Raw genomic sequence first — 56962 nt, 5'->3', positions numbered from 1 at the left:
AACAGGCCAATACCCATCAAGATCAGCACCGAGCCAAATAACCGCCCAGCGGTACTCGCAGGGACAATATCGCCATAGCCCACAGTGGTGACCGTGACCCACGCCCACCAAATACCGTCCAGTGGTGTTTTAACATTGGGATCAATCACCGCCATTAAGGTGCCAGCGATCACAATGATGATAAAACTCACCATCAGCGTCGGCCCTAAGTGATTGCGGCCCATGATTTTTTGAAAGGTACCAGACATGTTCATCAGCATGGTGAACATGGCCAACAAACGCAGCGCCCGCAGACCGCCAGCATGCGGATAGGCCTGCCACAATAACGGCATACCCGCGATAATAATCACCAGATTACTCCAGTTGTTGCGTAGGTAGCGGGCTTTATCATCGACGGCCCAAGTGAGGATGAGAGTTTCTAGTAAGAAAAACCCCCACAGTAGCCAGTCGGTAAACTGGGTGTAGGGCAAAGGTTGCTCAGCCCGCGCCTCTAAATACCATTCAAATACGATCCAAAAGGCGATGAGTATCATTGGCCATTCGACCATGCGCCCAAGGCGTCTGGCGCGCGGGTTTTCACTGTCGTCAACGCCAGACAAACCAACGACTTTAGAAAGATTGATGATCATGCAAAAGAAGGCCCCAGTTCACTGGGGCTAATCATAGCGTACTCGATCGTGCAGCCGGTCGACTGGGATCAAGTGAGTGCGATCTCGACTTCACAGCTCACGCTGTTGGCAATAAAGCAGTGCTGATGGGCTTTATCGTGCATAGCACGAATGGCATCCGCATCGGGCTGGGTATCACCACCAAACTGCACCTGAGGCGTCAAACGAATGCGATCGACATAGAACTTGCCATCGTCACGTTGAGCCAGTGTTGCCACAGCGTGATCCTGATAGCGCTCTACTTGCAAGCGCTTCTTCGCAGCCAGTGCCAAAAAGGTTTGCATATGGCAGCTGGCCATGGCCGCTGCCAGCATTTGCTCTGGGTCAGCACCAAAGTCATTACCTGCGCCACCGGCTGGTAGACTCACTTGGGGCTGAAACTGCAACTCGTGGCGGCGCTCAAACCCCTGATGGGAAAACTCGCCCTGGCGTTGCCAGTGCAGGTCGATACTGTGTTCCATGCAACCTCCTTGCGCACACTACCTCTCGGCGAGAGATTACTGCGGCGGATTAAGTGTTTTAGTCAATGAAAAAGCGCCGCGAAGCTGGCCAACATTAAAACCCGTTGCCAAGTCATCGGGGTACAAGCGCTGTATCGCTGTTTGCACCGGCTCACTGAGTTTCTCACCATGGCAAGCTAAACAGACAGGTCCTGTCGGAATCGCTTTCATATAGCGAAACTCACCATCTTGCTGGTGGCTTCGCTCAAGCGTAGCCGGATCTTTGCCAGCGGCCAGCTGCTCCTCGAAGTAAGCCAGTGTCTGCTGCTCCCACTCATCCGGTGCATTGTCAGGATTGCGGTAGCGGTCAGAAACACGCCCAACTTGCCAACCGTCATTGCTCAGTTGCGAGGCAATACCAGGCGCCTCGGTATTGCAGACTTCAATGGCCGCAACGGGGCCATCGCTCTGTAAACTGGCTTTCAGGGTTTGCTTTAAGGTTTTGCCAAACTGTTGGGTGAGTTGTCTCGCCTGCTGCAGCTCCTGCTCAGCAGCAATAAGTTGGAGACTGAAAACTGCCAACATCAGCCCCATTAAATAAGTAATCGTCCGAATGCTCATAACTGTGCTCACTGATAAATATTGGCGTCCACTTCAACGCGATGAACGTCACCAGCCCAACCATCAAAGCCACCACTCAACATGCGAACCTGGTCAAACCCCATTTGCTTTAGCGTATGAGCCGCCAGCGTGCTGCGACCGCCATTTTTGCAGTACAGCAGCAGCGTCGCTTGAGGATCGGACAAAGCCGGATGCTGGCCGACCATAAACTCAAGCAAACCGCGAGGGACATTTACAGCCCCAGGTAAGTGCCCCATGTCGTACTCCGCCGGCTCACGCACATCCAGCACCACCGGCTGTTGGCTTAGCAACTGCTCTGCCTCGTCAGCACTGATGGCATTTACCGATGGCTGTGCAGCAGCTAGCAGGTCTTCTTTTGTTTGTGCCATAGAGTCCCCCTTTAAATATAACTAATTCAGAATACAGTAATCTTGTTTGGGTGTTAGAGCAAGGCTGAAGTGGCGACAGCGCAATCAACCGTCAACTGCTGTCGCTCGCTTGTAGGTGGATACTTGCAGCAACTGACAATCTGCCCGAACCTTGCGGTCAAGAAGCGCTTAAGGCCTCCCGACCTATACTGGGATAGCACCTTAACGGGCACTTGTGAATTTGCGGAGACCTCCCCTCATGGCGGCAGAGCTAAGACACCATCCACGTTTTAACAGCCAGTTTAGTGCCTGCCTGCATGCCGCGGACGGCCACCAGTATGATTGCACAGTCTTGGATTACTCCCACTCTGGTATGAGGCTTTCTTGGCCTCACAGTCTGCAGCCCCCGTTAGGTAGTTTGCATACGCTGGCTTTACAGTTGGAAGATGGCACAGTTCAGCTGGATGTTGAGTGGGTTTTTCAACGAGGCAAAGAGGTTGGGCTCAAAGTTCAAAACCCAGATGATCGGGTATTTCTGCAACTGCAAGAGTCCAATCAACAACACCGTGCCAGTGGCGGCTTAACCCCAGAGCAGCGCCAACAACATCGCCAACGCGTTAGTCGTGACGCTACCGAGTTCGCCGACCGGCTGGTAAAACGCTGGCTACCAGATTACCTAGAGGCGCTATTTGAGCAGGCCAATGTCGCCCGCTCTACCGTAGAGCAGCAAGATTGGCTGCGTTTGGAGAAATACGTTAAACAACGAGCCAGCACCTTTTGTGATCAGTTTAAACAGCGCCTACAGCAGCAACTGCAGCGCTGGTTAGATGGCAAACCTAGGTTAATACGTGCCGGCCATAACGATTCTCAGGATGGCGACTGGCAACTGTCGCTGGTGCAGCAAACCGAGTTTGAAGACTGGTTATTGGCCAAAGTCACTGCTTCTCACCTGCAGTCGCGTCTGAGCCAGCAAAACTTTCAGGTCCGCCAAATCCTCGATGCGTTATCCACCGCTAGCAGTGTTGACGATTGTTTTAATCCGATCGGTGCCAACACTCTGACCGAAGCCTTTGTCGATGCGCTTGAGGCATTGCGACTGCCGGCTGCGGCGCGCACCTTGGCGTTCGAGCTGTTCGAACAACTGGCAGCGCAACTGATGCAGCATACGTACGAGCAACTGTGTCGAGACATTCACATCCCCATGACGTTTCACTACCGCAAGCCACGTCCAGCGGAGGTTGCCGTTAGCCAAGCGGAGCAGCGCCGCCCCGCTAATGCTGATCGTACTGCGGAAGCGGCAAACGCAACGCCCCACTCGCCTGAGCAAGCACCCAACCAAGGGTCGCAGCACTTACACAGTTTCCAGCAACATCAGCTGCAGGCGCGCCAAGCTTACGCCAATATTCAATCTTTGCTGCAATTGCGCCAACAGCATCAAAACCACGCCACGCCTACCATGGAGCCAGCTACAACACAGCAACCAGTGGCGGCCCCGCAAGCCGTCGAGGCCGCGTTGCATCAAGTAGCCCAGCAAAGCCGGCTCGGCAGCGGCAACATCTTGGCACAGGTCGAGCAGCAACTGGCGCAACAGCAAACGGCGCTATCGGCAGGCTCGCGTGATGCCATCGATACTCTGCAAAGCGTTACCCAACAATTACTGCAATCTGGCCAAATTGCTGACTTCGTTAAACCGCATATTGAAGCCGTCGGCTGGCCAGTTCTACGCTTAATGCTGGACGATGCCAGCTTGCTCTTTAACCCCCAGCATCCGGGACGCCAAGTGCTCAACCAGCTCGCACGGCTGGGGCAGCTGACAACCAGCGGCCAGCAACAGCTTGGGCAGCGCATCGAAGCACTGGTCGCCGAGCTGAAAACTCAAGATGTCCACGACGCACACGCATTTGAGCGCCTACTGGAGCAGCTGGAAGAGCTGGTCAGCCAAGCAGAGCGCAAAGCGAAACAAAACACCGAGCGTGTGGCGCAAGCGGCCGAAGGCGAGCATAAGTTGCAGCAATCACGCCGTCATATCGAGCAACTGCTGGGTAAGGACATGGCGGGTCGTACCTTGCCCCACTGCGTAGTGGAGTGGTTACAGCAAGGCTGGCAATCATTGCTGAGCTTGCTGTTGTTGCGCGAAGGCCAAGACAGTAAGCGCTTTCAGGGCGCCGTCAAACTGTATCGTCAGGTGTTAGTGTTGTTCAGTCGCCAAAATGCCGGCCGCCAAGAGCTGCTAGAGCGCTTCCGTCCGATGATGGATTTAGCACGCTATGAACTCGATCAGATGAACGGCCCACAGCCGCACCATCAGCAGTGGCAGCATGAAATCCTACAAGCAGCAGAGGAGCATCTGGCCCAAGGGCAAATGCGCTCTGCCGTCGATCTGCCCGACTTTGTCGTCAGTGAAGACGAGCCAGCCCCAGCTGGACGCGGGTTACGCAAAGCACGTAACTTGCAAGTGGGCGATTGGCTACTGCTAACGGAATCCGATCAAGCGATCTCGCTTGCCTGGGTAGCCAGCGACGCTTCTAAGTTCGCCTGCGTCAATCACAGTGGCATGAAGGTGATCGACTTCACCTTAGCAGAGCTGGCGCGTGCCTTTGATAACGGTCAGGTCAAACGCCTGTATGAGAAGCAAGAAAGTGCCGTTGACCAAAGCATTGACAAGCTGGTCGAACAAATCTATCGAGAGCTTTCAGACCAAGCCAATCAAGACGACTTAACCGGTCTGATCAACCGCGCGCATTTTGTGCGAGTCCTAGAGACCCGCTTCGAGCAGGCGGTACGTACTTCACAGCCCTTATTGCTGTGCTTGCTGGATGTCGACGGTTTTCGCGATATCAACCGCCGATATGGTCTGACCGGGGGCGATATCTGCTTGCAAGCGCTGGCGACCACACTTGAAGATCGCTACCCTGACGCCCTTATCGCTCGAAGCGGCAGCAATGAGTTTGCCTTGCTGCAAGCGCCGGGTGACGATGTCGACGTGCCGCAACAGCTGCAACAGCTACAGCAGCGATTACAGCAACTCGACATGCGCGTAGCTGAGCAAAGCTTTCACGTGCAAGTCAGCTTAGGCGCAACCATGCTGAGCGAGCAGGAGGACGCCGCCGAACTGCTGGAGCAAGCGCAAAATGCGTGCAGTAGCGCCAAAGAGAAAGGCGGGGCCGCACTGGTCTGGTATCAGGCTGGGCAAGACCATCCGCAGCATGATCCTTTGCACAAGTGGTACCAGCAAGTTATGCATGCCGAACCGCAACGACGAAGTCTGTTGGCCCTACCGGTTGAGCGTCTACAAGAGCATGGTGACGATATCCATCACTTTATGCTGCTAACGGGCCTAAGCAACAGCCATGGCCTGCAGCATCCACCCGCCGAGTCTTTGCACAGTGACTATGCCAACCGGTGTCCGCTGGCACTGGAGCAGTGGCAATTGCAACAAGTGTTGGCTTGGTTGGATAGCAACCGGTCAGACGCCATTCGTTTGGTTGTTCCCTGCTCGGGGGAGCTACTGCTGCACAGCAATACCTACAGCCTATTGCGACAAGCCTGCGATGATATGCTGCCGGTACAGCAACTGTGCTTTGAACTCAGCGATACCGACCGGCTGGATGACCTTGCCGAGGCCGCAGAGCAAATGCACCAACTGCGCAAGCTCGGCTATCGCTTTGGCTTGGGCGACTTTGGCACAGGGCAATCGGCTTTTGTCGCCCTTAAGCAATTGCCGGTGGACTACGTGCGTTTGGATTATCGTTTTATCGACCAACTGAGCAGCAGCGCTGCCGATTATGCCTTGGTGAAATCCATGCAGGACATCGCTCGCTTTATGGCAAAACGCACGCTGGCTGAGTACAGCGCCAATCAAACCAGCCGCGACATATTGGTGAGTCTGGGCGTGGACTATGCGATACAAGCGCCCGAACAGGCTGTTCTACTCACCAGCCTATAGCGCCATCGCCGCGATCTAGGCTGCCTGCGCCCAGTCACGAACATGGCTGGGCGTTTGAGTCACCCTTGATGACCACCGGCGTTAATGAAACGGCAAAGTCAAACGGTGTACAATCCGCGCTCTTTGTGACTGAGCATCCATTATGAAAGCATTCCTCAGCCTAATTGCAGTCAGCCTGCTAACCGCCTGCTCTGTTGGACACCTGCCTAATAATTTGTCCCGTTCGATGATGAACCAGGACAGCCCAGAGGTGGTGGCTGCTGGCGCCCCAGCATACTTACTGCTGTTGGATGCACTCATCCTGACTTATCCGGATGACGAAGACTACTTGCTCGCCGGCGCGCGCTTATACGGTGCCTACGCCGGTGTTTTTTCACGCGACCCCGAGCAAGCAAAACTGATGGCCGACAAAGCCATGAACTATGCGCGCCGTGCTTTGTGTGAATACGACAGCGACGCCTGCGAATTGGTGGATGGCCCATTGGATGACCTGCAAGTAGCGCTGCGTGATGACTACGACGAAGACGACCTAGATGTCTGGTATGCCTTTGCCGCCGCTTGGGCAGGCTGGATTCAAGCCAATAGCGATGATTGGAATGCCATCGCCCAGATCAGCAAGGTTAAAGCGCTGATGCATTGGGTGGCCGACTACGACCCGGCCTACGACAACGCCACCGTGCAAGTCTATTTGGGCGTGTTGCAAACCCAGCTGCCGCCGACGCTGGGGGGTAAGCCCGAGGTTGGCCGTCAACACTTCGAACAAGCCCTACAGCTAACGGAGGGGCGCCATTTGATGGCGAAAGTGCTGTACGCGAAACAATACGCCCGTTTGATGTTCAAACAGGACCTTCATGACCGGCTGCTCAGGGAAGTAACAGCGGCCGATCCCAAAGCAGAGGGACTTACCCTGATTAACCGACTGGCCCAGCGTCAGGCAGAGCAACTGCTCGCCTCCTCGGCCGACTATTTCGAGTGACTTCCATGATTCGACTCATTGCTCTAATGTCCGTCTTGCTTGCCCTGCCACTAAGCGCCCAGGCGACCACACTGAAGATTGCCACGCTGGCGCCGGATGGCACCAGCTGGATGAAAGAAATGCGCGCTGCCGCTAAGGAGATCAAGCAGCAAACGGAAGGGCGAGTAAAAATCAAATACTTCCCGGGTGGCGTGCAAGGCAGTGACAAAAGCGTGTTGCGCAAAATCCGTATTCGCCAGCTACAAGGCGGTGCCATTGCGGCTGGCGCACTGGCCAGCATCGCCAAAGAAACCCAGCTCTACAGCCTGCCGTTCACTTTCCGTAACTTAGAAGAAGTGCGCGCGGTGCGTGAGGAATTCGACCCCATCATTACCAAAGCGCTGGAGAAAAAGGGCTTTGTGCTCTTGGGTCTGTCAGAAGGTGGCTTCGCCTACTTGATGTCGGACCAGCCGCTGCATACCTCAGACGATGTGCGCCAACAAAAAGTGTGGGTGCCAGAAGGCGACATCATCAGTAAAACCACCTTTGAAAACGGCGATGTGCAACCCATAGCCCTGCCGGTATCGGACGTTTATACCAGTTTGCAAACAGGTTTAGTGGACACCATCGCCGCCAACATGACTTCCGCGATTGCCTTACAGTGGCATACCAAACTGACCCACGTCACCGACTTTCCACTGACTTTCCTGATGGGAACCTTGGTCGTCGATGCTAAAGCCTTCAACAAAATCAACGCGGATGACCAAGCCGTTGTTCGTAGCGTGATGGCCCAGGCGTTTGCCAATATGGATCAGCAAAATGAGCAAAACGAAGCCAAAGCGCGGGCGGCACTGGCTCAGAATGGCATGCAATTTGTTGAACTGTCAGCGGAGGATAAGCAGGCTTGGTATCAGCTGGCCAAGCGTACGATCAACGAACTCGCCGACCAAGCCGTGTATCCAGTTGACGAATACCAGCAACTGCAGCACCTGTTGCAGCAAGTACGTCAGCAAACAGCCGCCACTCCCTAATGAGCACACTGATTCGTTGGCTGCACCGTATCGAAGATGCGGTGCTGATTACTTTATTGCTGGCCATGGTGCTGCTGGCGGGCATTGATATTTTCGCTCGCACGCTGTTTGGCGGTGGCATTGGTTGGATTCCCCCTCTGCTGCGTGTGATGGTGCTGTGGCTTGGCTTACTCGGTGCCTTGTTAGCCACCCGCACCCGCGAACACATTGCCATTGATCTCATCAATCGACTCGGTGCCGCCTGGCTCCAACGCCTTAGCCGCGTTGTCACGTCGTTATTTGCCGCAGCCGTGTGTGCCATCATCGCCTGGCACAGCCAAGAGTACGTTCAGCTCGCTTACGAATATGGCGATCAGGCGTTTGCTCGTTTGCCGGCCTGGCCAATGCAGCTGGTAATTCCATTCAGCTTTGCCGTCATGGCGCTGCGCTTCCTGGTGCAGGCTGGCCAATCTTTGCGCCATGCGGAGGAAACGGCATGAGCCTACTCGTACCCTTATTGTTGTTATTGCTGGCGCTAGCGGGCGCACCGCTGTTTGCCGTCATCGGCGCCAGCGCTTTGTGGGGGTTTTATCAGACCGATGTTGATCTGATGATCATGGCGGTGGAGATTTACCGCGTCGCCGAAATGCCGGTATTGATTGCCATTCCACTGTTCACCCTGGCTGGCTATTTATTAGGTGAGAGCAAAGCGCCACAACGTCTCGTGCGCATTACCGACGCCCTACTGGGCTGGCTGCCGGGCGGGCTGGCCATTGTCGCTCTCGCCGTCTGCGCTTTGTTTACCGCGTTTACTGGCGCTTCGGGAGTGACCATCGTCGCGCTGGGAGCCTTGTTGGTACCGGCACTGCAAAAGGCGGGCTATCCGCGCCAGTTTAATCTCGGCTTAGTGACGTCCTCCGGCAGCTTGGGTCTGTTGTTTGCCCCTTCATTGCCGTTGATTTTATACGGCGTGGTGGCTCAACAGATGTCGCTGGGCACTCCGGTGAGCATTGATGATTTATTTCTTGCAGGCTTGCTGCCTGGCGGCCTGATGCTGCTGGCATTGGCACTGTACAGCGGCTGGCAGTCACGCCATCTGCCTGCCAATGATGCCCCGTTTAATGGCCGTGAAGCCTGGGCGGCCATCAAAGACTGTGGCTGGGAAATTCCGCTGCCGATCATCGTGCTGGGTGGCATTTATGGCGGCTTCTTCGCCGTCTCTGAGGCCGCCGCCATCACTGCCTTGTATGTGCTGATTGTGACTGTGGTGATTCGCCGCGAGATCAGTCTGAAGCATCTGCCCGTGGTGATGCGCGACTCGATGAAGCTGGTCGGTGCCATTTTATTGATTCTGGCGGTATCCCTAGCATCCACCAACTACATGATTGATGCGGGCATTCCCCAGCAAGTGTTTGCCTTTATTCAGCAGCACATCAGTGACCCGATCACCTTCTTGTTGCTATTAACCCTGTTTTTGCTGGTACTGGGCATGATGCTGGATATCTTCTCCGCCATCGTCATTATGATTCCCATCATTTTGCCGATTGCTATGGAGTACGGTATTCACCCGGTGCACCTGGGCATCTTGTTCCTTGCCAATATGCAATTAGGCTACTTTACCCCACCCGTGGGCATGAATCTGTTTATTGCTAGCTTTCGTTTTAATGAGCCGGTAATGACCCTGTATCGCGCCACATTGCCGTTTTTCTTTATTTTGCTGGCAACGGTATTGGTAATTACCTTCTGGCCCACACTGAGCCTAGTATGGCTGTAATATTAGGGTCATATAGGGTTGGCACTTCTTGACGACCCTTTGCCCTGACTGACGTGGACACGGGCTAATATTCAACACATGGTAACTGCGTTAGTCAGCGGACAGCGAGAGACCATGTTCATGATCGTTGCTTAAGGATGAGCCATTTTCTCTTCTGATAGACCCGTTTTAAGCCCCTCCCGTAGGGGCTTTTTTTTGCCTAGCAACAGCGTCGTTCGCCAGCAAATACGGTAAGCTGTCGACTTATTCAACCGCCACAGATCGGTCAAACACCTCGACATAAGCCCATGGCTGACGCGTTGTCATGGCATAAATAACAGGCATAAAAAAACCGCTGACAAGCAGCGGTTCTTTATTTAGCAGCCGGTGTTACTCGTCTGCCGCACCTTCGGTCTCAACGACGTCGGCTTCTTCAACTGCCACAGGGCGGTCAACCAGCTCGACATAAGCCATAGGCGCGTTATCACCAGCACGGAAGCCGCACTTCAGGATACGGATATAACCACCCGGACGCTCCTGGTAGCGAGGACCCAAATCGGTGAACAATTTACCAACTGCTGCTTTGCTGCGAGTACGAGCAAACGCCAAACGACGGTTCGCAACTGAATCCTCTTTTGCCAGAGTGATCAGTGGCTCAGCGACGCGACGCAACTCTTTTGCTTTTGGCAGAGTCGTCTTAATGATTTCATGCTCGAACAGGCTCACGGCCATGTTTTTAAACATGGCTTGACGGTGAGCGCTGGTACGATTGAAGTGGCGACCACTTTTACGATGACGCATGGTTTAATTCCTTACTAACTGAACGCTGCTTACGCCAGCACTTTGTCGTCGTTACGCAGACTGGCTGGTGGCCAGTTCTCTAAGTGCATACCCAACGACAAGCCACGGGAAGCAAGAACGTCTTTAATTTCAGTCAGAGACTTCTTACCCAGATTAGGTGTCTTCAACAGTTCAACTTCGGTGCGCTGAATCAGGTCACCGATGTAGTAGATGTTTTCTGCTTTCAGACAGTTAGCCGAACGCACGGTCAACTCAAGGTCGTCAACTGGACGCAACAGAATCGGATCAATTTCCTCTTCTTCACGCGCCTGCTCAACAACTTCTTCGTTTTCCAGGTTCACGAATACGGCCAACTGCTGCTGCAAGATGGTTGCAGACCGACGAATAGCTTCTTCTGGATCCAGAGTACCGTTGGTCTCCAAGTCGATGACCAACTTGTCCAGGTCAGTGCGTTGCTCAACACGCGCAGAATCTACGCTGTAAGAAACACGCTTAACCGGGCTGTAAGTGGCATCCAATTGAAGTTTGCCAATGGCTTTGGTCTCTTCATCGTTTTGGTTACGAGACTCAACCGTCTCATAACCGCGACCAGAAGCGACTTTCAAAGTCATTTTCAGATCTGTGCCTTCACTCAGGTGAGCAATGACGTGATCCGGGTTAGCGACTTCAACACCATGATCCAGTTGAATATCGGCAGCTGTGACCGCGCCAGGACCCACCTTGTTCAGACTCAGGGTTGCCTCGTCGCGTTCATGCAACTTGACCGCCACACCCTTCAGGTTCAGCAGGATTTCAATTACATCTTCCTGCACGCCCTCAATGGTGCTGTACTCGTGCAAAACGCCGTCGATTTCGCATTCAACGATGGCTGCGCCCGGCATGGACGACAACAAAATACGACGCAATGCACTGCCCAATGTGTGTCCGAAACCACGCTCCAGTGGCTCCAGAGTCACTTTGGCGTGGGTAGTGCTTACTTCATCTACCTGAATATGACGAGGTGTCAGAAATTCATTCACTGCACGCTGCATAGCTGCCCCTTAAATTCCTCTATTACTTAGAGTAAAGTTCGACGATCAGGTTTTCGTTGATCTCAGCAGGGAGATCAGCGCGCTCAGGAACGGCTTTAAACGTTCCTTCCATCTTGCTGGCATTCACGTCAACCCAGCCACAGTCAGGACGCTGACCGGCCAGTTCCAGTGCCGTTTTGATACGGTCCTGAGACTTAGATTTTTCGCGAATCGCAACCACATCACCACTTTTAACAGTGTAAGACGCAACATTAACCGTCTTACCGTTGACAGTGATGGCTTTGTGAGACACCAGCTGACGTGCTTCCGCACGCGTTGAGCCGAAGCCCATGCGGTACACCACATTATCCAGACGAGATTCCAGCAATTGCAGCAGTACCTCACCGGTCGCACCTTTACGACGCGCCGCTTCTTTGTAGTAGCCACGGAATTGCTTTTCCAGGATGCCATACAGACGACGAACCTTCTGCTTTTCACGCAGCTGCAGGCCGTAGTCAGACAGACGGCCACGGCCAGCGCCATGAACACCTGGTTTTGTTTCTGCTTTACACTTGGAATCCAGTGCTCGAATGCCGCTCTTCAGGAACAGGTCGGTTCCTTCACGACGAGACAGCTTACATTTTGGACCAATATAACGTGCCATTAATCTGCCTCCTTATACGCGACGTTTCTTAGGTGGACGACAGCCGTTATGTGGGATCGGCGTAACATCAGTGATGTTGCTGATCTTATAACCACAGGCGTTCAGGGCACGAACGGCAGATTCACGACCAGGACCAGGACCTTTAACTTCTACGTCCAGGTTTTTCAGGCCGTACTCTTTCGCTGCCTCACCGGCGCGTTCTGCAGCAACCTGCGCTGCAAAAGGAGTGCTCTTACGAGAACCACGGAAACCAGAGCCACCGGCAGTTGCCCAAGACAATGCATTGCCTTGGCGGTCGGTGATGGTCACGATGGTGTTGTTAAAAGAGGCGTGAATATGGGCAATCCCATCTACGACCTGCTTTTTAACCTTCTTTTTGGTTGATCTTTGTGGCTTAGCCATTTGATAAATCCTGCTTTTAATATCAACACTGCAACAAGCTGAATGCAGCTACACTAAAAGTCCGACCGTAAGAATTACTTACGGATCGGCTTACGCGGACCCTTACGGGTACGAGCATTCGTTTTAGTACGCTGACCGCGAAGAGGCAGGCTACGACGGTGACGAATACCACGGAAGCAACCCATGTCCATCAAACGCTTGATGTTCATTTGTACTTCGCGGCGTAAGTCACCCTCAACAGTGAACTTGCCTACTTCATTACGGATCTGATCCAACTGCTCCTCGCTCAACTCACCGATCTTGGTGTCTTCAGCGATGCTGGTCGCAGCACAGATCTCTTTCGCAGTTGTCTTACCAATGCCATAGACATAGGTCAGAGAAATAACTGCATGCTTGTTGTCAGGAATGTTGACACCGGCAATACGGGCCATGTCTAACTCCAATACACTTTACTTGATGAAAGGGCGCAAGATACTAATGGCGGCATGATCAAAAATCAAGCCGCCATTAGCATTACACCCGACCTTGTCAGGAAATTAACCCTGACGTTGCTTGTGCTTAGGATCTGTACAGATCACTCGCACACTGCCGTTACGACGAATAACTTTGCAGTTACGGCAGATTTTTTTAACAGATGCACGTACTTTCATGACGTTCTCCTAAATCTGGCTCAGCGAGCTGAGCCAAAATTCTTCAGGTTCGACTTTTTCATCACTGACTCGTACTGGTGTGACATCAGGTGAGATTGCACCTGGGACATAAAGTCCATCACCACCACCACTACGATCAACAACGACGTGCCGCCAAAATAGAAAGGCACATCCGCAGCGACAATCATAAATTGCGGCAGCAAACAGACAGCAGCAATGTAGATCGAACCAAACAGGGTCAGACGACCGAGCACACCATCGATGTACTTAGCGGTCTGGATACCCGGACGAATCCCCGGAATGAAAGCGCCAGACTTTTTCAGGTTTTCGGCTACGTCACGCGGGTTAAACATCAACGCCGTGTAGAAATAGCAGAAGAAGATAATGCCAGCAGCAAACAGCACGATGTACAGCGGCGAGTTCGGTGCCAACGCCATACTGATGTCTTGCAACCATTCCATGCCTTCACCTTTGCCGAACCACTGGCCCAAAGAGGCCGGGAACAACAGCAGCGAGGATGCGAAGATCGCAGGAATCACGCCGGCCATATTCAGCTTCAGCGGCAAATGACTGCTTTGCGCGGCCATCATTTGGCGACCTTGCTGACGCTTGGCGTAGTTAATGGTGATGCGACGCTGACCGCGCTCAACAAACACCACAAAGCCAATCACCAGCACTGCTAAGGCAGCAATCACCAGCAACAACAGAATATGCAGATCACCCTGACGGGCAGACTCAAACGCCTGGCCAATCGCGCCTGGTAAGCCAGCAACAATACCGGCGAAGATCAGAATGGAAATACCATTACCGATGCCACGCTCGGTTACTTGCTCACCTAGCCACATCATAAACACCGCACCGGCCACAAAGGACGGGATGGCGGCGATATAAAAATCGATGCCAGAAGAGAAGGTAACGCCCTGCCCTGCCAAGCCAGCGGATACACCGAAGGCCTGGATGGTAGCCAACAGTACCGTGCCGTAGCGCGTGTACTGGGTAATCTTGCGACGACCGGCTTCACCTTCTTTCTTGAGCTGCTCGAGCTGCGGGCTCACTGCCGTCAGCAATTGCATGATAATCGATGCCGAAATGTACGGCATGATACCCAATGCCAAGATACTCATGCGCTCCAGTGCACCACCGGAGAACATGTTGAACATTTCCAGGATGGTGCCTTGGTTCTGCTCGAACAGCCGCGCCAGTGATTCTGGGTTAATGCCGGGTACCGGAATGTGAGTACCGATTCGATATACAACAATCGCCAGGAATACAAAGCGAATACGAGCCCAGAGTTCTCCGAGCCCGGATTGCATCCCTTGCGGTAGTGAGCCTTGCCTAGCCATTAGTCTTCGACCTTTCCACCCGCTGCTTCAATGGCAGCTTTAGCGCCTTTAGTGACTTTCAGACCTTTTACGGTCACAGCCTTGTTGATTTCGCCGGACAGGATCACACGACCTTCGATGATTTTTTCACCGATGATGTCAGCCGCTTTAAGAGCAGCCAGATCCACCACGTCACCTTCAACTTTCACCAGCTCGTTCAGGCGGATTTCGGCCACCAGTGGAGCTTTGCGAGAGTTAAAGCCGAACTTAGGCAGACGACGGTGAATAGGCATCTGACCGCCTTCAAAACCTGGCGCTACTTTACCGCCTGAGCGAGACTTTTGACCTTTGTGACCACGACCACCAGTCTTACCCAGACCAGAACCGATACCACGGCCAACACGCTTAGCAGCAGGTTTAGAACCAGGAGCTGGGCTCAATTCGTTGAGACGCATATTACTCCCCTTCAACCTTAACCATGTATTGAACTTGGTTGATCATGCCGCGAACAGAAGGTGTATCTTCCAGTTCAACAGTGTGACCAATACGACGCAGACCCAAACCTTTCATGGTTTCGCGGTGCTTTGGCAATTTGCCAATGGTGCTACGAGTTTGGGTGACTTTTACGGTTTTCTTAGCCATAACGAATTACCCCAGAATCTCTTCGACCGTCTTGCCACGCTTAGCCGCTACTTGATCCGGAGATTGCATTTGCGCCAGACCTTTAACAGTCGCGCGGACAACGTTTACCGGGTTAGTAGAGCCATAGCATTTAGCCAAGACGTTTTTAACACCCACCATCTCCAATACGGCACGCATCGCACCACCGGCAATAATACCGGTACCTTCAGATGCTGGCTGCATGTAGATTTGAGCGCCAGAATGACGAGCCTTAACAGCGTACTGCAAAGTGCTACCGTCCAGCTGGACATTAATCATATTGCGCTTAGCTTGTTCCATCGCTTTTTGGATAGCGGTTGGAACCTCACGGCTCTTACCACGACCAAAACCGACACGACCAGCGCCATCGCCAACAACAGTCAAAGCGGTAAAGGCGAAGATACGACCACCTTTTACAACTTTGGCAACACGGTTCACTTGAACCAGTTTTTCCTGCAGTTCGCTTTCGTTACGTTCTACACGTTCATTATTTGCCATGATCTTTACCCTTAGAATTCCAGGCCGCTTTCACGAGCCGCGTCAGCCAGGGCTTTAACACGACCATGGTATTTAAAACCAGAACGGTCGAACGCTACTTTGGTGATACCAGCGGCTTTCGCGCGCTCAGCAATCAACTGACCCACTTTGGTCGCAGCACTGACGTTACCAGTAACTTCGCTACGCAGATCGGCTTCAACAGTAGAAGCAGTCGCCAAGACACTAGCGCCATTGGCAGAGATGATCTGAGCATAGATGTGTCTGGGCGTACGATGAACGCACAGACGAACCGAGCCCTTGTCACGGATTACTGTCCGTGTTTTCTGGGCACGGCGCAAACGAGCTTTTTTCTTCTCATTCATGGCCTAGACCTTACTTTTTCTTGGCTTCTTTACGACGCACATTCTCATCAGCATAACGTACACCCTTACCTTTATATGGCTCTGGTGGACGATAGCCACGGATTTCGGCTGCTACCTGACCAACCTGCTGCTTATCGATACCTTTAATAACGATTTCAGTTTGGCTTGGTGTTTCAGCAGTCACGCCTTCTGGCAGCTCGTAATCCACTGGATGAGAGAAGCCTAATGACAGATTCAGGGTCTTACCGGATGCTTTGGCACGGTAACCAACACCTTGCAGAACCAGTTTTTTCTCAAAGCCTTCGGACACGCCTTTAACCATGTTGTTAACCAATGCACGGAAAGTGCCGGCCAACGCCATCGACTGCTTGTCTTCTTTCTTTGGAGCAAACTTCAGTACGTTTTCTTCTTGGCTGATCGCCACGGCAGAATGTACGTCTAGGTCCAGTTGACCCTGCTTACCTTTAACACTGATCTTGTCTTCTGCCAGCTTAACTTCAACGCCAGCAGGAATAGAGACAGGAGCTTTTGCTACGCGAGACATTGTGACAACTCCTTAGAATACGGTCGCAATGACTTCACCGCCAACACCCGCAGCACGGGCAGCACGATCGGTCATAACGCCTTTAGAAGTGGAAACAATCGCCACACCCAGACCGGCTTCTACTTTTGGCAGCTCGGCAGTACCGCGGTACTGACGCAAACCAGGGCGGCTAACGCGCTCAATGCGCTCGATAACCGGCTTACCTTCGTAGTATTTCAGGTCGATGGTCAGCGTAGGCTTAACAGTTTCGTCGACAGAGAAACCGCCAATGTAACCTTCATTTTCAAGAACCTGTGCAACAGATTTCTTGATTTTTGATGACGGCATGCTCACATTCGCGTGGCCCGCTTGCTGGGCGTTACGAATGCGGGTAAACATATCCGCCAACGTATCTTGCATACTCATTTAAATAGTCCTCGGTTGTACAGCGCCCCGGCGACAACAGCGCGATGAATCATCACGCTGCGTACCGGGAATTGCTTACCAACTAGCTTTTTTCAGACCTGGCACGTTGCCCTTCATGCCTTCTTCACGCAGTTTAATGCGTGACAGCTTGAACTTACGGTAAACACCGTGTGGGCGACCAGTCATCTGACAACGACGCTGCAAACGGCTCGCGGAAGAATCGCGAGGCAGTTTTTGCAGGGCCATCTGTGCATTCCAACGCTCTTCGTCAGAAGAGTTTGGATTTTTGATGATGGCTTTCAGTTCTTCACGCTTAGCGCCGAACTTAGCGACCAGCTTCTCACGCTTCAGTTCACGCTGCTTCATGCCGATTTTTGCCATGAGTCAGTCTCCTTAGTTGCGGAACGGGAACTGCAGCGCTTTCAGCAGAGCGCGGCCTTCTTCGTTAGTTTCTGCCGTGGTGGTGATGGTGATATCCATACCGCGGACCTTGTCTACTTTATCGTATTCAATTTCCGGGAAGATGATCTGTTCCTTCACACCCATGCTGTAGTTACCGCGGCCGTCGAATGACTTCGGGTTAATACCACGGAAGTCACGTACACGTGGCAAAGAAATATCAACCAGACGGTCGATGAATTCCCACATGCGATCACGACGCAGGGTTACTTTACAGCCGATCGGCCAGCCTTCACGTACTTTAAAGCCAGCAACAGACTTGCGTGCTTTTGTAACGACAGCTTTCTGACCTGCGATGGCTTCCATATCGGCCACCGCGCTATCCAGCAATTTTTTATCACCCAGCGCTTCACCAACACCCATGTTCAGGGTCACTTTGGTGATTTTTGGCACCTGCATGATGTTGTCGTAACCAAACTCTTCTTTCAGCTTGGCTACCACTTCTTCTTTGTACAGTTTTTCTAAACGTGACATAGCAGTACCCAGTCCTATCAGGCGTCGATTTGATCGCCAGTGGATTTGAAGATACGTACCTTGGTGTCACCCTCGACTTTAAAGCCAACGCGGTCGGCTTTTTCAGTCTTAGGATTCCAGATGGCCACGTTGGAAGCATGAATACCTGCTTCTTTTTCAACGATGCCGCCCGGCTGCTGAAGGTACGGGTTTGGCTTCTGGTGTTTTTTCACCATGTTAATGCCGGAAACAACCAGGCGACCGTCTTTACCAACGGTGCGAACAGTACCGCGTTTGCCTTTGTCTTTACCAGCAATAACAACTACTTCGTCATTTTTGCGAATCTTTAACATACCGTGTCCCCTTCTCCCTTAAAGCACTTCTGGTGCCAGGGAAATGATCTTCATGAATTGCTCAGAGCGCAGTTCACGGGTTACAGGGCCAAAGATACGAGTACCGATGGGCGCATTAGATGCGTTCAACAGTACGGCAGAGTTGACGTCGAAACGGATGATAGATCCGTCTGGACGGCGTACACCTTTCTTGGTACGCACAACTACTGCGGTCATCACCTGACCTTTCTTAACTTTACCGCGAGGAATTGCTTCCTTAACGGACACTTTGATTAAATCGCCGATGCCGGCATAGCGACGATGTGAGCCGCCCAGTACTTTGATGCACTGAACGCGCTTCGCGCCGCTGTTGTCGGCAACGTCAAGCATGGTTTGAGTTTGAATCATGCTATCTCGCTCCTAACTAACTGCGCCCGGTCTTAGACCTTGGCGGCGCGCTCGTCGATACTTACCAGCGCCCATGTCTTGTTTTTAGACAAAGGACGCGACTCTTTTACTGTAACGATGTCGCCGATTTGGCACTCGTTATTAGCGTCGTGCGCCATTACTTTGGTAGAACGCTTCACGAACTTTTTATAGATCGGATGCTTAACAAAACGCTCTACCAGTACAGTGACGGACTTGTCCATCTTGTTGCTGACAACACGACCGCTGAGGGTACGGACTGTTTTGGTATTCTCAGTCATGCTCATTCACCTGCCTTTTGTGCCAGGACGGTCTTAACGCGAGCGATGTCACGACGAGCTTCTGTGATCAGATGAGTCTGACCCAGTTGACCAGTCGCCTTCTGCATACGCAGTTTGAACTGCTCGCCGCGCAGTTCTTCCAGCTGAGATTGCAGCTCAGCTACTGATTTTTCTTTCAGCTCACTTGCTTTCATCACAGCACCGTCCGTTTAACAAACTCAGTTTTGAAAGGCAGTTTCGCAGCAGCCAGAGCGAAGGCTTCACGTGCCAGTTCTTCTGACACACCTTCCATCTCATACAGCACACGGCCTGGCTGAATCTGAGCTACCCAATATTCCACGTTACCCTTACCTTTACCCATACGAACCTCAAGAGGTTTTTCTGTAATAGGCTTGTCTGGGAAAACACGGATCCAAATTTTACCGCCCCGCTTAATTTTACGGGTCATGGCACGACGAGCAGCCTCGATCTGACGAGATGTCATACGACCACGGCCAGTTGCCTTCAGGCCGTATTCACCGAAGCTCACTTTCGAGCCACGGATCGCCAGACCACGGTTACGACCGGTCTGTACCTTACGGAATTTCGTACGCTTTGGTAACAACATTACAAATTCCCCTTACGAACGACCGGATTTTTTCTTGCCCTGGCTCTTGGCGCGGTCACGAACTTCCTGAATACCACCCAGGATTTCGCCCTTGAAGATCCAGACCTTCACACCAATCACACCATAGGTAGTGTGTGCTTCGTAGGTTGCGTAGTCGATGTCTGCACGCAATGTGTGCAGAGGTACACGACCTTCGCGATACCATTCAGAACGAGCAATTTCAGCACCACCCAGACGGCCACCTACTTGAATCTTGATACCTTCGGCACCACCGCGCATGGCGTTCTGTACGGCGCGCTTCATGGCACGACGGAACATCACACGGCGTTCCAATTGGTTAGCAACGCTTTGCGCTACCAATTTGGCATCTAAATCCGGCTTACGAACTTCTTCAATGTTGATGTGTACCGGAATACCCATCATGTCGCTGACGTCTTTACGCAGCTTCTCAACATCTTCGCCTTTTTTACCAATCACGATGCCTGGACGGGCAGTGTGAATGGTCACTTTGGCGTTTTGTGCTGGACGCTCGATAACGACCTTGCTAACAGACGCTTTTTCCAGGCGCTTCTCGATTAAAGAACGCACCTCGATGTCAGTCAGCAGGTTGTCGGCGTACTTATCCTTACCGGCATACCAGACCGAGTTATGGTCTTTGGTGATACCTAAACGGATACCGGTTGGATGAACTTTCTGACCCATCTGACCAACTCCTATTTTTCTGAAACTTTCACAGTGATGTGACAAGTACGCTTGAAGATACGATCAGCGCGACCTTTCGCACGAGGGCGAATACGCTTCATGGTCATACCTTCATCGACGAACACAGTAGAAACATTCAGTTCGTCGACATCAGCACCGTTATTGTGCTCAGCGTTGGCGATGGCAGATTCCAGCACTTTCTTGATGATGTCAGCGCCTTTCTTGCCGCTGAACGTCAGAATATCGAGTGCTTCCGCAACATTTTTACCGCGGATTTGATCTGCAACCAGGCGAGCTTTTTGTGCAGACAAGCGAGCACCACGTAATACGGCGGCTACTTCAGACATACTTCACCCCTTATTAGCGTTTGGCTTTCTTATCCGCAACATGACCCTTATAAGTACGAGTCAATGCGAATTCGCCGAGTTTATGACCAACCATGTCTTCAGTTACGAAAACAGGCACGTGTTGACGACCGTTGTGTACAGCAATCGTCAGCCCCACGAAATCTGGAAAGATTGTGGAGCGGCGAGACCAAGTCTTGATCGGACGCTTGTCGTTCTTCTCAAGAGCGGCCTCTACCTTCTTCATCAAGTGATGGTCTATGAATGGACCTTTTTTCAATGAACGTGGCACAGTTCAATCCTCTCTAATTACTTCGCAGAACGACGACGTACGATCAACTTATCGGTACGCTTATTCTTACGAGTCTTGTAACCCTTAGTCGGCACACCCCATGGGGTAACCGGATGACGACCACCGGAAGTACGACCCTCACCACCACCGTGTGGGTGGTCAACAGGGTTCATAACAACACCACGGACGGTCGGACGAATGCCGCGCCAGCGTGATGCACCAGCTTTACCCAGCTCGCGCAGGGAGTGCTCAGAGTTACCCACTTCACCCAGAGTCGCGCGGCATTCGCTCAGCACTTTACGCATCTCGCCAGAGCGCAGACGCAAGGTGCAGTACGCGCCGTCACGTGCTACCAACTGAACAGAAGCACCAGCTGAACGAGCGATCTGGCCGCCCTTACCTGGCTTCAGTTCAACGTTGTGCACAACGCTACCTACTGGAATGTTACGCAGAGGCATTGCACTGCCCACCTTGATTGGGGCCTCTTCACCAGACAGAATCTGGTCACCTGCTTTCAGACCTTTAGGAGCGAGAATGTAGCGACGCTCACCGTCCAGGTACTTCAACAGAGCAATGTTCGCACTGCGGTTTGGATCGTATTCCAGACGCTCAACAACAGCATTAATGCCATCTTTGTTGCGTTTGAAATCGATCACACGGTAATGATGCTTGTGACCACCACCGATATGACGAGTAGTAATACGACCGTTGTTGTTACGGCCACCCGTCTTGGATTTCTTTTCTACCAGACCGGCGTGCGGTTTACCTTTGTGAAGGTCACCGTTAACGACTTTAACCAGATGGCGACGGCCAGCAGAAGTCGGTTTAGTTTTCACCAATGCCATGACTTAAGCTCCCTTATTCCGCGTCTGCAAAGTCGATGTCTTGACCCGCAGCCAGGCGAACGTACGCTTTACGCGTGTCGTTGCGCTTGCCCATACCGCGAGCAGTACGCTTGGTTTTACCTTTGATGTTGACGGTCTGTACGGAGTCAACTTTGACTTCGAACAGCGCTTCAACAGCCTTCTTGATTTCTGGCTTAGTTGCATCGGGTGCGACACGGAATACGTACTGAGAGTTTTTCTCAGCCACCACGGTTGCTTTCTCAGAAACGTGAGGAGCAACTAATACCTGATAAATACGTTCACGGTTCATGCGTAGGTCTCCTCAAGCTTCTTCAGAGCGTCTACAGTCACCAGAACTTTGTCAAAGGCGATCAGGCTAACCGGATCAATGGCAGACGCTTCGGTAACACCCACGTGTGGGACGTTACGAGCAGCCAGATACAGTTTTTCGTCGACTTCACCGGCAACGATCAATACGTTATCCAGTTCCAGTTCTTTCAGCTTGGCAACGAACTCTTTCGTCTTATGGCTTTCTACTGCGAAAGAATCCGCAACCACCAGACGCTCTTGGCGAACGAGCTCAGACAGAATCGACTGCATAGCAGCGCGATACATCTTTTTGTTTACTTTCTGGTCAAACTTGCGAGGTTTGGCAGCAAAGGTCACACCACCGCTGCGCCAGATTGGCGAGCTAGAAGTACCTGAACGAGCACGACCGGTACCCTTCTGACGCCATGGCTTGATACCGCCACCGCTAACTTCAGAACGGGTTTTCTGTGCTTTAGTACCCTGACGTGCACCTGCCAAATAAGCAGTAACAACCTGGTGCACCAGAGCTTCATTAAATTCACGACCGAAAGCGGCGTCGGACACAGCAACAGCTGTACCAGCGTTAGTTTTCAGTTCCATTGCTTACCCCTTAGCCTTAACAGCTGGTTTAACAATGACGTCGGAACCAGTCGAACCTGGAACAGCACCTTTAATCAGCAGCAAGTTGTTTTCTGCATCAACGCGAACGATTTCCAGACTTTGCGTAGTCTGCTGTTCTGCGCCCATGTGACCCGCCATCTTTTTGCCTTTCCATACGCGACCTGGAGTCTGACACTGGCCAATAGAGCCAGGCGCACGGTGCGACAAAGAGTTGCCGTGGGTTGCATCTTGAGTGCTGAAGTTCCAACGCTTAACGCCGCCTTGGAAGCCTTTACCCTTAGTCATGCCAGTAACGTCAACAGACTGACCCGCTTCAAACTGGGTTACAGTCAGTTCGTCACCCACATTCAGGGCTTCGTCGGTACGAAACTCGATCAAGCCGCGACCAGCTTCAACGCTGGCTTTCGCAAAGTGACCCGCTTCGGGCTTAGAGACGCGAGAAGCTTTCTTCTCACCATAAGTAACCTGAAGAGCACTGTAGCCGTCAGTGTCGGCGGTCTTAACCTGAGTAACACGGTTAGGCGTCACTTCCAGTACAGTTACTGCGACAGATTGACCTTCTTCGGTAAATACACGAGTCATGCCCGCTTTTTTACCGACAATACCAATTGCCATTTTGTATTTCCTCTCGTGTACGGGGCTTTAACCCACTATGGCCGCCCAGTTCAACGGGCGTTACACAGAGCACTGTGTAGGGGAAATTCCTTACGGATTAACCCAGACTGATCTGAACTTCCACACCGGCAGCCAGATCCAGCTTCATCAGCGCATCAACTGTTTTTTCAGTTGGCTCAACAATGTCGAGCATGCGCTTGTGTGTACGGATTTCGTACTGATCGCGCGCGTCTTTGTTGACGTGCGGAGAGACCAGAACGGTATAACGCTCTTTACGAGTCGGCAGTGGAATAGGACCACGTACCTGAGCGCCCGTACGTTTGGCAGTGTCGACAATTTCCTGAGTCGAAGAATCGATCAGGCGATGGTCGAATGCCTTCAAACGGATACGGATTCGTTGGTTTTGCATTACCAAACCCCAAAAGTAAAAGTTAGAGCTCGCGTTTCCCCTAGTAAAAGGGACGCGAATTGTATGCGGCTGTACAAAAAGTGTCAACCTTAGTCTTGAAACAACAAAAAAGCCCCACCATTTCTGGCGAGGCTTTCCTGTCAGAAAGAGCTATCTCTTTCTTATGCTTGCGCTGTTAAAGATCACTCGATGATCTTAGCAACAACACCCGCACCAACGGTACGGCCACCTTCACGGATCGCGAAGCGCAGACCTTCGTCCATCGCGATCGGTGCAATCAGCTCAACTTTCAGAGCTACGTTGTCACCTGGCATTACCATTTCAACGCCTTCTGGCAGCTCAACAGCACCAGTCACGTCAGTAGTACGGAAGTAGAACTGTGGACGGTAGCCTTTGAAGAATGGCGTGTGACGGCCACCTTCGTCTTTGCCCAGTACGTATACTTCAGATTCGAACTTAGTGTGAGGAGTGATCGAACCTGGCTTCGCCAGAACCTGACCACGCTCAACTTCGTCACGCTTAGTACCACGCAGCAGAACACCAACGTTCTCACCTGCACGGCCTTCGTCCAGAATCTTGCGGAACATCTCAACACCAGTACAAGTCGTCTTGGTGGTTTCTTTGATGCCGACGATTTCGATTTCTTCGCCAGTCTTAACGATACCGCGCTCAACACGACCGGTAACAACAGTACCACGGCCTTGAATCGAGAATACGTCTTCGATCGGCATAATGAAGTCACCGTCGATCGCACGCTCTGGCTCAGGAATGTAAGAATCCAACGCTTCTACCAGCTTCTTAACAGCGGTAGTACCCATTTCGTTTTCATCTTCGCCGTTCAGCGCCATCAGAGCAGAACCTGGGATGATTGGCGTGTCGTCACCTGGGAAGTCGTATTCAGACAGCAGGTCACGCAGTTCCATTTCAACCAGCTCCAGCATCTCTGCGTATTCTTCAGAGTCTGCACCGCCACAGTCTTCAGCCAGCAGGTCAGCTTTGTTCAGGAACACAACGATGTAAGGTACACCCACCTGACGAGACAGCAGGATGTGCTCACGCGTCTGAGGCATTGGGCCGTCAGTCGAACCACATACCAAGATAGCGCCGTCCATTTGAGCAGCACCAGTGATCATGTTTTTCACGTAGTCGGCGTGCCCTGGGCAGTCAACGTGCGCGTAGTGACGATCGTTTGATTCATACTCAACGTGAGACGTTGAAATCGTGATACCACGATCTTTTTCTTCAGGCGCGTTGTCGATACCGTCGAACGCAACGGCTGCACCGCCAAATACTTCTGAACATACGCGAGTCAGAGCAGCAGTCAGGGTAGTTTTACCATGGTCAACGTGACCGATGGTGCCTACGTTTACGTGTGGTTTGGAACGCTCAAACGTTTCCTTAGCCATAAAACACCTCTTAGATAGTTTTAAGAAATTAAGATCTATTAATTACTGCTTCGGCAACGCTTGAAGGTGCTTCCGCATACTTTTCAAATTCCATGGAATAGGTCGCACGGCCCTGTGAAGCAGAGCGCAGATCGGTGGCATAACCGAACATCTCTGCTAATGGTACCGACGCCCTCACCACCTTACCGGATGGCGAGTCATCCATTCCTGCAATCAAACCACGACGACGGTTAAGATCACCTACTACATCACCCATGTAGTCTTCCGGTGTTACCACCTCAACTTTCATCATTGGTTCCAGCAGTACGGCATTGCCCTCTGTCGACAGTCGCTTGGTTGCCTGCGAGGCAGCAATTTTAAACGCCATCTCATTCGAGTCAACGTCATGGAAAGAGCCATCGAACAGAGTCGCCTTGAGGCCCAGCAGAGGATAGCCGGCCAATACGCCGTTCTTCATCTGCTCCTCAATGCCTTTCTCAACGGCAGGAATGTATTCACGCGGAATAGCCCCACCGACGATTTCATTAACAAACACCAAGCCTTCTTCGCCTTCATCGGCTGGCTCAAAGCGCACCACGACATGACCATATTGGCCGCGACCACCAGACTGCTTGGCAAACTTGTTATCGATTTCAATGGTCGAGGTAATGCGTTCACGGTAAGCCACCTGAGGCTTACCGACGTTACACTCGACTTTAAACTCTCTCATCATCCGGTCGATGATGATATCCAGGTGCAACTCGCCCATGCCGGAAATGATGGTTTGCCCGGTTTCATGATCGGTTTCCACTCGGAAGGACGGATCTTCTTGCGCCAGCTTACCCAGCGCAATCGCCATCTTCTCTTGGTCAGCCTGCGACTTGGGCTCCACCGCCACCGATATAACGGGGTCTGGAAACTCCATGCGCTCTAACGTGATCACATTGTTTTGATCACACAAGGTGTCACCCGTGGTGACATCTTTCAGACCAATCAAAGCGACAATGTCGCCGGCACGAACCTCTTTGAGCTCCTCACGCGAATTCGCGTGCATCTGCACCATGCGACCAATGCGCTCACGCTTACTCTTTACAGAGTTCATGACCGCATCACCCGATTTCAGCACACCCGAATAAACGCGAATAAAAGTCAGGGTGCCAACAAATGGGTCGGTGGCAATTTTAAAGGCCAGCGCAGCAAACGGCTCATCATCGCCGGCGTGACGCTGCTCAACGGTTTCGTGCTTATCGTCCAGCACCCCTTCAATGGCCTTAACCTCGGTCGGTGATGGCATGTACTCCACCACCGCATCCAATACCGCCTGCACGCCTTTGTTTTTAAAGGCTGAACCACAAGCGACCAAGACAATTTCGTTATTGAGGGTGCGCTGACGCAGCGCTTGTTTGATTTCCTGCTCGGACAACTCCTCGCCTTCGAGGTATTTGTCCATCAGCTCTTCTGAGGCTTCCGCCGCGCTTTCAACCAGGTTTTCACGCCATTTTTCGGCGCTTTCCTGCAGCTCCGCCGGAATCTCTTCGTAGCTAAACGTGGTGCCCTGATCGTCATCATTCCACATGATGGCTTTCATCTTGATCAGGTCGACCACGCCTTTGAATTCGTCTTCAGCACCGATATTGATGTGCATCGGCACTGGGTTGGCGCCGAGCCGCTCTTTGAGCTGCTCAACCACCATAAAGAAGTCCGCGCCCATACGGTCCATCTTGTTGACGAACACGAGGCGGGGAACTTCATATTTGTTCGCCTGACGCCAGACCGTTTCGGTCTGAGGCTGAACACCAGAGGAGCCACACAGCACCACCACGGCACCGTCCAGCACCCGCAGCGAACGCTCTACTTCAATGGTGAAGTCAACGTGCCCCGGGGTATCAATAATATTGATACGGTGCTGATCAAACTGTTGCGCCATGCCCTGCCAGAAACAGGTGGTTGCAGCCGAGGTAATGGTAATACCCCGCTCTTGCTCCTGCTCCATCCAGTCCATGGTCGCAGCGCCGTCATGCACCTCACCAATTTTGTGAGAGACACCGGTATAAAACAGAATACGTTCTGTTGTCGTCGTTTTACCGGCATCAACATGAGCAACGATACCGATATTGCGGTAGCGCTCAATGGGCGTTGTACGTGGCACTCAGTGGATCCTCTGATCTAATTAGAAACGATAGTGAGAGAACGCTTTGTTCGCTTCGGCCATGCGGTGTACGTCTTCACGCTTCTTAACCGCTGCACCTTTGCCTTCAACAGCATCCATCATTTCGTTAGCCAGACGCTGTGCCATGGATTTCTCACCACGACCACGAGCAGCGTCAACCAACCAGCGCATGGACAGAGCCACACGACGAGAAGGACGCACTTCTACTGGCACTTGGTAAGTCGCACCACCGACACGGCGGCCCTTAACCTCTACCATTGGCTGAACAGCTTCTAGCGCTTGTTCGAATACTTCCAGCGGGTTACCGCCTTGTTTCTTTTCAATCGCATCCAGCGCACCGTATACGATTTTTTCAGCGACAGATTTTTTACCGCTGATCATCACGTGGTTCATAAACTTAGCCAGCGTGACATTTCCGAACTTAGGATCCGGCAGAATTTCGCGCTTCGCGGCAACTCTTCTTCTTGGCATTTGATAAGCCCTCTTCGGTCTTCAGGTCAGCCTGGGCATTGTTATCCCAGCCTTACTCTTATCGACGATGAATATTCAATTACTTCTTAGGACGCTTAGCACCGTACTTGGAACGGCCTTGCTTACGATCAGCAACACCAGAGGTATCCAAAGTACCGCGTACTGTGTGATAGCGAACACCCGGCAAGTCTTTTACACGACCGCCGCGAATCAGAACCACACTGTGTATGCCGAGTTAGGCTTTTTAGGGGTAGTGGTATATACACGGGTGCATACGCCACGACGCTGAGGACACGCCTGCAGGGCAGGTACGTCGCTCTTAGCCATTTTGCGCTTACGAGGCTGACGAACCAACTGGTTGATTGTAGCCATTTAGCAAACTCCCATATCGTTCAAAAAAGCATCAGAAAACTGATGCAATAAAAGGGGCCGCGAGGATACCCGCAGCGCCCTTATGCGTCAAGGCTGCTCACAATGCGAACAGCCTGACAGATTATTTATCGCTGAAGGCTTCGCTCAGTTTGGCTTCCATATCCTCAGCGGATACGTTCAAGCCTGCTGGCGTTGTCTTCAAGCGCTCGTTCTCACGATCCTGACGCTTGCGCTTACGCTCTTCGTGGTAAGCCAAACCAGTACCGGCTGGAATCAGACGACCCACCACCACGTTCTCTTTCAAGCCACGCAGGGTATCCATCTTGCCAGTCACGGCGCCTTCGGTCAGAACGCGTGTGGTTTCCTGGAACGATGCCGCCGAAATAAACGACTCGGTTGCCAGTGAAGCCTTGGTAATACCCAACAAGACGCGCTCGCCTTTGGCTGGGATTTTGCCTTCCGCTTCTAGCTGCTCGTTCTCTGCCAGGAAAGCTGAGTATTCAACCTGATCACCTGGAATAAAGCTCGAGTCGCCATTTTCAGTGATGTGCACTTTACGCAGCATCTGACGCACGATCACTTCGATGTGCTTGTCATCAATGCCTACACCTTGCAGGCGATAAACTTCTTGCACTTCGTTAGTGATGTACATCGCCAGCTGACCTACACCCTGCAGACGCAAGATATCGTGCGGGTTCAGCGGGCCATCCGAGATCACCTCACCTTTTTCAACGTTTTCACCTTCGAATACGTTGAGGTGACGCCATTTCGGAATCAACTCTTCATACGGCTCGCCACCGTCTTTCGGTGTAATCACCAGGCGCTTCTTACCTTTGGTTTCTTTACCAAAGCCAACGGTACCTGTGATTTCCGCCAGAATGGCCGGTTCTTTTGGCTTACGCGCTTCGAACAAGTCCGCCACCCGTGGCAGACCACCGGTAATGTCTTTGTTACCTGACGTCTCTTGTGGAATACGGGCGATGATGTCCCCCACTTCCACTTCGATGCCGTTTTCATGGTTTACCAAGGCGTTGGCAGGCAGCAAGTACTGCGCCGGCGCATTGGTACCTGGCAGCATGACATCGTTACCGGCAGCATCGACCAGCTTCACCATTGGGCGAATGTCTTTACCCGCGGCTGGACGATCTTTGGGATCGATCACCTCGATGTTCGACAGGCCCGTCAGTTCGTCAGTTTGACGATTGATGGTGATGCCTTCGTCCATACCGACAAACTCGATACGACCCGCCACTTCGGTCACGATTGGGTGGGTGTGTGGGTCAAAGCTTGCAACTTTTTGGCCCGCCTCCACCGCGTCACCGTCTTTGACCGAAATCACAGCACCGTATGGCAGCTTGTACAGCTCACGCTCACGGCCGTGCTCATCGGCAATGGCAATCGAACCAGAACGCGAAACCGCCACCAGCTCACCGCTGCTGCGCGTAACCGTTTTCAGGTTATGCAGGCGTACAGTACCGGCGTTTTTCACCTGTACACTGTCCGCTGCAGACGCACGCGATGCCGCACCACCAATGTGGAACGTACGCATCGTCAGCTGGGTACCTGGCTCACCGATCGACTGCGCGGCGATAACACCCACAGCTTCACCCACGTTCACCTGATGACCGCGACCCAGGTCACGACCGTAACAAGCAGAACAGATACCTACACGGCTTTCACAGGTAATGGCCGAACGAACCAGTACCTCATCGACACCCGCGGCTTCAATGATCTTCACCCAGCGCTCGTCGACCAGAGTGCCCGCTGGCGCGACCACTTCGTCACTGCCCGGTTTAACCACGTCGGTAGCCATCACACGACCCAGAATACGGTCACCCAAGGCCACAACCACGTCACCGCCTTCAATCAGCGGCGTTACCACCAAGCCACGCTCGGTGCCACAGTCACGGTCGGTAACCACCAAGTCTTGCGCTACGTCCACCAGACGACGAGTCAGGTAACCCGAGTTCGCTGTTTTCAGTGCCGTATCCGCCAGACCCTTACGAGCACCGTGGGTCGAGGTAAAGTACTGCAGTACGTTCAGACCTTCACGGAAGTTAGCGGTAATCGGCGTTTCGATGATCGAACCGTCCGGCTTGGCCATCAGACCACGCATACCCGCCAACTGACGAATCTGTGCTGGGCTACCCCGTGCACCTGAGTCGGCCATCATGTAAACCGAGTTGAACGACTCTTGCTCAACTTCGTTACCATCACGGTCGATGACAGGTTCGGTGCTGAGGTTGTCCATCATGGCTTTCGCCACCAGCTCGTTGGCACGAGACCAGATGTCGATCACCTTGTTGTATTTTTCGCCGTGGGTTACCAGACCCGCAGCAAACTGATCTTCAATCTCTTTAACTTCGGCGTCGGCGTTGGCAATGATTTCTGCTTTCGCATCCGGAATCACGAAGTCGTTCACACCAATCGAGGTGCCAGAACGGGTCGCAAATTCGAAACCTGTGTACATCACCTGGTCGGCGAAGATGACGGTGTCTTTCAAACCCACTTTACGGTAAGCAGTGTTGATCAGACGCGAAATCGCCTTCTTCTTCATTGGCTGGTTTACCAGCTCAAATGGCAGACCTTTAGGCACGATGCGGAACAGCAATGCACGGCCAATGGTGGTGTCGAACACATCCGTATTGACGGTGGTATTACCTTCGTCATCGGTCACGTGCTCAGTCAGACGAACTTTAACGCGCGCCTGCAAATGCGCGGCACCCGAGCGGTATGCGCGATCCACTTCGTCCAGGTCAGCCAACACCATGCCTTCGCCCTTAGCGTTCACACGCTCTCGGGTCATCCAGTACAGGCCCAGTACCACGTCTTGCGACGGTACGATGATTGGCTCACCGTTCGCTGGTGCCAGTACGTTGTTGGTTGCCATCATCAAAGCACGGGCTTCGAGCTGCGCTTCGATGGTCAGCGGTACGTGCACCGCCATTTGGTCACCGTCGAAGTCAGCGTTATAAGCCGCACACACCAACGGGTGCAGTTGGATCGCTTTACCTTCGATCAGCTGAGGTTCAAACGCCTGGATACCCAAACGGTGCAGCGTAGGTGCACGGTTCAGCATCACTGGGTGCTCGCGAATCACTTCTGCCAGGATGTCCCAAACTTCGGCGGTTTCGCGCTCAACCATCTTCTTGGCCGCTTTAATCGTGGTGGCTAGACCACGGTGCTCCAGCTTGGAGAAGATAAATGGCTTGAACAGCTCCAGTGCCATTTTCTTCGGCAGACCACATTGGTGCAGGCGCAACTTTGGACCCACGGTAATAACCGAACGGCCCGAGTAGTCAACACGCTTACCCAACAGGTTCTGACGGAAACGACCCTGCTTACCTTTGATCATGTCGGCCAAAGATTTCAGCGGGCGCTTGTTCGACCCCGTAATGGCACGACCACGACGACCGTTATCCAGCAAGGCATCTACCGACTCTTGCAGCATACGCTTTTCGTTGCGCACGATGATGTCGGGTGCGTTCAGCTCCAGCAGGCGCTTCAAACGGTTGTTACGGTTGATCACACGGCGGTACAGATCGTTCAGGTCAGAAGTCGCAAAGCGACCACCATCCAGCGGTACCAGTGGGCGCAGATCTGGCGGCAGAACCGGCAGTACCTTCATGATCATCCACTTAGGATCATTGCCAGACTGCAGGAAAGCCTCAAGAATCTTCAGACGCTTAGACAGCTTCTTGATTTTGGTTTCTGAGTTAGTCGCCGGAATTTCTTCACGCAGGCGGTTAACTTCTTCTTCCAGCTCGATATGGCCCAACAGCGCTTCGACCGCTTCGGCACCCATCTTAGCTTCGAACTCATCACCAAATTCTTCGATGGCTTCGTAGTACTGTTCATCGGTCAGCAACTGACCGGTTTCCAGCGTGGTCATACCAGGCTCTGTAACTACGAATGACTCGTAGTACAGAATGCGTTCGATATCACGCAGGGTCATGTCCAGCATCAAACCGATGCGGGACGGCAGTGATTTCAGGAACCAGATGTGAGCCACCGGCGAGGCCAGGTCAATGTGACCCATGCGCTCACGACGCACTTTCGCCTGAGTAACTTCAACACCACACTTTTCACAAATCACACCACGGTGCTTGAGGCGCTTATATTTGCCACACAAGCACTCGTAATCTTTGATCGGGCCAAAGATACGCGCACAGAACAAGCCATCACGCTCAGGCTTGAAGGTGCGGTAGTTGATCGTCTCCGGCTTTTTAACTTCACCGAACGACCAAGAACGAATCATTTCTGGCGAGGCGAGGCCGATGCGGATGGCGTCAAACTCGTCAGCGTTGTTCTGGTTACGCAGAAAATTGACTAAGTCTTTCATAGTTAGCTCCGTTTGGAGTCAGGCTCAGGCAGCGATGTCCACCTGAGCACTGCTCATCCGCTTATTCGTTTTCCAGTTCGATGTCGATACCGAGGGAACGGATCTCTTTAACCAATACGTTAAAGGATTCCGGCATACCAGGTTCCATTCGATGGTCACCGTCAACGATGTTTTTATACATCTTGGTACGGCCGGCCACGTCATCGGATTTCACCGTCAGCATTTCCTGCAAGGTGTAAGCGGCACCGTATGCTTCCAGTGCCCACACTTCCATCTCACCGAAGCGCTGACCACCAAACTGGGCTTTACCACCCAGCGGCTGCTGCGTGACCAGACTGTAGGAGCCGGTAGAACGGGCGTGCATCTTGTCATCCACCAAGTGGTTCAGCTTCAGCATGTACATGTAGCCAACGGTGACTGGACGGTCGAAGGCATCGCCAGTACGGCCATCAAACAGCGTCATTTGACCGGAATCTGGCAAGTCTGCCAGGCGCAACATGCGCTTGATTTCGGTTTCACGCGCACCGTCGAAGGCTGGTGTTGCCATCGGCACACCGTTGCGCAGGTTGTTCGCCAGCTCAAGGATTTCTTCATCGCTAAAGCTGTCCAGATCTTCTACGCGCAGGCTGTCGCCGCCGTTATAGATCTGCTGCAGCAAGTCACGCAGTTTGGCGACTTCCTGTTGCTGACGAATCATTTCGTCAATCTTTTCACCCAGACCTTTGGCTGCTAGACCCAAGTGGATCTCCATGATCTGACCGACGTTCATCCGCGACGGCACACCCAGCGGGTTCAGTACGATATCGACTGGCACACCTTTTTCATCGTATGGCATGTCTTCAATCGGCATGATCGACGAGATAACACCTTTGTTACCGTGACGGCCCGCCATCTTATCGCCTGGCTGGATCTTACGTTTAATCGCTAGGTATACCTTAACGATCTTCAGTACGCCGGGTGCCAAGTCATCGCCGGTTTGCAGCTTGCGCTTCTTGTCTTCAAAACGCTCATCCAGCATTTGACGACGTTCGGCCAACGACGTAGACGCCGCTTCCAGCACTTCAGCCAGCGATTCGTCTTGCGGCACGATCTTGAACCAATGATCGGCTTCCAGCGATTGCAGGTAGTCTTCGGTCAGGGTATCGCCCTTCTTCAGACCTGGCGCTGCATTCACTACCTGGCCAACCAGTTGACGCTGCAAACGCTCGAAAGTAGCGCCTTTAACAATACGCATCTCTTCGTTGAGGTCCTTACGGATCTCATCGAGCTGCATTTGCTCAATTTCCAGTGCGCGCTGGTCTTTTTCGACGCCGTCACGGGTAAAGACTTGAACGTCGATCACGGTACCTGTGGTGCCGGTCTTAACACGTAATGAGGTGTCTTTAACGTCGGAGGCTTTTTCACCAAAGATGGCACGCAACAGTTTTTCTTCTGGCGTCAGCTGGGTTTCGCCTTTTGGCGTTACCTTACCGACCAGAATGTCGCCTGGCTTCACTTCGGCACCAATGTGCACGATGCCGGACTCGTCCAGCTTGTTCAGCGCCGCTTCACCAACGTTGGGAATATCCGCGGTGACTTCTTCACTGCCCAGCTTGGTATCACGCGCCACACAGGTCAGTTCCTGAATGTGGATGGTGGTCAAGCGGTCTTCCTGAGCGACACGCTCAGACAGCAGGATGGAGTCCTCGAAGTTGTAACCATTCCACGGCATAAAGGCGATGCGGAAGTTCTGACCCAGAGCCAGCTCACCCAGGTCAACAGACGGGCCATCGGCCATGACGTCGCCACGCGTTACCGTGTCACCGGCTTTCACCAGCGGACGCTGGTTAATGCAGGTGTTTTGGTTAGAACGGGTGTATTTCACCAGGTTGTAGATATCCACACCGGCTTCACCGGCCATGGTTTCGTCGTCGTGTACTTTCACCACGATACGTGAGGCATCAACCGAGTCGATGACACCGCCACGCTTAGCCATTACACACACGCCAGAGTCTTGCGCTACCGCACGCTCAATACCGGTACCGACCAGCGGCTTCTCGGATTTCAGCGTCGGCACCGCCTGACGTTGCATGTTCGATCCCATCAATGCACGGTTAGCATCGTCGTGCTCGAGGAATGGAATCAATGATGCCGCGATCGACACAACCTGACGTGGCGACACGTCTTGCAGCGTCACACTTTCAGGTGGCATCAGGGTTGTTTCGTTCAAGTGACGCACAGAAATCAGATCACCTTGCAGACGACCTTCGTCGTCGGTCGGCACAGACGCCTGGGCGATAACGTGATTGCCTTCTTCAATGGCAGACACGTAAATGATTTCGTCGGTCACCACACCGTTGTCCACTTTGCGGAACGGCGTCTCCAAGAAGCCATAATCATTGGTGCGGGCATAGGTTGCCAGCGAGTTGATCAGACCAATGTTTGGACCTTCCGGCGTTTCAATCGGACATACGCGACCATAGTGAGTGGCATGTACGTCGCGCACCTCAAAGCCAGCGCGCTCACGCGTCAGACCACCTGGGCCCAAGGCTGAGATACGACGCTTGTGCGTTACTTCTGACAGCGGGTTGTTTTGGTCCATGAACTGAGACAGCTGCGATGAACCAAAGAATTCTTTCACCGCCGCGGCCACTGGCTTAGCGTTGATCAAATCTTGTGGCATCAGGCCTTCAGATTCGGCCATCGACAAGCGCTCACGCACGGCACGTTCAACACGTACCAAGCCAACGCGGAACTGGTTTTCTGCCATTTCGCCGACGGAGCGAATACGACGGTTACCCAAATGGTCGATGTCGTCCACCACGCCCTGACCGTTACGGATATCGATCAAGGTCTTCATAACCGCAACGATGTCGGCTTTGTCCAGCGTGCCGGCACCGGTAATTTCATCGCGGCCAATACGGCGGTTGAACTTCATCCGGCCAACGCCCGACAAGTCATAACGCTCGTCAGTGAAGAACAGGTTTTCGAACAGGGCTTCGGCGCTTTCTTTGGTTGGCGGCTCGCCTGGGCGCATCATGCGGTAGATTTCTACCAGAGCTTCCAGCGCGTTGGTGGTCGGGTCGGTACGCAAGGTCTCCGACATAAACGGACCACAGTCGAGCTCGTTGGTGTAGATGGTTTCGAACTCGGTGATCTTCGACTCGCCGAACTTCACCAGTACTTCTGGTGTGATCTCGGTATTCGCCGGCGCAATCACTTCGCCTGTGCTGGTGTCGATGATGTCTTTCGCCAGCGCGCGCCCCAACAAGTAGTCGATCGGAACTTGCAGCTCTTCAACGCCGGCTTTTTCCAGCTGACGAATGTGGCGTGCAGTAATACGACGACCCGACTCAACCAATACGTTGCCATCATTGTCTTTAATATCGAAGGCAGCAGTTTCACCACGCAGACGCGTAGGAATCAGCTTCAACAGCGCGCCATCCGGGGTCAGGCGGTAGCTGTCGTTCTCAAAGAACTCAGCCAGAATTTCTTCGGTGCTGTAACCCAAAGCACGCAGCAAGATGCTCGCTGGCAACTTACGACGACGGTCGATACGCACATACACCAGGTCTTTTGGATCAAACTCAAAGTCCAACCAAGAACCACGGTATGGAATCACACGGGCGTTATACAGCAACTTACCAGAGGAGTGCGTCTTACCCTTGTCGTGATCGAAGAACACACCCGGTGAACGGTGCAACTGAGACACGATCACACGCTCGGTACCGTTGACAATAAAGGTACCGTTGTCGGTCATGAGCGGCATTTCGCCCATGTAGACTTCTTGTTCCTTGATGTCTTTGATGGCCTTAGTGGCTGAGTCTTTATCGTAAATAATCAGGCGCACTTTGACGCGCAGTGGCGCAGCATAGGTCACACCACGCAGCATACACTCCTTCTCATCGAAGGTTGGTGTACCCAGACGGTAGCTGACGTACTCCAGTGCAGCGTTCCCGGAGTAACTTACAATCGGGAATACGGACTTGAATGCAGCGTGCAGGCCGACTTCGGAACGGTCTTCTGCACTGGCTCCTTCCTGCAAAAACTTGCGGTAGGAGTCGATTTGAATGGCCAGCAGGTATGGCACATCCATGACGTTCGGTAATTTACCGAAATCCTTGCGGATACGTTTTTTCTCAGTATATGAGTAAGCCATCAGTTATCCCCGGACTGTTGCCTCGATCAGGTCGTCAGACCCATGTGGCTTGGGTCTGTTAGTACTAATTCAATGGTGACTGGTTCAGGTCGGGCGACCTCAGTCACTCCAGGAGAGCAGCGTTGCGTGATGCATACATCAATAGCTAGGTGGGCAGCCACAGGCCGACAAGTTACAACTGGGTTTGTCATTCTGCTTGAGCAGCATCGGTCGTGAGTCATACGATGTGCAACCTACCACCCCAAAGAGCTCAGTAGCCTATGCCACTGGCTGTACCATTGAATTAGCGCCAACCGGCCCAACACTTACCTTGCGTTAGAACCCGGCAGCTTGCCAGCAAGCTCACGATTTCCATAACGTGAAAAAGGCTGACGGGTAAACCCGCCAGCCGTTCGCCGTTTTTCGACTTTAGAGCCCAAGCAACGGCTTTGCAACGAATTGCAAATTACTTGACTTCGACAGAAGCGCCAGCTGCTTCCAGAGCCGCTTTAGCAGCTTCGGCGTCATCCTTAGATACGCCTTCTTTAACAGTCGCTGGAGCGCCGTCAACCATTGCTTTCGCGTCTTTCAGGCCAGCGCCAGTCAGTTCACGAACTGCCTTGATCACGTTAACCTTCTTGTCGCCTGCAGAGGTCAGAACAACGTCGAACTCAGTTTGCTCTTCAGCTGCGCCAGCATCGCCGCCAGCAGCACCACCAGCAACAACTGCAGCAGCTGCAGTTACGCCGAATTTTTCTTCCATCGCTTCGATCAGCTCAACAACGTCTTTTACAGACATTTCGGCGATTGCTTCGATGATATCTTCTTTAGTCAGTGACATGAGACTATTCCTAAATTTAATGGAGCACTATGCTCGATAAATCGTTGTGCAAACAGCTTGGGATTAAGCTGCTTGCTCTTCTTTCTGGTCGCGGATAGCAGCAATGGTACGTACCAGCTTGCCTGCAGACGCTTCTTTCATGACGCTCATCAGCTTGGCGATTGCTTCGTCGTATGTTGGCAGTGTTGCCAGCATGTTGAAGTCAACCACTTCACCTTCAAAGGCACCGGCTTTGATTTCGAACGCATCGTTCTCTTTGGCAAATGCCTTAAAGATACGAGCGGCCGCACCTGGGTGCTCTGATGAAAATGCGATCAGGGTAGGACCAACAAAAGTGTCGTTCAAACACTCGTAGCTGGTGCCTTCCACCGCGCGACGCGCCAGGGTGTTACGGACGACTTTCATCCAAACACCGGCTTCGCGGGCTTCTTTACGCAGAGCGGTCATGGCATCCACAGTCACGCCACGCGAATCTGCAACTACGGCAGACAGAGCGTTTTGTGCTACTTCCTGGACTTCGGCGACAATCGCCTTCTTATCTTCGAGTCCTAAGGCCACGATTAACTCCTAACAAGTTAGTTGGGCTCAAAAGAGCCAGTCTCGGTGTGACTATTCAGAATTCTGAACGGGGCCACACACTATCTGCGCAGGAAATATTAAGCAGAACAGACAACCTACTTGCCCTGCTCCTGCGGTCTTTGACAGCTGCCGCCCAAGCGGCAACCCCAAAGATTGTTGCGTTGATCAGAAATCCAAAGAGGAATGATCAACGACCAAGCCAGGACCCATAGTCGTAGACAGGGTCACTTTCTTCATAAATACGCCTTTGGCGGAAGAAGGCTTAGCTTTTTTCAGGTCAGCCAGCAACGCAGTCAGGTTGCCTTTCAGAGATTCAACGCTGAAATCAACTTTGCCGATGCTGGTATGAATAATGCCGTTTTTGTCGTTACGGTAACGAACCTGGCCTGCTTTTGCGTTATTTACCGCAGTAGCAACATCAGGAGTCACGGTGCCAACTTTCGGGTTTGGCATCAGACCACGTGGGCCCAGCACTTGACCCAATTGACCAACAACGCGCATCGCATCTGGAGATGCAATCACCACGTCGAAGTTCAGGTCGCCACCTTTGATCTTTTCTGCCAGATCTTCCATGCCCACCTCGTCAGCGCCAGCAGCCAAAGCAGCTTCCGCGTTAGCACCTTGAGTGAACACAGCAACACGCATGGTTTTGCCAGTGCCGTTAGGCAGTACGGTAGAACCACGAACGTTCTGGTCAGATTTACGTGCGTCGATGCCCAGGTTAACGGCCACATCAACGGACTCAACAAACTTAGGCTTTGGCAGTTCAGCCAGGATCGCTACAGCTTCTTCGATGCTGTAAACCTTGCCCGCTTCTACTTTTTCAGCGATCAGCTTCTGACGCTTAGTCAACTTAGCCATTACTCAACACCCTCCACATTCAGACCCATTGCACGGGCAGAACCGGCGATGGTGCGTACTGCTGCATCCATATCGGCGGCAGTCAGGTCTTTCATCTTAGTGGTTGCGATCTCTTCCAACTGAGCACGGGTAACGGTACCCACCTTCTCAGTGTTTGGACGCGCAGAACCGCTTTGGATGCCCGCTGCTTTTTTCAGCAGGAAAGACGCAGGTGGCGTTTTGATTTCAAAGGTAAAGCTTTTATCGCTGTACACTGTGATGATCACAGGAACTGGCGAGCCCGCTTCCAGGCTGTCAGTTTTAGCGTTAAACGCCTTACAGAATTCCATGATGTTCAGACCGTGCTGACCCAGAGCAGGACCAACCGGGGGACTTGGGTTAGCTTTACCAGCGCCAACCTGCAGCTTGATATAGCCGTCTACTTTCTTAGCCATGATGTACTCCTAATGGGTAATAGCGCCTTATGGGCTCCCCGTTCAACTTATGCCGACTTTTCGACCTGGGTAAATTCCAGCTCGACGGGCGTCGACCGCCCAAAAATCGTAACCGCCACTTGCAAGCGCGACTTTTCGTAGTCAACGCCTTCAACCACACCGTTGAAGTCTGCAAACGGACCATCGATAACACGAACCACTTCACCGGGCTCGTAGATGGTTTTATGCGATGGACGACCCGCACCGTCTTCAACACGCTGCAGAATCGCATCTGCTTCGCGCTCGGTAATCGGCGCAGGCTTATCAGCGGTGCCGCCAATAAAACCCATCACGCGCGGCGTCTGCTTAACCAGGTGCCACGTGTCATCATTCATTTCCATCTGCACCAGCACGTAACCTGGGTAGAATTTACGCTCGCTTTTACGTTTTTTACCGTCGCGAACCTCAACCACCTCTTCGGTCGGAACCAGCACATCACCGAACTGATCTTGCATTTCGTGCAGCTCAATGCGCTCTTTCAGAGCATTCTGAACACGCTTCTCGTAACCTGAATAAGCATGCACCACATACCAACGCTTAGACATACAGGTTCCTTAGCCAATCAACAGTGAAATGAGCCAACCCAACAGACTGTCGAGGCCCCATAAAACCAATGCCATGAAAATGACAACCGCAACAACGATCAAGGTCGTCTGCGTGGTTTCCTGACGCGTAGGCCACACTACCTTACGGCGCTCAATGTTGGCCTCTTTCAACAGCTGCAAGAAGTTTTTGCCTTGACTGGATGTCAGCGCAACACCCGCACTGATCAACATCAGCGCCACAACACCTAAGACACGATACAGAGTACCGATCTCGGTGTAGTGGTAATTACCCCAGACGGCAGCTGCAAAAAAAACCGCCGCCAACAACCACTTGGCATAATCCAGTGGTGACTTGCCTGCGTTGCTCTCGGTACTCATGAAAATTCCCTGAAGCCAAAAATGGCAGCCGAAGCTGCCACCAAGAATCTGGCAGGCCAGGAGGGACTCGAACCCCCAACTTTCGGTTTTGGAGACCGACGCTCTACCAATTGAACTACTGGCCTATATACACTCAATTAGGGCGCAGCACTATACAGCATGATTTGCAAAGTGCAACCCCTAGTTGCGGATGCGCGCCTACGAACAGGCCGCAAGAAGAGATGCCGCGCACCTTACCCAAAGCAAACGCCGTTGCCAAGCTTTTATTTTTGCCGGTGCACCATTTTTGCCCACCCAACCCATGAAGCAAGCCAGACAGAGACTAGCATCGCTCACATTTGAGACTTTTTAACGCTCGCAGACCGAATTATTTATCGACAGGTGCTCAAAATCCGGTAGAAACCCTGTAGAATGGCGCGCGATTTCGACCCTAGCTTATTGAGTAACGCTATGACTGATTTATCTAAGTACAGAAACATCGGCATCTTCGCCCACGTTGACGCCGGTAAAACCACCACCACCGAGCGTATCCTGAAGCTCACCGGTAAAATTCACAAAACCGGCGAAGTACACGATGGTGAGTCCACCACCGACTTCATGGAGCAGGAAGCTGAGCGTGGTATCACCATTCAGTCGGCGGCTGTTACCTGTGAGTGGGCAGGCCACCGTCTGAACGTTATTGACACCCCTGGACACGTTGACTTCACCGTTGAAGTGTACCGTTCACTGAAAGTTCTGGACGGCGGCATCGGCGTATTTTGTGGTTCTGGCGGCGTAGAGCCACAGTCCGAAACCAACTGGCGCTATGCGAACGAATCTGAAGTATCTCGTATTATCTTCGTTAACAAACTGGACCGTCTGGGCGCTGACTTCTACCGCGTTACTGAGCAGGTGAAGAAGGTGCTGGGCGCCAACCCACTGGTGATGGTACTGCCAATCGGTACCGAAGATGAGTTTGTTGGCGTCGTTGACCTGCTGACCCGCAAAGCGTACGTATGGGACGACACTGGTCTGGCAGAAAACTACTCCATCCAAGACGTACCTGCTGACATGGCAGACGACGTAGAGATGTACCGTGAGCAGTTGATCGAAACCGCTCTGGAAGTCGACGAAGATCTGATGATGGCGTACCTGGAAGAAGGTGTTGAGCCGTCTATCGACGAGATCAAGCGCTGCATCCGTGAAGGTACCCGCACTCTGGCGTTCTTCCCAACCTACTGTGGTTCTGCGTTTAAGAACAAAGGTGTGCAGCTGGTTCTGGACGCCGTTGTTGACTACCTGCCAGCACCAACTGAAGTTGATCCGCAGCCGCTGACCGACGAAGAAGGTAACGAGACTGGCGAATACGCCATCGTGTCTGCCGACGAGCCTCTGCGCGCGTTGGCGTTTAAGATCATGGACGACCGTTTCGGCGCCCTGACCTTTATTCGCATCTACTCCGGCGTCATGAACAAGGGTGATACCATCCTCAACTCAGCCACCGGCAAAACCGAACGTATCGGCCGCATGGTAGAGATGCAGGCAGACGACAAGTCTGAGCTAACGCGCGCCCAAGCCGGTGACATCATCGCTGTTGTTGGTATGAAGAACGTTCAAACCGGTCACACCCTGTGTGATCCTAAGCACCCTTGTACGCTGGAAGCCATGGTGTTCCCAGATCCAGTTATCTCTATCGCGGTTAAGCCGAAAGACAAAGGCGCCGTTGATAAGATGGGTGTCGCGATCGGTAAGCTGGTAGCAGAAGATCCATCGTTCCGCGTTGAAACCGACGAAGACTCTGGCGAAACCATCCTGAAAGGTATGGGCGAGCTGCACCTGGACATTAAAGTCGACATTCTGAAGCGTACTTACGGCGTAGAACTGGAAGTGGGCGAGCCTCAGGTAGCCTACCGCGAAACCATTACGTCTGCGGTTGAAGACAGCTACACCCACAAGAAGCAGTCTGGTGGTTCTGGTCAATACGGTAAGATCGACTACACCATGAAGCCAGGTGAGCCAGGCTCAGGTTTCGTTTTCACCACCTCGGTTGTGGGCGGTAACGTACCTAAGGAATTCTTCCCAGCCATTGAAAAGGGTTTCGAAGCCATGATGGCCGAAGGCCCGCTGGCGGGTTTCCCTGTGCTGGACGTTGAAATCGACGTATTCGACGGTGGCTACCACGCGGTTGACTCCTCAGCGGTTGCGTTTGAGATCGCTGCCAAAGGTGCATTCCGTCAAACCATGCCTAAGGCCGGCGCACAGCTGCTGGAACCGATCATGAAGGTTGACGTGTTCACTCCAGAAGACAACGTAGGTGACGTAATCGGTGACTTGAACCGTCGTCGCGGTATGATCAAAGACCAAGAGCCAGGCGTGACTGGCGTTCGCATCAAGGCAGATGTACCTCTGTCAGAGATGTTTGGTTACATCGGCCACCTGCGCACCATCACTTCTGGTCGTGGTCAGTTCTCTATGGAGTTCAGCCACTACATGCCTTGCCCGCAGAACATTGCCGACAAGGTCATGGAAGAAGCTAAAGCTCGCAAAGCAGCTAAATAAGCTGTGCTGTGAGTGATAAAGCCCCGCCTCGGCGGGGCTTTTTTGTGGCCGCTCAACCGGCATAAAAAAACCCGCCATGGGCGGGTCAAAGAACTCGGGTTAGCTCAAACCTCATCTATATGGACGCTGTCGCTATAAACGACAGCACCAATAATGCGCCACTGGCCACGGCCGCAATCAGGTGAATTTGGCGCAGTTGCTGTTCCGTCAGCTCGGGTTCTTGAATGACTTCGTTCGGTTCAAGTTCCATACATAAGACCCTCTTGCTGGAGTTAATACGTTAGCAAGAGACCGGCAGTTATCCTTATTTTTTATGTGACTGTATGTTGCAAGCTGTAACCGCTGCATTAACACGCCAAGTAGGCTCGCAGCAGCTCTATTTGCCTTGCATCGAGCAACATAGGGGCATGGCCACAACCTGGGATTTCCAGCACCTCCGTATCATCACGCAAGGCCATTTCCGCCGCGACTTCTGCCGTCAGCACATCCGAGTTGGAACCGCGCAACACCAGCACTGGACATTGCAATAGCTGCCAAGCAGCCGTCAGATCAATGTCATCATCCAAGGCCTTAAATGCGGCCGCGATGCCTGGGTCATAACGAAAGCGCCAACGACCTGGCTGGACCTGCTCAAACGCTCTCAATGCCAGCTGATGCCATTGCGCTTCGGTCAAGGCACCGAAAGGCGCCGCTATGATGCGAAACTCAGCCTCAGCCTCCTCTAAGCTAGCGAATTGACGATCTTGGCCAACATAACCGCCTATACGCTTTAGCGCCGCCAAGGGAATGCGCGACCCCACATCGTTAAGAATCAACTTACACAAGGTGCCAGGCTGCTGCGCTTCTAACAGCATGCCGATCAAGCCCCCCATCGAGGTTCCCAGCCAATACACACGCTGACTCTCGCACTGTTGTCGCCACAGCGGCAGCAGCTGTTGAAAGTTAGCGATGTACAAGGGATAGCCGTAAAGACTGCTGTCGCTCAGCCAGTCACTGTCACCGCGCCCCAGCACATCTGGGCACATCACGTGATAGTACTGAGCCAGCTGCTGTGCCAGCTCATCAAAGAAACGGCCGTTATGGGTTAAGCCATGAACACAGACCAGTAGCTGCTGAGAGGTGGGTGAATGCCAGTGGCGACACACCAGGGTTTTATCGCCCTCAGGGGTCACCACTGTATGGCGCTGAACACTGCAAGTCACTGTCATTGTCCCATCCTTTGGTCAATTAGGTGGTTGCAGTGTAGCCTTAGCCGTCGCTGGCAACTGGGGTTTTTAGCACCAGCGGGCTAATGTTGCGTTGCACCAGCTCGTCCTGAGCTTTGTTCATTTTCGAGCGATCATTAAACGGGCCGACATAGACTCGATACCAAGTAGAATCCTTCACCGTGCTGCTCTCAAGATAAGCACTCATCCCCTGCAGGATCAGCTCAGCGCGCAAGCGATCCGCATCGGCTTGATTACGAAACGAAGCCGCTTGCAACCGATAAACGTACTTCTTGGGCGTGCCCTTCGGCGTCGATACGTATTCTTCAACCTTATCGACTTTGACCTCCTGCTCTTCTAGCAATTGGTAAAACTCGTAGTTGGGTTTCGGTACCTGTGGCTTTTGCGCCGCTTTTTCTTTTAACGCCTCTAATGCTTGCCGAGTCTCTTTTTGCACCGCGCCCGACTCATCGCTGGCCGGAATGGTGCTCAAGTAGAGCACAAAGCCGACGAAAGCGACGGCCAGTGTCGGCGTCAATATCCACACCCATTTTGGCACTTTGCTGTGCTCAGCCATGCATTGTCCTCGTTGGCTTACATTTCCTGCGGCGCGCTAACACCCAACAGGTCTAAACCGTTAGCAATGACCTGGCGCACGGCTTCGGCCAGCGTTAACCGCGCATTACGCAACTCGACGTCGTCGACCAAGGTCTTTTCTGAGTTGTAATAGGTGTGGAAATCGGACGCCAAGTCTTTCAAGTAATTGGCAATCTGATGTGGCTCGCGGTTGTTAGCTGCGTTGCGCACCACTTCCGGGAAACGGCCCAGTTTTACAATCAGGTCTTTTTCGCTGTCGAGGGTCAATGCCGACAGAGCCGCTAGGCCTTGTTCTTCGCTCCAGCTGTGGCCCGCTTCCGCCAGCTTGCGGAAAATCGAGCACACCCGAGCGTGCGCGTATTGAATGTAATACACAGGGTTATCGGAAGACTGTGACCGCGCCAGATCAATATCAAAGGTCAGCTGACTGTCGGCTTTACGCGCCGCTAGGAAGTAACGCGTGGCATCACGGCCGACTTCATCGATCAAATCACGCAGGGTCACGTAGCTGCCGGCCCGCTTCGATAGCTTCACCTCTTCGCCGCCACGCATGACGGTGACCATTTGGTGCAGCACGTAGTCGGGCCAGCCCTTAGGAATGCCGGCATTCAGCGCTTGCAAGCCGGCACGTACCCGAGTGATGGTGCTGTGGTGATCGGCGCCCTGCTCGTTAATGACTTTTTCAAAGCCGCGCTGCCATTTGTTCAGGTGGTAAGCCACATCTGGCAAGAAGTAGGTATAACCGCCGTCTTTTTTGCGCATTACCCGGTCTTTGTCGTCGCCAAAGTCGGTGGTGCGTAGCCACAGAGCGCCGTCATCTTCGTAGGTGTAACCGTTGTCGATCAGGGTTTTGACCGTTTCTTCGACCTTGCCATCGCTGTACAGAGATGATTCAAGGAAGTAGACATCAAAATCGACGGCAAAGGCTTGCAGGTCTAAGTCTTGCTCACGCCGCAAGTACGCCACCGCAAAGTGACGAATCGCTTCTAAATCATCGGCGTTTTGCGTACCGGTAAAGCTCTGATCTTCCGATTCAACGGTATCGCCGGCCATAAAGCTGTTGGCCAAATCGATGATGTATTCGCCGCGGTAGCCATCTTGTGGCCAGCCAGCGTCTTCCGGCGTCAAGCCTTTGCAGCGCGCCTGCACCGACAGCGCCAAGTTGTTAATTTGCGCACCGGCATCGTTGTAATAAAACTCGCGCGTTACATCCCAACCGGTGGCTTCAAGCAAGCGGCTCAGACAATCGCCCACCGCCGCGCCACGGCCGTGGCCGATGTGCAAAGGACCGGTAGGGTTAGCGGAAACAAATTCCACCTGCACCTTGCGGCCAGCACCTTCATTACTGCGACCGTACTGCTGTTTTTGCTCCAGTACGGTTTTCACCAAGCTGCTGGTCGATGCGTCCGACAGGTAAAAGTTGATAAACCCTGGGCCGGCAATTTCTACCTTGTCGACCAGCTCAGAGGCTGGCAGCGCATCACACAGCAGCTGCGCCAGTTCACGTGGATTTTTACCCGCCGGCTTCGCCAACATCATTGCTAGGTTAGAGGCCAGATCACCGTGCGCCTTGTCTCGGGTGTTGTCCACCTGGATTCGTGGCTCCAGCTCCTGAGGCACAATGCCCTGGGATTTCAGCTCAGCGACGGCGGTGGATAACAGCTCTGCAATTTGCGGTTTCATAATCTGGTCTCGTGGTGTGACTCTCGTCGGTTAAGTTGGGCGATTCGCCCTAAAAAGCCAGCAATTATGGCAAAAAGGCATGCTGGCGTGAAGCCAAACCCTAGCGCTAGGTAAAGCAGCTAACAATAGAGTAAAGCCACAACCTAGCAACAGGTTATCCACAGCTTAGTGGCATTAATGGCCCCCGCTTAGCTTGAGCTTGAACAAATGTCATCAAAGACTGAAAATTCCTTGACTTTTCAGCCAGATAGAAGAATTTCATAAAACGGTCATAAAAGCGCCAATCTGACCGAGAGGCCCGTATTTACGGCCTTACAGGCCTATGCCCAAAAGTTATTAAGATAGTTATACACAGAATCTGTGCATAGACGTGCGCTTGCTCACATTATTCAACCGGCACTAAAGCGCCCTTGTCCCAACCCAGGCGCCCAACACCGACCGCTTGGCGTCGCACCCCCGCCACCGGCGTCAGCATAAAAAGATCACCGTTGCGGCCGGTAAGTGCTTTGTCGACCCCAGTCTGCTGTGCCAGTTGTGCGTGCACACGCATGTGCTCGGCTTCACCATGCACGGGAATAGCGATTTGCGGTCGCACCCATTGATACAACTGCCGCAGCTCATCTTGCGCCGGATGGCCCGAGGCATGAATGGGCAGCGCCGCTTGCTCAGCAGTGATGACCTCCAGCTGCTGCGCCCGCAGTTGCTCGATCAGGCCCTCAATGGCGGGTTCATTGCCCGGAATAGCGCGCGCGCTAAAGATAATGCGATCGCCGGGTTGCAGCTCCAACGCAGGGTGGCTACCCGCCGCCAAACGTCTTAGCGCCGTGCGCGGCTCACCCTGGCTGCCCGTTGCCACCGCCAGCACTTCATGCGGCGGTAAGTAACCCAGATGCGTTTCGTCTACCACCTTAGCTGATAGCGGCCAAATGCCTGCGCGTCGCGCACATTGATGCATGTTGTGCAGCGAGCGTCCGAGCAGCCCCAAATAGCGTCCGTGTGCCGCGGCGATGTGCGCCAGCGTCACTAAACGTGCGATGTTGCTGCCGAAGCAGGTCACCACCACGCGCCCGACAGCCGTCGCGACCAAGGTCTCCAGCCCCTCGTACAGCTGCCCTTCTGAAACGGAATGACCGGCCACCGTGGCATTGGTGGAGTCACAAACCATCGCCAGCACGCCCTCGTCTCCCAGGCGGGTAAAGGTGTCCGGCTGATAGCCATGGCCAGCCACTGGGTCTGGGTCGAGCTTCCAATCACCGGTGTGGAAAACATTGCCCAGCGGCGTGCGTATCATCAATGCATTGGCATCGGGAATGGAGTGCGTCAGCGCCAACCACTGCACCATAAATGGGCCGATCGCACACTGCTGCTCTACTTCCACGACATGCAGCTTGACCTGATGCAACAGGCCGCGCTCCGCCAGCTTGCGTTTTAGCACCTCGGCGGTAAATCGCGTGGTGTATATCGGGCAGCGCAATCGCTCCCACAAATAGGGCACCGCGCCGATATGATCTTCATGGGCATGGGTAATGATCATTCCCGCCAGCTGTTGGCGGCGCTCGCTAATAAACGCTGGGTCGGCCATTTGTGTTTCCGGCTCGCCGCTGTGATGGCGTGTGCCATCGGCACTGAAGCGACCGGGCTTAGGAAACGTCACCCCACAGTCGACCATCAACCACTGGCCGTCGTGGCCATAGAGGTTCATGTTCATACCAATCTCGCCGGTACCGCCCAAAGGTAAAAACCATAAATCCTGCGAGGTGGGGGTCATAAGTGCTACTCAGTGATCGCTGCGAAAGTGCTTACGATAATATCAGTGGTGGCAGCAAAATAGTTACCAACCCTGTAGCAGCAGCTGGTAACTCTTCCTTAAGTTATTGTCGGGTGGGGAATTTAAAATCGATATAGCCGTTAAAGCCGGTGGATTCATATTCGGGCACGGACAGCTCTAAACGCATCATGCCGTTTTCTAATCGCGTAATTCGATAGCTGCCGTCATGGCGATTAATGGTCGAAAAACCAGGGCCATTTATCGCAATGTAGTGTTTACCACCCAAGTTGCCACCAGCGCCACTAAAGTCCAGCGCCCCCAAACTTAGAACATACGTGAGCTTTTGCTGCTGTTCAGGAAAAAACCGACAATCCGGATATTGCTCACAATTTTTATCTAATACATCAACCGTTAGCTTTGAGCGTTCACCTTGGGTGAGTAATTCCGCTTCCACTCGATCCGCCGTCCATTGATCGCTCATGATGGTGCCCTGCAACGGCTGATTTTTAAATTCATAACAATATTGGCGTAGCGGTTCAGCCCTCATATTTTTCGACATCATTTCACTCATGGTGCGCTCAAATTCAACGTAATAGCGCTGGCCTTTTTGCACCATATAAATTTGCACATCGAGTTCGGGGTAGCAAAAGCCTTTCATCCCCATCACCACACCTTGATCATTTACGGCCTTGACCCGATAGTCACCCGTAAACTTGGCGTTATCTTTAATGCGCAACACTTCATCGGGTACCGTCACATAATTTTGTGCCGCGTATTCGAAGTTATAACTTTTAAGCGTTCGAAATAAATATTCTGCAGTTTGTGCCTTCCATTCCTCTTGCTTGGACTGGGGCACAAATTTAGAGGTAGGAGCAGGCTGCTCATCTTTAGCAGCAACGTTTTGAACTGATTCTGCGTCTTCAGACGGCGAGCACGCCACCAGACACCCCAATGCACACAACGACCATAGCCACTTCATAATTCTTCCTTGATAGGTTAGGAAAGCCAAAGAAGTGGCAGCTTACGGATCATGCGGTTCACTGTAAATCCGCCAGCCGTTGTTATGCGAGTTAGTCCATCATCGCCAATAGCTCGACCGCTTAGCACTGGGCGTTATGCCAACACTGCCCACCACCAGCGCCTCTGGTACACTAGCCCTCCCCTTACCCAATAATGAGAAGTACACCATGCCAGAGTATCGCTCGCGGACATCCACCGCTGGACGCAATATGGCCGGTGCCCGTGCTTTGTGGCGCGCCACCGGAATGAAAGACGACGACTTCCACAAACCCATCATCGCCATCGCCAATTCCTTTACTCAGTTTGTGCCTGGGCATGTGCATCTGAAGGATATGGGCCAGTTGGTGGCGCGTGAAATTGAAAAAGCCGGCGGTGTCGCCAAAGAGTTCAATACCATCGCCGTCGATGACGGCATCGCCATGGGCCACGATGGCATGCTGTACAGTTTGCCTTCGCGCGAGATCATCGCCGATTCCGTTGAGTATATGGTCAATGCTCACTGCGCCGACGCGTTGGTGTGCATTTCCAACTGCGACAAAATCACCCCAGGAATGCTGATGGCTGCTTTGCGCCTGAATATTCCGGTGATCTTTGTTTCCGGCGGGCCAATGGAAGCCGGCAAAACCAAACTGGCCGAGCATAAACTCGACTTGGTCGACGCCATGGTCATAGCGGCCGACGACAGCGCCTCCGATGACATGGTGGCCGAATACGAGCGCAGCGCCTGCCCTACCTGTGGCTCTTGCTCGGGTATGTTTACCGCCAACTCGATGAACTGTTTGACCGAGGCCATTGGCCTGTCACTGCCGGGCAATGGCACCACCTTGGCCACCCACGCCGATCGCGAGCAATTATTTTTAGAAGCCGCACGGCTGATTGTGCGCAACGCCAAGCGCTATTACGAGCAAGACGATGAATCGGTATTGCCGCGCTCCATCGCCAGCTTTAAAGCGTTTGAAAACGCCATGACCCTAGACATCGTTATGGGCGGCTCAACCAACACCATTTTGCATTTGCTCGCCGCAGCCCAAGAGGCGGAAGTCGATTTCGATATGAAAGACATCGACCGCTTGTCGCGCATTGTGCCGCAGCTGTGCAAAGTGGCTCCCAACACACAGAAATACCACATCGAAGACGTGCATCGCGCCGGCGGCGTGATGGGTATTTTGGGTGAGATCGACCGCGCTGGGCTGCTGCACAATGATTTGCCCACTGTGCACGAAGCCAGCATGAAAGACGCGTTAGATAAATGGGACATCATGCGCAACCCAACGCCTGAGGTGGTGGAGTTCTTCAAAGCAGGGCCGGCCGGTATTCCCACACAAACGGCGTTCAGCCAAGCCACGCGCTGGCCAACGCTAGACGGTGACCGCGAAGCCGGTTGCATCCGCGCCATCGAGCACGCCTACTCACAAGAAGGTGGCTTAGCGGTGCTGTACGGCAACATCGCCAAAGACGGTTGTGTGGTCAAAACCGCGGGGGTCGATGAGTCGATTCTGGTGTTTGAGGGCCAGGCCAAGATCTTTGAATCCCAAGACAGTGCCGTCGCTGGCATTTTGGCCGACGAGGTGAAAGCGGGCGACGTGGTGATCATTCGCTACGAGGGCCCCAAAGGCGGCCCGGGCATGCAAGAAATGCTGTACCCAACGTCGTACCTAAAGTCCAAAGGCTTGGGCAAAGCCTGCGCCTTGCTGACCGATGGCCGCTTCTCTGGCGGCACCTCGGGCTTGTCGATTGGCCATTGCTCTCCTGAAGCCGCCGCCGGTGGCGCCATTGGTTTATTGCGTGATGGCGATCCCATCAAGATCGATATCCCCAACCGCTCCATCGATGTGTTGCTGAGCGAAGCCGAGTTGGCAGAGCGCCGTGCACAGCAAGACGCTAAGGGCTGGAAGCCTGTAGAGGAGCGGCCGCGCAAGGTCAGCACCGCACTGAAGGCCTATGCTAAATTCGCCACCAGTGCCGATAAAGGTGCGGTGCGCGACAAAGCACTACTAGATTAAGGAGACAGGGCAGGCTCGCCTGCCCGACTGTTATGCGTCATTTTGCTGTTTGTATGCTTGCCTTTAGCCTGTACCTGAATGGCTGCAGCCATCAACCACAGCTGCCTGCCCACGAGGTTCAGTATCAGCGCTATCTCAGTGAAAACACCGAAGCCTTGCAGCAAGAGCAAGAACAGGCGTTAGACAGTGCCGAACAGGCGCTAGAGAAAAGCGAGCAGCAGCAACTGGCGTTTTACTCTCCCGGCTATGCCGAGCAGCTATCCACCGCCGTCACTGCCGCGAGGCGTGCCAGTCTCGCCAATGATCAGCAAGCACTGGTGGATGAGGCAGCAAAAGCATTGGCATCACTGCAGTTGGGGCTGGAAACCAAACAGCAAGGCCAGCGTTTGCTGGCCGATATACTGGCTCGCCGCGATGAAGTCACAGCGCTGCAAGCCGATAAAGTCGCTCGCCGCAGCTACCAAGCATTTCAGCAAGCGTTGCAAGCTGCCTTTATGGCGTTGGAGCAAAGCAATCCGCCGGATGAAGACACCTTGCAAGCGCTGCTTAATCAGCTGGATGAGTTGGAACAGCAAACCTTGCTGACGCGCTTCTGGCAGCCGGCACAACGTACACTAGCGCAAGCCAAATCCGAAGACGCCGACGAGTTAGCACCGGCTACTTATGCCAGCGCGGCCACTGCCGTCGCCGATGTGGAGCGCTACATCCGTCAAACCGACAGCCAAATCGACACCGCAACGCAGCAAGGTCATCAGGCGTTGCGTCAGGCACAGCATGCGCTGTTTGTGGCCCGCGAGGCCAAGCGACTGCAGCAACTGAACGCCCGTGAGGCCGAGCAAGCCGTGCTGCGATTTGAATCGCTATTGCATGAGTTGAGCCTTGCCGTCGACGGCGCTGACCGCCGGCACATGGCTTTGTACGATCAAATGCTGGCGATTAAACAGCGCTTGGATGAGCTGAAGCACACAGCTGCCTCCGCCAACACCCGGCCAGCATCATCACTTTTAACAACACCAACCGAAGCAGCACCATCAGTACCAAACGAGGCAGCAGCCAAGGCACCAAGCGCGCCGGCCGAAGCAGCTAACGATGCTGCTGCAAGCGTAGCGGGCGATGATCAGGATTCATCCAGCGAATAAGCAAAATTTTGAATGCGCAGTCCGCGATGAACGTAATCTGCAACGTTGATACCAAAGCAGCCACTGCGAAAGACCCCCGCGGGTTCGTATGGCTGCCCAAAGTCATCTAACGGTCGATAGGCCAAGTTTAAAATGCGTTCTGGTTGCGGCTGTTGCTGCGCGTCGAGAATCATGATGACTTTGGGTTTGAGTCGATAGCCTGGATCCGATGACAAGATAATTCCCACTTCGCCATTGCTCATCTGCATTAAATAGCCCGGTGGATACAGACCAATCATTTGGATAAAGGTACGAGCGATATCGGCATCAAACTGCACATCGACATTGCGATTGATGATGCGCAGCGCATCGATGGATGACATGCCCGCTTTGTAGCAGCGGTCACTGGTCATGGCATCGTAGGCATCAACGATGGTCACAATGCGGGTAAAGCGAGAAATTTTATGACTGTCGATGCCACGTGGATAACCCTTACCATCCAGCCGTTCGTGATGGCTGAAGGCAACATCCACGGCGCCCGGGTAAATATCCGAACGCCCCATCAGCAACTGCCGGCCATACACGGTATGGCGCGCCATTTCTTCAAACTCTTGCGGTGATAACGGCCCGGGCTTATTCAGAATCTCAGGCGGCACCTTCATCTTGCCGATGTCATGCATCAAGCCGCACATCCCTAGATTTTCAAGCTCGTAAGGGGCAAGGTCCAGCAGGCGCCCGAGGGAGATCGCCAATAGGCATACGTTTACCGAATGCTCGGCGGTGTATTCATCCTGATTTTTCAGCCGCGTCAGCCACAATACGGCGTTCGGGTTGCCCACCACCCGATCAACGCAGTCTTTGACGACCGTGTGCGCCTGACGGGTGTCCAGCGCTTGCCCCATTTGCGCACTGAGCAGTAATTGACGTACCTGCTGCTTGGCCGCCTGATAAGTGCGATTGGCCTGAGTGAGCTGCTGCGCCAAGTTTTGCTTTTCAACGTAACGGGTGCGCGTATTGCTGGGTGTACTCGGCGCATGGCCACTCACGGCTTGCCAGTCTTCTTCAACCACGTCGACATAGACCTCTCGGCAGTACTCCTGCACCACCTGAATGTCTTGCTCAGACTCAATCAAAAAGCCCTGAAACAGAAACGGCGATTCTTCCCAAGGAATGTCGAGTTCAGACACATACATGCCAACACACAGCTCATGCACCGCAAGCCGCCTGCGGCTGTGGCGTTTGTTGATGACGTACTGCTGACCGCTGCGGCCACGGTGTCGGGAACGATTCACACGGTTACCTGTGACAAAAAGACGGGAACATGCCTTGCCGTTAGTTTAGCTGCGTACGCTCAAAATAGCCGCGAGGATTATTCACTCAGCTGTATATCGCTGTAACCATCGCAGGCAACAAACTGTAAGCGTGCGCCAATCGCCGCCGGTATTTCACCTTGGTGATGGGTGACGTACAACAAGGTCATGGCGTCTTGCTGCGCTAAGCGCTGGATAAAAGCCAATACCATTTCGCGGCTGACGTCGTCCAAGCCCTGGCAAGGTTCATCCAGAATCAGCAATGGCGGTTGCTTGATCAGCGCACGTCCAATCAACACCAGCCGCTGCTCGCCATAAGATAAGTGCTGCAAGCTTTGATTGGCTTTATTAGCCAAACCAAGGATCTCTAGCCACTGCATGCCTAGGCGCTTATCGTCATCGCCGGTTGCCTGATATAAGCCAATGGAGTCGTGTAAGCCGGAGAGCAATGCACTCAGCACATTGGTGGTTGCTCGGTATTGCCACTGCAGCGCAGAAGACACCAAACCTATGTGTTGTTTGATGTCCCAGATGCTTTCGCCGCTGCCGCGCTGGATGCCAAACAGGGTCATATCGTTGCGATAACATTGCGGATTATCAGCCGTGATCAACTGCAGCAAACTGCTTTTGCCGCAACCATTGGGGCCTTGGATGGCCCAATGTTGGCCAGGCATCACCGTCCAGTTGAGGCCATCAAACAACACACGCTCGTCATAAACCACAGACACATCACGCATCTGTACCAGCGGCTGCTGTGCTGTTAGCACTTTGCGACCTGCGGGCGGTGCTGGCAGCTCAGGTAACTTTCGATCAAAATGCAGCAGACCATGAACCTCTGGCTGAGCCAATACGGCCTCACGCTCATCTGCCACCAACAACCGAGCGTTGTGCATAAACGCAATGTGTGTGACCCACTGTGGTAGCTCGTCTAACCGGTTGGCCACCCACACAATGCATTGGCCGTTTGCGACCGCCTGCTGCAGCAACTCTAAGACGGCTTCCCGGCTAGCGGCATCCAACCCTTCCAGCGGCTCGTCCAACACCAGCAAATCTGGTTGCTGTTGCAATGCCCGCAGTAGCATGACCTTGCGACTCTCACCCGTGCTCAGAGATTTGAAACCGCTGTCTAGCAGATGCTGCACACCCAGTTTTTCCAGCCAGCCCTCTGAGCCTTCTAGCGGCTGCAGCAGTTGCGCCACGGTCGTGCCTTTATCAAACCGGTTGAGCAAGTCACTTTGATCAATCTGGCGTTCATGGGCCAGCAGCTCAGCTTGGGCTTCAAGTGATACGTAGGCGACGCGCTTAGGTAAGTTTGCAACTGTGCCATGGCTTAACACCACATCCTCGGCAAACAAGCGTGATAACACCGTCTTACCACTGCCATTGGTACCACTGATGGCCCAGCATTGATCCGGCGAACATTGCCATTGTTCGACACACAGTTGGCGGCCATCATGCAGCCGCGCGCGAATATGATTGAAATGCATGATTTAGCCTGGAGGCCACTGCAAAGAACGCCCGCCAATCACATGTAAGTGCAAATGAAACACCGACTGTCCGGCTTCGGCACCATTGTTAACCACTAAACGAAAACGATCACCTAGACCTTCTTGCTCGGCGACTTTGTTGGCAGCCAGCATCAGATGTCCTAACAATGCAGCATCGTCTGCCGTTGCGTCACACAAGCGTGGAATGGGTTTGCGTGGAATCACCAAAATATGAGTAGGGGCTGCTGGATATAAATCCCGAAAGGCGATGCATTGCTCATCTTCATAAACGATATCCGCCGGTAACTCACCGCGCAGAATCTTGCCAAAAATAGTGTCTTCGCTCATGCCTATGCTCCTCAAATTGAGCGACTACTTTAGAGGAGCGGCACTGAGGTGACAATCAGCTGCGACCATCGGCGACCAGATTGCGTCCGCCATCTTTGGCTTGATACAAGTGCTCATCGGCACGATTAAGCAGTTTATCGAGACTGTCGCCCTGACAGGTCGCGACCCCAATACTGACGGTAAGACGTACATAAGCCTCTTCCGTGACATCGACAATGCTATCAGCGATGCGCGCACGCAGCGCTTCACAAAATTCATAGGCTTTATCGGCATTCAAACCAGACATCAGCAAAGTAAACTCTTCTCCGCCGGTACGGGCCAATAAAAATGGCTGCGTCAGCTCAGCCAATAAGTTGGCAATGTGACACAAAGCCTGATCACCGCCTTGGTGGCCGTACTCGTCATTAATGTGCTTAAAGAAATCGACATCAATAATGGCCGCACTGATCGGCTTGCCGAGCTTTTGCGCTTGCTTTAGCGCCTCGTTGGCACTGTCTTGGAAAAAACGACGGTTGTAGAGGTTGGTCAGGAAATCACGGCTGGCCTGCTCTTCCAGCTCTCTTAAATGGCGAATGGCCTCAATGTTGTTGGTCACCCGACAGAAGAATTCTTCCTGCTCAAAGGGTTTGTTCAAAAAATCATTGGCGCCATTTTTAATAAAGCGCACCGACAAATGGTTATCTCCCTGCCCCGATAAACCAATGATGCCAATGCGTCGTTTTTCAAACTCATGCCGTACTGCCTGTACCAACTCAAAACCGTCCATGTTCGGCATGTTGTAGTCGGTAATGATGAGTTGAATCTCCGGGTGCTGGCGCAAACAGCTCATGGCTTTTACTCCATCTTCTGCGGCATGCACCTGATAACAATGCAGCTCCAATAAGTGCTGGATGTGCTTGCGAGCCATGGTGGAATCCTCCACCACCAACACCTCGACTTGGCGGTTACGACTCAATCGTCGCATCATGTTTAATGCGTATAAATAGGAGTAACGCGACTCTTTAATTACATAATCGGCGATGCCCTTAGCCAGTAGCATGTCGCGCTTACCGCTGTCACTGGAGCCAGTCAAAACCACCACAGGAAGCCGCTCATCAAGCAAGTAGTCCACCAGCTCACCGTCTGGAGCATCCGGCAGAGACAGGTCAATTAAGCCGACTTCCAAGGTTCTCTTATGCTGCTCATACAGCCGCTTTGCGGTAGCCATATTGTTGGCAAAGACCACGTCTTTACCCAACGTGTCTTTGGCCAAATGTTTCAGAATTTTCACCACCACATTACTGTCTTCAACTACCAGATAACGCGCCATACTTTCACTCCTGCCTAGTCGGCTAAGTGTAGTCAATGGCAGCGTGGAGGCAGGGACGTATTACAACTGGTCAACGTTAGAGACTAATAAACTGGGTGCGCGCACGACCTAGATCGGCATAGCCAGGGTCGTCAGGAAGATGGAGGGGCTTTTCATTAAGGCGTGTAAACCACAGATAAGAAAAAGCCCCGACAGCGTTAGCTACCGGGGCTTTAGGATAAGAGCTTGACGATGACCTACTCTCACATGGGGAAGCCCCACACTACCA

General features: G+C 53.0%; 61 protein-coding genes, 1 tRNA gene and 1 pseudogene (1 of these 63 cut by a window edge). 8 read left to right on the top strand and 55 right to left on the bottom strand.

Annotated features, from left to right (window positions below):
• The 4 genes from IE090_RS13065 to IE090_RS13050 all read right to left on the bottom strand — a co-directional run.
• On the bottom strand, nt 1–629 hold the 5' portion of the coding sequence (locus IE090_RS13065) for an ion channel (RefSeq protein WP_189388828.1). Its footprint begins 169 nt before the window's first position; only the first 629 of its 798 coding nucleotides appear in the window; it begins with the start codon at nt 627–629; the stop codon falls past the left edge of the window.
• Between the two features lie 68 nt (nt 630–697).
• Nucleotides 698–1129, bottom strand: coding sequence for an OsmC family protein (locus IE090_RS13060; RefSeq protein ID WP_189388827.1), 432 nt, complete (start codon nt 1127–1129; stop codon nt 698–700).
• Nucleotides 1130–1165: 36 nt separating this feature from the next.
• Complete coding sequence (locus IE090_RS13055; protein WP_229815768.1) at nt 1166–1729, bottom strand: Tll0287-like domain-containing protein; 564 nt, start codon at nt 1727–1729, stop codon at nt 1166–1168.
• Nucleotides 1730–1737: 8 nt separating this feature from the next.
• A complete protein-coding gene (locus tag IE090_RS13050) occupies nt 1738–2118 on the bottom strand; it encodes a rhodanese-like domain-containing protein (protein WP_189388826.1) in 381 nt (126 codons plus the stop codon).
• A gap of 238 nt (nt 2119–2356) precedes the next feature.
• Between IE090_RS13050 and IE090_RS13045 the strand changes: the two genes are divergently transcribed.
• The 5 genes from IE090_RS13045 (at nt 2357) to IE090_RS13025 (ending at nt 9782) form a co-directional block, all read left to right on the top strand.
• Nucleotides 2357–6043, top strand: a complete 3687-nt coding sequence (locus IE090_RS13045) for a DUF1631 family protein (RefSeq protein ID WP_189388825.1) — start codon at nt 2357–2359, stop codon at nt 6041–6043.
• A 142-nt stretch (nt 6044–6185) separates the two neighbouring features.
• Complete coding sequence (locus IE090_RS13040) at nt 6186–7019, top strand: TRAP transporter TatT component family protein (protein WP_229815767.1); 834 nt, start codon at nt 6186–6188, stop codon at nt 7017–7019.
• A gap of 5 nt (nt 7020–7024) precedes the next feature.
• Nucleotides 7025–8029, top strand: coding sequence for a TRAP transporter substrate-binding protein (locus tag IE090_RS13035; protein ID WP_189388824.1), 1005 nt, complete (start codon nt 7025–7027; stop codon nt 8027–8029).
• Complete coding sequence (locus IE090_RS13030) at nt 8029–8508, top strand: TRAP transporter small permease (protein ID WP_189388823.1); 480 nt, start codon at nt 8029–8031, stop codon at nt 8506–8508. The genes IE090_RS13035 and IE090_RS13030 overlap by 1 nt, the downstream gene beginning before the upstream one ends.
• Nucleotides 8505–9782, top strand: a complete 1278-nt coding sequence (locus tag IE090_RS13025) for a TRAP transporter large permease (protein ID WP_189388822.1) — start codon at nt 8505–8507, stop codon at nt 9780–9782. Before IE090_RS13030 ends, IE090_RS13025 begins: the two co-directional genes overlap by 4 nt.
• A gap of 369 nt (nt 9783–10151) precedes the next feature.
• On the opposite strand, the gene rplQ is transcribed toward IE090_RS13025, so the two are convergent.
• From rplQ to IE090_RS12820, 41 genes and pseudogenes are all read right to left on the bottom strand, one after another.
• Complete coding sequence (gene rplQ, locus IE090_RS13020; protein WP_189388821.1) at nt 10152–10562, bottom strand: 50S ribosomal protein L17; 411 nt, start codon at nt 10560–10562, stop codon at nt 10152–10154.
• A 29-nt stretch (nt 10563–10591) separates the two neighbouring features.
• The gene (locus IE090_RS13015) at nt 10592–11593 is read right to left on the bottom strand and encodes a DNA-directed RNA polymerase subunit alpha (protein WP_189388820.1); all 1002 of its coding nucleotides are present in this window, start codon (nt 11591–11593) and stop codon (nt 10592–10594) included.
• Nucleotides 11594–11615: 22 nt separating this feature from the next.
• Entirely contained in the window at nt 11616–12236 is a 621-nt protein-coding gene (gene rpsD / locus IE090_RS13010) for a 30S ribosomal protein S4 (protein ID WP_189388819.1), read from the bottom strand.
• Nucleotides 12237–12248: 12 nt separating this feature from the next.
• Complete coding sequence (gene rpsK, locus IE090_RS13005) at nt 12249–12638, bottom strand: 30S ribosomal protein S11 (protein WP_094059483.1); 390 nt, start codon at nt 12636–12638, stop codon at nt 12249–12251.
• A gap of 74 nt (nt 12639–12712) precedes the next feature.
• Entirely contained in the window at nt 12713–13069 is a 357-nt protein-coding gene (gene rpsM, locus IE090_RS13000; RefSeq protein ID WP_094059482.1) for a 30S ribosomal protein S13, read from the bottom strand.
• A 105-nt stretch (nt 13070–13174) separates the two neighbouring features.
• Nucleotides 13175–13288, bottom strand: coding sequence for a 50S ribosomal protein L36 (rpmJ, locus tag IE090_RS12995; protein ID WP_189388818.1), 114 nt, complete (start codon nt 13286–13288; stop codon nt 13175–13177).
• A gap of 20 nt (nt 13289–13308) precedes the next feature.
• A complete protein-coding gene (gene secY / locus IE090_RS12990) occupies nt 13309–14631 on the bottom strand; it encodes a preprotein translocase subunit SecY (protein ID WP_189388817.1) in 1323 nt (440 codons plus the stop codon).
• Nucleotides 14631–15065, bottom strand: a complete 435-nt coding sequence (rplO, locus tag IE090_RS12985) for a 50S ribosomal protein L15 (protein WP_189388816.1) — start codon at nt 15063–15065, stop codon at nt 14631–14633. The genes secY and rplO overlap by 1 nt, the downstream gene beginning before the upstream one ends.
• 1 nt (nt 15066) lies before the next feature.
• Nucleotides 15067–15252, bottom strand: a complete 186-nt coding sequence (gene rpmD, locus IE090_RS12980) for a 50S ribosomal protein L30 (protein WP_068443059.1) — start codon at nt 15250–15252, stop codon at nt 15067–15069.
• A gap of 6 nt (nt 15253–15258) precedes the next feature.
• On the bottom strand, nt 15259–15768 hold the full coding sequence (gene rpsE / locus IE090_RS12975; protein WP_094059477.1) for a 30S ribosomal protein S5: 510 nt from the start codon (nt 15766–15768) through the stop codon (nt 15259–15261).
• A gap of 11 nt (nt 15769–15779) precedes the next feature.
• On the bottom strand, nt 15780–16130 hold the full coding sequence (rplR, locus tag IE090_RS12970) for a 50S ribosomal protein L18 (RefSeq protein ID WP_189388815.1): 351 nt from the start codon (nt 16128–16130) through the stop codon (nt 15780–15782).
• A 10-nt stretch (nt 16131–16140) separates the two neighbouring features.
• Nucleotides 16141–16674, bottom strand: a complete 534-nt coding sequence (gene rplF / locus IE090_RS12965; RefSeq protein WP_189388814.1) for a 50S ribosomal protein L6 — start codon at nt 16672–16674, stop codon at nt 16141–16143.
• Between the two features lie 12 nt (nt 16675–16686).
• The gene (gene rpsH, locus IE090_RS12960) at nt 16687–17079 is read right to left on the bottom strand and encodes a 30S ribosomal protein S8 (protein WP_189388813.1); all 393 of its coding nucleotides are present in this window, start codon (nt 17077–17079) and stop codon (nt 16687–16689) included.
• Between the two features lie 75 nt (nt 17080–17154).
• Nucleotides 17155–17460, bottom strand: coding sequence for a 30S ribosomal protein S14 (rpsN, locus tag IE090_RS12955; RefSeq protein WP_094059473.1), 306 nt, complete (start codon nt 17458–17460; stop codon nt 17155–17157).
• A 12-nt stretch (nt 17461–17472) separates the two neighbouring features.
• Nucleotides 17473–18012, bottom strand: coding sequence for a 50S ribosomal protein L5 (rplE, locus tag IE090_RS12950; protein WP_189388812.1), 540 nt, complete (start codon nt 18010–18012; stop codon nt 17473–17475).
• Nucleotides 18013–18029: 17 nt separating this feature from the next.
• Nucleotides 18030–18344 carry a 50S ribosomal protein L24 gene (gene rplX, locus IE090_RS12945; RefSeq protein ID WP_189388811.1) on the bottom strand — a complete coding sequence of 105 codons (315 nt, stop codon included), beginning with the start codon at nt 18342–18344 and terminating at the stop codon, nt 18030–18032.
• A gap of 18 nt (nt 18345–18362) precedes the next feature.
• A complete protein-coding gene (rplN, locus tag IE090_RS12940) occupies nt 18363–18731 on the bottom strand; it encodes a 50S ribosomal protein L14 (RefSeq protein WP_094059470.1) in 369 nt (122 codons plus the stop codon).
• A 32-nt stretch (nt 18732–18763) separates the two neighbouring features.
• A complete protein-coding gene (rpsQ, locus tag IE090_RS12935) occupies nt 18764–19030 on the bottom strand; it encodes a 30S ribosomal protein S17 (RefSeq protein ID WP_189388810.1) in 267 nt (88 codons plus the stop codon).
• 2 nt (nt 19031–19032) lie between these two features.
• Nucleotides 19033–19224, bottom strand: a complete 192-nt coding sequence (gene rpmC / locus IE090_RS12930) for a 50S ribosomal protein L29 (RefSeq protein WP_094059469.1) — start codon at nt 19222–19224, stop codon at nt 19033–19035.
• The gene (gene rplP / locus IE090_RS12925) at nt 19224–19637 is read right to left on the bottom strand and encodes a 50S ribosomal protein L16 (RefSeq protein ID WP_094059468.1); all 414 of its coding nucleotides are present in this window, start codon (nt 19635–19637) and stop codon (nt 19224–19226) included. The genes rpmC and rplP overlap by 1 nt, the downstream gene beginning before the upstream one ends.
• 12 nt (nt 19638–19649) lie before the next feature.
• A complete protein-coding gene (gene rpsC / locus IE090_RS12920) occupies nt 19650–20339 on the bottom strand; it encodes a 30S ribosomal protein S3 (protein WP_189388809.1) in 690 nt (229 codons plus the stop codon).
• 11 nt (nt 20340–20350) lie between these two features.
• Nucleotides 20351–20686 carry a 50S ribosomal protein L22 gene (gene rplV, locus IE090_RS12915; RefSeq protein WP_094059466.1) on the bottom strand — a complete coding sequence of 112 codons (336 nt, stop codon included), beginning with the start codon at nt 20684–20686 and terminating at the stop codon, nt 20351–20353.
• Nucleotides 20687–20699: 13 nt separating this feature from the next.
• Nucleotides 20700–20975, bottom strand: coding sequence for a 30S ribosomal protein S19 (rpsS, locus tag IE090_RS12910; protein ID WP_068653739.1), 276 nt, complete (start codon nt 20973–20975; stop codon nt 20700–20702).
• A gap of 17 nt (nt 20976–20992) precedes the next feature.
• On the bottom strand, nt 20993–21820 hold the full coding sequence (gene rplB, locus IE090_RS12905) for a 50S ribosomal protein L2 (RefSeq protein ID WP_189388808.1): 828 nt from the start codon (nt 21818–21820) through the stop codon (nt 20993–20995).
• Nucleotides 21821–21833: 13 nt separating this feature from the next.
• The gene (rplW, locus tag IE090_RS12900) at nt 21834–22130 is read right to left on the bottom strand and encodes a 50S ribosomal protein L23 (RefSeq protein ID WP_189388807.1); all 297 of its coding nucleotides are present in this window, start codon (nt 22128–22130) and stop codon (nt 21834–21836) included.
• The gene (rplD, locus tag IE090_RS12895; RefSeq protein ID WP_189388806.1) at nt 22127–22729 is read right to left on the bottom strand and encodes a 50S ribosomal protein L4; all 603 of its coding nucleotides are present in this window, start codon (nt 22727–22729) and stop codon (nt 22127–22129) included. Before rplD ends, rplW begins: the two co-directional genes overlap by 4 nt.
• Nucleotides 22730–22732: 3 nt before the next feature.
• Nucleotides 22733–23365, bottom strand: a complete 633-nt coding sequence (gene rplC, locus IE090_RS12890; protein WP_189388805.1) for a 50S ribosomal protein L3 — start codon at nt 23363–23365, stop codon at nt 22733–22735.
• A gap of 97 nt (nt 23366–23462) precedes the next feature.
• Nucleotides 23463–23774: a 30S ribosomal protein S10 gene (gene rpsJ, locus IE090_RS12885; protein WP_189388804.1), complete on the bottom strand. Its 312-nt coding sequence runs from the start codon at nt 23772–23774 to the stop codon at nt 23463–23465.
• Between the two features lie 182 nt (nt 23775–23956).
• On the bottom strand, nt 23957–25180 hold the full coding sequence (tuf, locus tag IE090_RS12880) for an elongation factor Tu (RefSeq protein WP_189388803.1): 1224 nt from the start codon (nt 25178–25180) through the stop codon (nt 23957–23959).
• Between the two features lie 28 nt (nt 25181–25208).
• Nucleotides 25209–27308 (bottom strand): elongation factor G, encoded by a 2100-nt coding sequence (gene fusA, locus IE090_RS12875; protein WP_189388802.1) that lies wholly within the window; start codon nt 27306–27308, stop codon nt 25209–25211.
• Nucleotides 27309–27329: 21 nt separating this feature from the next.
• Nucleotides 27330–27800: a 30S ribosomal protein S7 gene (rpsG, locus tag IE090_RS12870; RefSeq protein WP_189388801.1), complete on the bottom strand. Its 471-nt coding sequence runs from the start codon at nt 27798–27800 to the stop codon at nt 27330–27332.
• 79 nt (nt 27801–27879) lie between these two features.
• Nucleotides 27880–28172: pseudogene (locus IE090_RS12865) on the bottom strand (30S ribosomal protein S12).
• A 121-nt stretch (nt 28173–28293) separates the two neighbouring features.
• Nucleotides 28294–32514: a DNA-directed RNA polymerase subunit beta' gene (gene rpoC / locus IE090_RS12860; protein ID WP_189388800.1), complete on the bottom strand. Its 4221-nt coding sequence runs from the start codon at nt 32512–32514 to the stop codon at nt 28294–28296.
• 61 nt (nt 32515–32575) lie between these two features.
• Nucleotides 32576–36652 (bottom strand): DNA-directed RNA polymerase subunit beta, encoded by a 4077-nt coding sequence (rpoB, locus tag IE090_RS12855; protein ID WP_189388799.1) that lies wholly within the window; start codon nt 36650–36652, stop codon nt 32576–32578.
• A 445-nt stretch (nt 36653–37097) separates the two neighbouring features.
• Nucleotides 37098–37472 carry a 50S ribosomal protein L7/L12 gene (gene rplL, locus IE090_RS12850; protein ID WP_189388798.1) on the bottom strand — a complete coding sequence of 125 codons (375 nt, stop codon included), beginning with the start codon at nt 37470–37472 and terminating at the stop codon, nt 37098–37100.
• Nucleotides 37473–37535: 63 nt separating this feature from the next.
• Nucleotides 37536–38030, bottom strand: a complete 495-nt coding sequence (gene rplJ / locus IE090_RS12845) for a 50S ribosomal protein L10 (protein ID WP_189388797.1) — start codon at nt 38028–38030, stop codon at nt 37536–37538.
• A gap of 186 nt (nt 38031–38216) precedes the next feature.
• Entirely contained in the window at nt 38217–38912 is a 696-nt protein-coding gene (gene rplA, locus IE090_RS12840; RefSeq protein WP_189388796.1) for a 50S ribosomal protein L1, read from the bottom strand.
• Nucleotides 38912–39346, bottom strand: a complete 435-nt coding sequence (gene rplK, locus IE090_RS12835; RefSeq protein ID WP_189388795.1) for a 50S ribosomal protein L11 — start codon at nt 39344–39346, stop codon at nt 38912–38914. The genes rplA and rplK overlap by 1 nt, the downstream gene beginning before the upstream one ends.
• Before the next feature lie 47 nt (nt 39347–39393).
• Nucleotides 39394–39930, bottom strand: coding sequence for a transcription termination/antitermination protein NusG (nusG, locus tag IE090_RS12830; protein ID WP_189388794.1), 537 nt, complete (start codon nt 39928–39930; stop codon nt 39394–39396).
• Between the two features lie 9 nt (nt 39931–39939).
• Nucleotides 39940–40308 (bottom strand): preprotein translocase subunit SecE, encoded by a 369-nt coding sequence (gene secE / locus IE090_RS12825; RefSeq protein WP_189388793.1) that lies wholly within the window; start codon nt 40306–40308, stop codon nt 39940–39942.
• Between the two features lie 49 nt (nt 40309–40357).
• A tRNA-Trp gene (locus tag IE090_RS12820) sits at nt 40358–40433 on the bottom strand.
• Between the two features lie 325 nt (nt 40434–40758).
• Between IE090_RS12820 and fusA (IE090_RS12815) the strand changes: the two genes are divergently transcribed.
• Nucleotides 40759–42846: an elongation factor G gene (gene fusA / locus IE090_RS12815; protein WP_189388792.1), complete on the top strand. Its 2088-nt coding sequence runs from the start codon at nt 40759–40761 to the stop codon at nt 42844–42846.
• A gap of 115 nt (nt 42847–42961) precedes the next feature.
• On the opposite strand, the gene IE090_RS17945 is transcribed toward fusA (IE090_RS12815), so the two are convergent.
• The 6 genes from IE090_RS17945 to IE090_RS12790 all read right to left on the bottom strand — a co-directional run bounded on the left by IE090_RS17945 (nt 42962) and on the right by IE090_RS12790 (nt 49078).
• Entirely contained in the window at nt 42962–43096 is a 135-nt protein-coding gene (locus tag IE090_RS17945; protein ID WP_268247123.1) for a hypothetical protein, read from the bottom strand.
• Between the two features lie 97 nt (nt 43097–43193).
• Entirely contained in the window at nt 43194–44054 is an 861-nt protein-coding gene (locus IE090_RS12810) for an alpha/beta fold hydrolase (RefSeq protein WP_189388791.1), read from the bottom strand.
• Between the two features lie 40 nt (nt 44055–44094).
• Nucleotides 44095–44628, bottom strand: a complete 534-nt coding sequence (locus IE090_RS12805) for an SPOR domain-containing protein (protein ID WP_189388790.1) — start codon at nt 44626–44628, stop codon at nt 44095–44097.
• Nucleotides 44629–44645: 17 nt separating this feature from the next.
• Nucleotides 44646–46331: an arginine--tRNA ligase gene (gene argS / locus IE090_RS12800; protein WP_189388789.1), complete on the bottom strand. Its 1686-nt coding sequence runs from the start codon at nt 46329–46331 to the stop codon at nt 44646–44648.
• 385 nt (nt 46332–46716) lie between these two features.
• Complete coding sequence (locus IE090_RS12795) at nt 46717–48099, bottom strand: ribonuclease J (RefSeq protein ID WP_189388788.1); 1383 nt, start codon at nt 48097–48099, stop codon at nt 46717–46719.
• A 103-nt stretch (nt 48100–48202) separates the two neighbouring features.
• Nucleotides 48203–49078, bottom strand: coding sequence for a hypothetical protein (locus IE090_RS12790; protein WP_189388787.1), 876 nt, complete (start codon nt 49076–49078; stop codon nt 48203–48205).
• 208 nt (nt 49079–49286) lie between these two features.
• On the opposite strand from IE090_RS12790, the gene ilvD reads away from it, so the two are divergent.
• On the top strand, nt 49287–51122 hold the full coding sequence (ilvD, locus tag IE090_RS12785) for a dihydroxy-acid dehydratase (protein ID WP_189388899.1): 1836 nt from the start codon (nt 49287–49289) through the stop codon (nt 51120–51122).
• Nucleotides 51123–51175: 53 nt separating this feature from the next.
• Nucleotides 51176–52261, top strand: coding sequence for a coiled-coil domain-containing protein (locus tag IE090_RS12780; RefSeq protein ID WP_189388786.1), 1086 nt, complete (start codon nt 51176–51178; stop codon nt 52259–52261).
• Here IE090_RS12780 and IE090_RS12775 read toward each other — a convergent pair.
• The 4 genes from IE090_RS12775 to IE090_RS12760 form a co-directional block, all read right to left on the bottom strand.
• Complete coding sequence (locus IE090_RS12775; RefSeq protein WP_189388785.1) at nt 52240–53532, bottom strand: cyclic di-GMP phosphodiesterase; 1293 nt, start codon at nt 53530–53532, stop codon at nt 52240–52242. The genes IE090_RS12780 and IE090_RS12775 overlap by 22 nt on opposite strands.
• Nucleotides 53533–53609: 77 nt before the next feature.
• Nucleotides 53610–55037, bottom strand: a complete 1428-nt coding sequence (modF, locus tag IE090_RS12770) for a molybdate ABC transporter ATP-binding protein ModF (RefSeq protein WP_189388784.1) — start codon at nt 55035–55037, stop codon at nt 53610–53612.
• 3 nt (nt 55038–55040) lie between these two features.
• A complete protein-coding gene (locus IE090_RS12765; protein ID WP_189388783.1) occupies nt 55041–55385 on the bottom strand; it encodes a histidine triad nucleotide-binding protein in 345 nt (114 codons plus the stop codon).
• Nucleotides 55386–55440: 55 nt separating this feature from the next.
• A complete protein-coding gene (locus tag IE090_RS12760) occupies nt 55441–56694 on the bottom strand; it encodes a diguanylate cyclase (protein WP_189388782.1) in 1254 nt (417 codons plus the stop codon).
• Nucleotides 56695–56962: the final 268 nt, after the last annotated feature.

It is taken from the genome of Bacterioplanes sanyensis (assembly GCF_014652515.1).
GTDB classification, from domain to species: domain Bacteria; phylum Pseudomonadota; class Gammaproteobacteria; order Pseudomonadales; family Oceanobacteraceae; genus Bacterioplanes; species Bacterioplanes sanyensis.
Note: the sequence above shows the minus strand (reverse complement) of the source record. Positions and strands in the feature narration are given on the sequence as shown.

Coding starts and splice junctions, on each gene's coding strand:
- IE090_RS13060 (WP_189388827.1), bottom strand. CDS start 1,129: ATGGAACACAGTATCGACCTGCACTGGCAACGCCAGGGCGAGTTTTCC.
- IE090_RS13055 (WP_229815768.1), bottom strand. CDS start 1,729: ATGAGCATTCGGACGATTACTTATTTAATGGGGCTGATGTTGGCAGTT.
- IE090_RS13050 (WP_189388826.1), bottom strand. CDS start 2,118: ATGGCACAAACAAAAGAAGACCTGCTAGCTGCTGCACAGCCATCGGTA.
- IE090_RS13045 (WP_189388825.1), top strand. CDS start 2,357: ATGGCGGCAGAGCTAAGACACCATCCACGTTTTAACAGCCAGTTTAGT.
- IE090_RS13040 (WP_229815767.1), top strand. CDS start 6,186: ATGAAAGCATTCCTCAGCCTAATTGCAGTCAGCCTGCTAACCGCCTGC.
- IE090_RS13035 (WP_189388824.1), top strand. CDS start 7,025: ATGATTCGACTCATTGCTCTAATGTCCGTCTTGCTTGCCCTGCCACTA.
- IE090_RS13030 (WP_189388823.1), top strand. CDS start 8,029: ATGAGCACACTGATTCGTTGGCTGCACCGTATCGAAGATGCGGTGCTG.
- IE090_RS13025 (WP_189388822.1), top strand. CDS start 8,505: ATGAGCCTACTCGTACCCTTATTGTTGTTATTGCTGGCGCTAGCGGGC.
- rplQ (WP_189388821.1), bottom strand. CDS start 10,562: ATGCGTCATCGTAAAAGTGGTCGCCACTTCAATCGTACCAGCGCTCAC.
- IE090_RS13015 (WP_189388820.1), bottom strand. CDS start 11,593: ATGCAGCGTGCAGTGAATGAATTTCTGACACCTCGTCATATTCAGGTA.
- rpsD (WP_189388819.1), bottom strand. CDS start 12,236: ATGGCACGTTATATTGGTCCAAAATGTAAGCTGTCTCGTCGTGAAGGA.
- rpsK (WP_094059483.1), bottom strand. CDS start 12,638: ATGGCTAAGCCACAAAGATCAACCAAAAAGAAGGTTAAAAAGCAGGTC.
- rpsM (WP_094059482.1), bottom strand. CDS start 13,069: ATGGCCCGTATTGCCGGTGTCAACATTCCTGACAACAAGCATGCAGTT.
- rpmJ (WP_189388818.1), bottom strand. CDS start 13,288: ATGAAAGTACGTGCATCTGTTAAAAAAATCTGCCGTAACTGCAAAGTT.
- secY (WP_189388817.1), bottom strand. CDS start 14,631: ATGGCTAGGCAAGGCTCACTACCGCAAGGGATGCAATCCGGGCTCGGA.
- rplO (WP_189388816.1), bottom strand. CDS start 15,065: ATGCGTCTCAACGAATTGAGCCCAGCTCCTGGTTCTAAACCTGCTGCT.
- rpmD (WP_068443059.1), bottom strand. CDS start 15,252: ATGGCTAAGAAAACCGTAAAAGTCACCCAAACTCGTAGCACCATTGGC.
- rpsE (WP_094059477.1), bottom strand. CDS start 15,768: ATGGCAAATAATGAACGTGTAGAACGTAACGAAAGCGAACTGCAGGAA.
- rplR (WP_189388815.1), bottom strand. CDS start 16,130: ATGAATGAGAAGAAAAAAGCTCGTTTGCGCCGTGCCCAGAAAACACGG.
- rplF (WP_189388814.1), bottom strand. CDS start 16,674: ATGTCTCGCGTAGCAAAAGCTCCTGTCTCTATTCCTGCTGGCGTTGAA.
- rpsH (WP_189388813.1), bottom strand. CDS start 17,079: ATGAGTATGCAAGATACGTTGGCGGATATGTTTACCCGCATTCGTAAC.
- rpsN (WP_094059473.1), bottom strand. CDS start 17,460: ATGGCAAAAATCGGCATGAAGCAGCGTGAACTGAAGCGTGAGAAGCTG.
- rplE (WP_189388812.1), bottom strand. CDS start 18,012: ATGTCACGTTTAGAAAAACTGTACAAAGAAGAAGTGGTAGCCAAGCTG.
- rplX (WP_189388811.1), bottom strand. CDS start 18,344: ATGTTAAAGATTCGCAAAAATGACGAAGTAGTTGTTATTGCTGGTAAA.
- rplN (WP_094059470.1), bottom strand. CDS start 18,731: ATGATTCAAACTCAAACCATGCTTGACGTTGCCGACAACAGCGGCGCG.
- rpsQ (WP_189388810.1), bottom strand. CDS start 19,030: ATGACTGAGAATACCAAAACAGTCCGTACCCTCAGCGGTCGTGTTGTC.
- rpmC (WP_094059469.1), bottom strand. CDS start 19,224: ATGAAAGCAAGTGAGCTGAAAGAAAAATCAGTAGCTGAGCTGCAATCT.
- rplP (WP_094059468.1), bottom strand. CDS start 19,637: ATGTTGTTACCAAAGCGTACGAAATTCCGTAAGGTACAGACCGGTCGT.
- rpsC (WP_189388809.1), bottom strand. CDS start 20,339: ATGGGTCAGAAAGTTCATCCAACCGGTATCCGTTTAGGTATCACCAAA.
- rplV (WP_094059466.1), bottom strand. CDS start 20,686: ATGTCTGAAGTAGCCGCCGTATTACGTGGTGCTCGCTTGTCTGCACAA.
- rplB (WP_189388808.1), bottom strand. CDS start 21,820: ATGGCATTGGTGAAAACTAAACCGACTTCTGCTGGCCGTCGCCATCTG.
- rplW (WP_189388807.1), bottom strand. CDS start 22,130: ATGAACCGTGAACGTATTTATCAGGTATTAGTTGCTCCTCACGTTTCT.
- rplD (WP_189388806.1), bottom strand. CDS start 22,729: ATGGAACTGAAAACTAACGCTGGTACAGCTGTTGCTGTGTCCGACGCC.
- rplC (WP_189388805.1), bottom strand. CDS start 23,365: ATGGCAATTGGTATTGTCGGTAAAAAAGCGGGCATGACTCGTGTATTT.
- rpsJ (WP_189388804.1), bottom strand. CDS start 23,774: ATGCAAAACCAACGAATCCGTATCCGTTTGAAGGCATTCGACCATCGC.
- tuf (WP_189388803.1), bottom strand. CDS start 25,180: ATGGCTAAGGAAACGTTTGAGCGTTCCAAACCACACGTAAACGTAGGC.
- rpsG (WP_189388801.1), bottom strand. CDS start 27,800: ATGCCAAGAAGAAGAGTTGCCGCGAAGCGCGAAATTCTGCCGGATCCT.
- rpoC (WP_189388800.1), bottom strand. CDS start 32,514: ATGAAAGACTTAGTCAATTTTCTGCGTAACCAGAACAACGCTGACGAG.
- rpoB (WP_189388799.1), bottom strand. CDS start 36,652: ATGGCTTACTCATATACTGAGAAAAAACGTATCCGCAAGGATTTCGGT.
- rplL (WP_189388798.1), bottom strand. CDS start 37,472: ATGTCACTGACTAAAGAAGATATCATCGAAGCAATCGCCGAAATGTCT.
- rplA (WP_189388796.1), bottom strand. CDS start 38,912: ATGGCTAAGTTGACTAAGCGTCAGAAGCTGATCGCTGAAAAAGTAGAA.
- rplK (WP_189388795.1), bottom strand. CDS start 39,346: ATGGCTAAGAAAGTAGACGGCTATATCAAGCTGCAGGTTGGCGCTGGT.
- nusG (WP_189388794.1), bottom strand. CDS start 39,930: ATGTCTAAGCGTTGGTATGTGGTGCATGCTTATTCAGGTTACGAGAAG.
- secE (WP_189388793.1), bottom strand. CDS start 40,308: ATGAGTACCGAGAGCAACGCAGGCAAGTCACCACTGGATTATGCCAAG.
- fusA (WP_189388792.1), top strand. CDS start 40,759: ATGACTGATTTATCTAAGTACAGAAACATCGGCATCTTCGCCCACGTT.
- IE090_RS17945 (WP_268247123.1), bottom strand. CDS start 43,096: ATGGAACTTGAACCGAACGAAGTCATTCAAGAACCCGAGCTGACGGAA.
- IE090_RS12810 (WP_189388791.1), bottom strand. CDS start 44,054: ATGACAGTGACTTGCAGTGTTCAGCGCCATACAGTGGTGACCCCTGAG.
- IE090_RS12805 (WP_189388790.1), bottom strand. CDS start 44,628: ATGGCTGAGCACAGCAAAGTGCCAAAATGGGTGTGGATATTGACGCCG.
- argS (WP_189388789.1), bottom strand. CDS start 46,331: ATGAAACCGCAAATTGCAGAGCTGTTATCCACCGCCGTCGCTGAGCTG.
- IE090_RS12795 (WP_189388788.1), bottom strand. CDS start 48,099: ATGACCCCCACCTCGCAGGATTTATGGTTTTTACCTTTGGGCGGTACC.
- IE090_RS12790 (WP_189388787.1), bottom strand. CDS start 49,078: ATGAAGTGGCTATGGTCGTTGTGTGCATTGGGGTGTCTGGTGGCGTGC.
- ilvD (WP_189388899.1), top strand. CDS start 49,287: ATGCCAGAGTATCGCTCGCGGACATCCACCGCTGGACGCAATATGGCC.
- IE090_RS12780 (WP_189388786.1), top strand. CDS start 51,176: ATGCTTGCCTTTAGCCTGTACCTGAATGGCTGCAGCCATCAACCACAG.
- modF (WP_189388784.1), bottom strand. CDS start 55,037: ATGCATTTCAATCATATTCGCGCGCGGCTGCATGATGGCCGCCAACTG.
- IE090_RS12765 (WP_189388783.1), bottom strand. CDS start 55,385: ATGAGCGAAGACACTATTTTTGGCAAGATTCTGCGCGGTGAGTTACCG.
- IE090_RS12760 (WP_189388782.1), bottom strand. CDS start 56,694: ATGGCGCGTTATCTGGTAGTTGAAGACAGTAATGTGGTGGTGAAAATT.